Here is a 56,516-nt window from a genome sequence, read left to right as displayed (position 1 = left end):
ACGGTCGATGCCGCGATCGACGCACTGCGCGATCTGTCGCCGCCCACCGCGGGCACTCCGTCGGGCGCCAAACCGGAATCCGGCAAAGCGGAGTGAAGCGAGGCCGCTTCGACGATAAATGAACCGGGAGTGACACGTGCCTGAATCCGCAGACGCGAAGCGCAACGAAGCCGCTTCGCAACATACCGATCCGCAGACGCTGGCGGCGCAACAAGACCCGTCCACGCTGTTTGCCGGGCGCGGCTCGCTGGCGGCGCGTATCGAGCAGGGCAAGGCGGCGCGCAAGGCCATGCCGCGCGCGCAGCTGGCCAAATGCACGATCGACGATCGCGATCCGATCGCGCTGCTCGACGCGTCCAACGTGGGCCGCGTGGCGGAGCTGATCCCCATTCGCTATGGGCGCATGGTCGCGAATCCGTTCGCGTTCTATCGCGGCGCCGCGCCGCTGATGGCGTATGACCTGTCGAAGCTGCCGCATTCCGACGTGACCGTGCAGTTGGGCGGCGATGCGCATCTGGCGAATTTCGGGCTGTTCGCAAGCCCGGAGCGGTGCGTGCTGTTCGGGCCCAACGATTTCGACGAAACGCTGCCGGGCCCGTTCGACTGGGATCTGCGCAGGCTGGCCGCGTCGTTCGTGATTGCGGCGCGCGAACGCGGCTTCGCGACATCCGGCCAGCGCGGTGTGGTGCGCCGGCTGTGCGAGACGTTCCGGCAGCGGATCGCCGATTTCAGCCGCATGGACACGCTCGACATCTGGTACTACCAGTTCAAGTCGGCGAGCATGCTGGCGATTGCCGATTCGCTGACCGAAAGGAAGAAGGAGCAGGCGGTCATCACGAAGGCCATGCAGCAGTCGTCGCGTTCCGTGATGATGCATGCGACCGAGCTCGTCAACGGCAAGATCCGCATCAAGGATGCGCCGCCGCTCGTGTATCACGTGCCGCTGGAGAGCCCGCACGACCAGAAGCAGTATGACGCGCTGGTGCGGCGCTTCTTCGCGGACTATCGTTTGACGCTTCCTGACGACAGGCGCGCGCTGTTCGATCGCTATGAACTGGTGGATGCCGCGATTCGCGTCGTGGGTGTCGGGTCGGTGGGGACGCGCTGCTACGAGGCGTTGTTCATGGCGGACGGGCAGTGTCCGCTGTTCCTGCAGCTCAAGGAAGCGCGTGCTTCCGTGCTGGAAAGCTATCTGCCGCGGAGCCGCTATCCGAATCATGGCCAGCGCGTGGTGAACGGGCAGCGCCTGCTGCAGTCGGCCAGCGACATTTTTCTCGGGTGGTCGAAGATGCGCCACACGGGCAACGACTTTTATGTTAGGCAGTTGCGCGACATGAAGGGCGCATTCGACTTCGCCACCTTCGATGTTGAAGATCTCGGCGAATATGCGGTTTCGTGCGCACATGCGCTGGCTCATTCGATGGCGAAAGCAGGCGATCCCGCGGTGCTCAGCGGATATGTGGGTAAGTCGGACGAATTCGACGACGCGATCGTGCGATTCGCGCTCGCTTACGCGGAACAAAATGAGGCGGACTGGACGGCTTTGAAAGCAGCGCTCAAAGCTGGACGTATCCAGGTCATTCGTGAATGAGACTCGAGCGCCGTTCACCGACTGGCATTAACGCCAGCGAACGAGCGCGCGTCTACCTGCGCATCCAGAGATGTGGGTGGGATCGGCCGTGATCATTCTTCCGCTGTCGGCCATCACCGATCGCGCGTCCGCGCGAATCGACGGACGCTCAAACGACCGTTTCAGGGCGAACGTCGGAGAAGGGCCGGATCCGTCCTCATGCGTCAGTTGCAAGCGGCCGCTCGCTGCCCGGCCGCATCAGGCGTACTGAAATGTTCGTTGGCCGCGTCGCCGCGCGAGTGGCAGCCGTACATCAGGAATACGAAACTTTGGAATTTTCCCACCGCTCCTCTATAAATCACTGGAGGCAAGGATGGTGCGGGAATGTGTGCATGGTGAGTGGCCGGAAATTGTCCTGACGATCGTGAAGGTATCGTGCGCGATTTGTAAGTTTCGTGCGGAGTGTTCAACTCATGAAACAGACATTTACCTCGGAGTCGTTCGAAACGATTGTCTATGAAAGGAAAGACGCGGTCGCGTTCGTCACGCTGAACCGTCCCAAAGTCCTCAACGCCCTGAACCACAAGGCCATCGGCGAGCTGACGGTGGCGTTTGAAAGCGCCCGCGACGACCCCGATGTGCGCGGCGTCATCATCACGGGTTCAGGCGACCGCGCCTTCATTGCGGGCGCGGACATCAGCGAACTGGCTGCCGCGACGCCCGTCGAGGCGGAGCAGCAGGCACGCGCTGGACAGGCCCTGCTCAATCTCGTCGAGAACCTCGGCAAGCCGGTCATCGCAGCGGTGAACGGTCTCGCGCTCGGCGGCGGATGCGAGACCGCGCTGGCCTGCACGATTCGCCTGGCGAGTCCTGCCGCCAGGTTCGGACAACCCGAGATCAAGCTTGGCCTCATTCCCGGCTTCGGTGGCACGCAGCGCCTCGCGCGCCTCGTCGGCAAGGGCGTGGCCCTTCAACTCATCCTCACCGGCGAGATGATCTCGGCCGATGATGCGCTGCGCATCGGCCTCGTCAACGAGATCGTGGAGCCGGCCAACCTCATCGGTCGCGCCGAAGCGATCCTCGCGCAGATCGACGCCAATGCGCCACTCGCGGTGGGCCACGCGATCACGGCGGTGAATCGCGGCCTTGACGGCTCGCTGGCAGAGGGGCTGGCCCTGGAAGCGGCGCTGTTTGGCCTGTGCGCCGCCACCGAAGACAAGGCCGAAGGCACGAAAGCCTTCCTGGAAAAACGACCGCCGAAGTTCAAAGGCCGCTGACGATCGGTCTTGCGATACGCACACCGTCTCTGCCGGCGCACAACCCGCGTTTGAACCGGGAGACCGACGGCGCCAACCTTCAGGAGATCGCGCGATGACAGTTGGCAATCACATTTTTTCCGGTCTGAAGGTGCTCGACCTTGCGAGCTACATTGCCGGCCCCGCCGCGACGACGATCCTCGCCGACTTTGGCGCCGACGTGATCAAGGTCGAACCGCCGGGCACAGGAGACGTCTACCGCTACTTCTCGGCGATGCCGCCGAACCCGACGAGCGACGTCAATTACGCGTGGCAACTGACGAACCGCAACAAGCGCAGCATCGCGCTCGACCTGAAATCCGCGGACGCAAAGGAGGTGCTGCATCGGCTCGTGCGCTGGGCCGACGTGGTCGTCGTCAATTTTCCGCCGCGCGTGAAGGCATCGCTCGGCTGCACCTACGAGGCGCTCTCGCCGCTGAACGAGAGGCTCGTCTATGCCGACATCACCGGATACGGCTCCGAAGGTCCGGAAGCCGACACGCCCGGCTTCGACGTCACGGCCTATTGGGCGCGCTCGGGCCTGATGGAGGTCACGCACGACGCCGGCAGCCCGCCGACGCTGCCGATTCCGGGCATCGGCGATCACGCGACGGCCACGACGCTTTACGCGGCGATCGTGACGGCGCTCTATGTGCGCGCCACGACCGGCAAGGGCAGCCATGTGTCGACGTCGTTGATTGCCAACGGCATTTGGGCAGCGGCAGCGTGGGTCGAAGGCGGTTTGAACGGTGGGCACTTCTTTGCTCAGCACGATCGCAAGTCGCCACCCAACGCGCTGCTCAACCCTTACCAGACCTCCGACAATCGCTGGATTCTGCTCGTCGCCGCGCAGCGCAAGGACTGGCCCGGTTTCTGCAAGGCGATCGGCAAGCCTGAACTGCTCGACGATCCGCGCTTCACCGACGACAAGCGCATCGCCAACGCCGCGCAGCTCGTCGAGATTCTCGACCCGATGTTCGCCAGCCAGCCGCTTGCGTACTGGAAGCAGGTGCTCGATGCCGGCCGCGTGATTTTCGGTGTCGTCCAGGTGGCCAAGGAGATCATCAACGATCCGCAACTGTCGGCCAACGGGATCGTCGTGCCGCTCGAACTGCCGGGCGGGATGGAAACCCGCACCGTCAGCAGCCCCATCCAGGTGCTCGGGGCGCCGAAGGTCAAGCCCACGGCGGCGCCTCAACTCGGCGAACACGGCACGCAGATCCTGAAGGAGTTGGGGTTCGACGATGCCGAGATCGCGCGCCTGAATGAGGGCGGTGCGGTCGCACGTTTCGAGGGGGCATCGTAAGCCGGGCCGTCTCGTTGACTATTGACTGAACCCACCTCCGTGCGGCGTGCGCCACGCCGCACGGCATCCCGGGAGCCTTCCATGACTGAAGACGAAGTGCGTGCATCGGCCTACGCGATGCCGTTGACGAGCCCCGCTTATCCCAAACCGCCGTTCCGTTTCGTCAATCGGGAATTCGTGATCATCACCTATCGCACCGATCCGGAGGCGCTGGCACGGGTTGTGCCGGCACCGCTCAGGCCGACCGAGCCGGTCGTCAAGTACGAATTCATCAACATGCCCGACTCGAGCGGGCTGGGCTCGTATACCGAATCCGGCCAGGTGATTCCCGTGACGTTCAACGGCCTGGCTGGCGGGTTCACGCATGCGATGTACCTCGATAGCGAGGCGGGCATTGCGTCCGGCCGCGAATTGCTGGGCTTCCCCAAGGTGCTGGCGCAACCGAAACTCGAGGTGCGCAATGACGCGTTCGTCGGCACCCTCGACTATAACGGCGTGCGCGTTGCAACCGCGACGATGGCCTACAAGTATGCCGAACTCGATCTTGCCGCGGTCGCAAAATCGCTCGAGGTGCCCGGGTTTTTGCTCAAGATCCTGCCCAATGTCGACGGCACCGCGCGAGTCTGCGAGCTCGTCCAATACCACGTCGAGGATCTGACGGTGAAGGGGGCATGGACAGGGCCCGCTTCCCTCGAACTGCATCCGCACTGCTTCGCGCCCGTCGCAAAGCTTCCCGTGCTCGAGGTGCTGTCAGCGGTCCACATCCTGACAGACCTGTCGCTCGGCAAGGCCGAAGTCGTCTACGACTACCTTGCCAAGACGTCGTCCTAATTGATCTGAGCGAGACATGCCATGTCAGAGACCAAGCCCCCCCACGCGCTGCCCGCGCCCGATAGCGACTTCTACATGATCCATCAGATCTTGAGCGACGACGAACAGGCGCTCCTCAAGAAGGTACGAAGATTCATGGAAGGGACGGTGGCCCCCGTCATCAACCAATACTGGGCCGAGGACCGATTCCCGTTCGAACTGATTCCCGGCATTCGCGATCTGAACATCGTGGGCGTCGGTTTCGACGGCTATGGCTGCCCGGGAGGCAGCACGCTGCTCGACGGCTTCATTGCGATGGAACTCGCGCGCGTCGACGCGTCGATCGCGACGTTCTACGGCGTACACAGCGGCCTCGCGATGGGTTCGATCTACCTGGGCGGCTCGGAAGAGCAGAAGCAGCGGTGGCTGCCACAGATGGCGCGCCTGGAGAAGGTCGGCTGCTTTGGCCTGACCGAGCCGCTCGTCGGCTCCGGCGCCGGCGGCGGGCTCCTGACGACCGCAAAGCGCGAAGGCGATACCTGGGTGCTCAACGGCCAGAAGCGCTGGATCGGCAATTCGCCCTGGTGTGACCTCTCCATCATCTGGGCCCGCGACGTCGACGACAATCAGGTGAAGGGCTTTGTCGTCGAAAACAAGACGACGCCGGGATTTTCGGTCGAGAAGATCGAGCGCAAGGTTGCGCTGCGCGTCGTGCAAAACGGCGTCATCACGCTCGAGAACTGCCGCGTGCCGGAAGAGAACCGCTTGCAGGGCGACCAGAGCTTCCGCGACACGGGCCGCGTGCTGCGCCTGACCCGCCAGTACGTCGCATGGGAATCCGTCGGCTGCAGCATGGGCGCCTACGAGAACGCGCTCAAATATGCGCAGACCCGCGAGCAATTCGGCAAGCCGATCGCGTCGTTCCAGATGGTCCAGGACCTGCTCGCGAAGATGCTCGGCAACATCACCGCGTCGCAATGCATGGTCGTGCGCCTCGCGCAATTGCAGGACCAGGGCAAGCTCAAGGACGAGCACGCTTCGCTCGCGAAGGCGTTCTGCACGATCCGGATGCGCGAGACGGTCGGCTGGGCCCGCGAGGTATTGGGCGGCAATGGCATCGTGCTCGACTACAACGTCGCCCGCTTCATGGCGGACTCGGAAGCGCTCTATTCCTATGAAGGCACGCGCGAGATGAATTCGCTGATTGTCGGCAAGGCGGTCAGCGGTTTCAGCGCGTTCGTTTAGTTTGCCGGAGATCAACTGCCATGACCAAGCCAATCAAGCGCATCACCATCATCGGAACCGGAGTCATCGGCGCGAGCTGGGCTGCGCTGTTTCTTGCCAAGGGTCTGGACGTCGTCGCGACCGACATCGCCCCCGACGCGAAGAAAAAGCTCGATGATTTCATCGCGGCCGCCTGGCCGGCGCTGGAGCAACTGGGTCTCGCGCCGGGCGCATTGCCTTCGAAGCTTCAATTCTCGGACAACCTCGATGCAGCCGTCGCCGGCAGCGATCTGATTCAGGAAAACGGCCCCGAGCGGATCGACTTCAAGAAGGATCTCTATCGTCGTCTCGATGAGGCGCTGGCGCCGGAGGTGATCATCGCATCGAGTTCGTCGGGCCTGACGATGAGCGAGATTCAATCCGCCTGCCCGAACCATCCCGAACGATGCGTGATCGGCCACCCGTTCAACCCGCCGCACCTGATTCCGCTCGTCGAGATTGTAGGCGGCGCTAAAACCTCGGAAGACACCATTCAACGCGTCGGCGCGTTTTATCGCGGCCTCGGAAAGCGGACGATTCGGTTGCACAAGGAGGTTCCGGGCCACGTCGCCAATCGCCTTCAGGCGGCCCTCTTTCGTGAAGTCGTGCATCTCATCGCAGAGGGTGTCGTCAGCGTTGGCGACGCCGATGCCGCCGTCTCGTGGGGCCCTGGCTTGCGTTGGGGAATCATGGGGCCGAGTCTTCTGTATCACCTCGGCGGCGGCCAGGGCGGTATCGAGCATTTCTTCGAACAGTTCACCGGTCCGCTGACGGCGTGGTGGCATGTGCTCGGAACGCCGGAACTCACTCCGGAGGTGCGTGCGACCATCATCAAGGGCGTACATGAGGAGGTGCAATCGCGCTCGCTGCAGGAGCTCGCAACCTATCGCGACGAGGTTCTGATGGGGCTGCTTCGGTTGCGGGACAAGGAGTGATGCCGACGCTTCAGCAACGGAAGGAACAAGGTTCTGCGTAGCGGCATGCTGCACCACGGCGTTAGCCTGATCTCGTTCGACGTCTCGACGGAGTATGGACATGAAATGGCTTCGGAGTCTCGTCGCAAGCGTGCTTGTTTTCGTGCTGGCCGCGTGCGCCAGTCTGCCGCCGCAGACCATCCCGCCGCAGACTTTCTCGCTTCCAGACACTGAATCCACACGTCTCAGCGCGATCTTCGCGCAAGACGAGCAGAGCCATCCGGACAACAGCGCGTTTCACCTGCTGCAGGACCCCGTCGACGCGATCGTGGCGCGCATCGTGCTGGCCGAAACGGCCGACCGCTCGCTCGACCTGCAGTACTACATCTGGCACGACGACCTGACGGGTCGCGAACTGGCGGCAGCGTTGCTCAAAGCCGCAGACCGGGGAGTACGCGTTCGTGTTCTGCTCGACGACCTGGGCACGAACGCAGACGACCAGGTGTTGCTCGCACTCAGCTCGCACCCGAACCTGAAGATACGGCTATTCAACCCGGTCGCGAGCCGCCGCTTCAAGTCACTCGGATCGCTTCTGGAATTCTCGCGGGTCGATCGGCGCATGCACAACAAGGCGATGATTGCGGACAACGAAGCCGCCATTCTTGGCGGGCGCAATATCGGCGACGAATACTTCGGCGCCTCGAGGGAGGTCGCCATGGGGGATCTGGATGTTCTGGTGCACGGTCCGATTGTCCGGAATGTCTCCGGCGCCTTCGACAAGTTCTGGAATTCAGAATCGACCTATTCGATCGAACAGTTGACGGGACATCCGGCGGATCCGTCCGGGTTGTCCGACTACCGCACGAAACTGGACGAATACGTCAAAGCGGAGCATGACTCGCCCTACGTCTTGCAAGCCAGAGAGCGGCTGGACAAGATACTGGAAGCGGGTGACGCCGACTTTTCATGGGGACAGGCCACGCTCCTGTACGACGACCCGTCCAAGGTCACACGCGACCCGAACGACCCGAAGGGTCACCTCATGACGCGGTTCGCGGCCCTGAACCTCAAGCCCACACACGAGATGCTCATTATCTCGCCCTATTTCGTACCGGGGAAAGCGGGTGTTGCCTGGATAAGCGATTTGACTGCTCACGGGGTACGCGTGACGGTGTTGACCAACTCGCTGGCGGCAACCGATGTTGTCGCGGTCAATGCCGGATATCAACACTACCGCGAAGCGCTCCTCAAGGCGGGCGTGCACCTCTATGAGCTGAAGCCGGTTGGCTCGACGCACGTCAAAGCACAACGAAAGATTTTCGGTTCTTCAAAGGCCTCGTTACATGCGAAAACGTATGTGTTCGACCGACAAAGCGTTTTCATTGGCTCGATGAATCTCGACCCTCGCTCACGCAACCTCAACACGGAGATTGGCGTGCTGTGCGACAGTCCGGCGATTGCCGGCCAGGTGATCGATGACGTCAAGCCGCACTTGGACGCGATTGCCTGGCGAGTTGAGCAACGCACGGATGCGAATGGCAAGAGCCGGATCGTCTGGGTCGACACCGCCGAGAACGGAACGGTGACTGAGCTTGACTCGGAGCCACATGTTTCTTTCATGCGGCGTACAAGCATCTGGTTCCTGGGCCTGCTGCCGATCGAATCGCAGCTATGAGCGCGGTCGCGCGCTGATCGCCGCCCAGGAATGAGGGCCTGCGTGATGCCGTCAATGCTCACGTTAGCGGAGAGCTCGTGACCGAATCATGTGACCGCGCGAACGGCCGTCCTTCCTTTGAAAGACGGAAATCCATGAAGAACCTTTTTGTTTTGGGGCGATTCGGTTGTTTCGTATCGGGCGACGCAAACGCGCGCAATTGTTGAACCATGACTTGCGTGTTCTAATTCACGATCCCGCTTTCGTCAGGCCGTCGCCATGCCCCTGTTCGAACCCGTCACGCTGAACACCTCCCGTCTCGTCCTGCGACCGCTTCGCGAAGCCGACACGCAGGCTTTCTTCGAAATCTGGTCGGATGCGCAAGCGATGCGCTATTTCTCGTTTGCGCCGATGACGCACATCGAACAGGCAATGGAGCGGGTCGCGCGCAATCTGAAGACGTCCGCGAGCGGGCAGGATCTGATCTGCGTGCTCGAACTGCGGGAAACCGGCGACGCGCTCGGCGAATGCGCGCTGTTCCATGCGAACGAGCAATGCCGGCGTGCCGAGATCGGCTTCAGCCTGCGGCGCAAGTACTGGGGCGGCGGATACATGCACGAAGCCGCGTCGGCCGTGATCGACCATGCATTCGGCACGCTGCGGCTGAACCGGATCGAGGCCGATATCGATCCGCGCAACGAGGCGTCGGCGCGGCTGCTCGAACGGCTGGGTTTCGCGCGGGAAGGGCTGCTGCGCGAGCGCTGGATCGTCGGCGGCGAAGTGTCGGACAGCGCGCTGTACGGGCTGCTGGCGAGCGATCGTCGCGCGTGACGCAGCGGAGTCGGATTACTTCGCAGCAGGAACGATCGCGAACGCGTCCACTTCAACCAGCACGTCGGGGCGGAACAACGAAGCCACGCCGACGAGCGCGCTTGCGGGCGGGCAGGCGGTATTGACCCATCGGTCTCGCACCTCGCGAATCTGCGGCAACAGGCTCGGATCGAAGTCGCGGACGTAGATCGTCAGTCGCGCGACGGACTCGAAGCCGACACAGGCGGCGCGCAGCGTTTCGGCAATGTTGCGGAACACCTGGTCGAGTTGCGCCGCGTGATCGGCGCCGACCACGGCGCCTTTGGCGTCGAACGGAACATGCCCGGACAAATACAGCGGTTGGCCGCCTTCCACGAGTATTGCCTGCGAAATGCCGGGAATCCCGGCGCCGGGGGGATTGATTGCGCGCAGCATGCGATGCTCCTCTCAGGGTGATGCGGTTGTTCGGGGCGGCCGGGTTCGACCCGCCGCGTTCGATTCAAGGGTTGGCCAGCGATGACGCGATGCACTCACGGTTTCGCGAGCCAGCCCTCGACCTGTTCTTTCCCGCGTAGCGCCGCGACCCACCGGGCGGGCAACGCGTGCTCGCCGTACAGTGCGCCGGCGAGGCTGCCGGCGATTGCCGCCGTCGTATCCGTGTCGTTGCCGAGCGCGATCGCGCGCTTCACGCAGTCTTCGTAGCAGACCGTCGACAGCAGGCAATGGATCGACGACCAGAAGCTGTCGACCACGTAACCGGACCCTTGCGGCGCATCGAAGCGGCCGTCGAGCACGATCTTCAGTTCGATCTCGTCGGCCGTGCCCGCGTAGCGCGCCAGCAGTTCGTCTTCGGCTGCGCGCACCGCGTCGGGCGCCGGCTGGCCTTCGACGATGCCCAATGCCGTCAGTCCATAGAGCGCACAGCACAGCTGCGAGCGCACGTGGCCGTGCGTGACGACGCTCTGCTTGCACGCGAGCCGGATCGCTTCGTCGTGCGATGCGGCGACCATCACCACCGGAAAGCAGCGCATCAACGAACCGTTGCCGTTGTCGCGTTCGCTACCGGGGCCGGCAACGGCTGGCGCCGCGCCGGCTGCCAGCGCGTGGAACGCACGTTGCGTCTGCAGGCCGACGTCGAACACACGGCCGTCCGGTGTGAAGGCGCCGCGATGAAACCAGTCCTGCAGGTTGCGGGCGAACGTGTCGAGATTCAGGTCGCGGTCGTCCGACAGCGCATCGAGCAGCGCGAGCGCCTGCGCGCCGTCGTCGCTCCAGGTGCCCGGCGGCACGCCGTCGTGTGCGCGCGCAAAGCCGGGCGGCGGCGTCATGTCGATCGCGGCGGGCGGCGGGATCGACGCAGCGTCGTGGAATTCGTACGGCACGCCTAGCGCGTCGCCGATCAGCAGGCCCAGCAGGCCGCCGCGCAGGCGGGATCGTCGGTTCGGAATGGCAGTCATCGGACAGGGATCGGGTTGGCGGCTCGCGCCGCAGAATACCGTGCAGACTAGACCAATCGCCTGCGCGTGCCTAGTCGATGCAGTGCCTGCAGTGCCGCCGGTGCGGTCGAATTCGAGTGCCTGCGGCTCGATCTCTGACCGGCCGATCGACCGGCGGGCTTGCCGGATTGCCGGCACAAAACTACCCTTTGTCGAAATCCCGGCCCTGAACAGGATCACGACCATGCAAGCCCACCCTCTGCGTCTATCCCCCGGCGACGATCTGCGCGGCTCCATCGAGCACGCATTGCGTCAGCACGAATCGCACGCGGCCTTCGTGATCCAGGGCATCGGCAGCCTGAGCGTCGCGCAGCTGCGTTTCGCCGGCGCGGACCTGCCGACCGAACTGCGCGGCGACCTCGAGATCCTGACGCTGGCCGGCTCGGTATCGCCGGACGGCGCGCACCTGCATATGTCCGTCTCGGATGCAGACGGCCGCGTGACGGGCGGCCATGTGGCGAGCGGCTGCGTGGTGCGCACGACCGCCGAGATCTTGCTCGCGCTGCTGCCCGCGCATCGCTTCTCGCGCGAGCCCGACGCGGGCACCGGCTTCAACGAGCTGGTGATCCGCCGCGAGCCGGGCGGAGACGCCGCATAAAAAATGGCGCCGCAAGCATTCAGCCTGCGACGCCATTGCGTGGCGCTGCGACGGCAACTACCCGCCGCAGCCCGATCGCGTGCTTACATCTGCACGGTGTCGGCCACTTCCTTGAAGTCTTCGATCTGGTCGAAGTTCATGTACTTGTAGATCTGGTCGCCGTTGGCGTTGAGCACGCCCATGTCGGCCATATACTCGTCCTTGGTCGGGATCTTGCCCAGGCGCGAGCAGATCGCCGCCAGTTCCGCCGAGCCGAGGTACACGTTCGTGTTCTTGCCCAGGCGGTTCGGGAAGTTGCGGGTCGACGTCGACATGACCGTCGCGCCTTCGCGCACCTGCGCCTGGTTGCCCATGCACAGCGAGCAGCCCGGCATTTCGGTACGCGCACCGGCCGTGCCGAACACGCCGTAGTGACCTTCTTCGGTCAGTTGCTTCTGGTCCATCTTGGTCGGCGGCGCGACCCACAGCTTGACCGGGATGTCGCGCTTGCCTTCCAGCAGCTTCGACGCCGCACGGAAGTGGCCGATGTTGGTCATGCACGAGCCGATGAACACTTCGTCGATTTTCGCACCGGCGACGTCGGACAGCGTCTTCACGTCGTCCGGGTCGTTCGGGCACGCGACGATCGGCTCGTGGATGTCGGCGAGGTCGATCTCGATGACGGCCGCGTAGTCGGCGTCGGCATCCGGCGACAGCAGTTGCGGGTCGGCCAGCCACTGCTCCATCGCCGCGATACGGCGCTGCAGGCTGCGCGGATCCTGGTAGCCCTGCGCGATCATCCACTTCAACAGCGTGACGTTGCTGTTCAGGTATTCGATGATCGGTTCCTTGTTCAGGTGCACTGAGCAACCGGCGGCCGAACGCTCGGCGGATGCATCCGACAGCTCGAACGCTTGCTCGACCTTCAGGTCGGGCAGGCCTTCGATTTCGAGAATGCGGCCCGAGAAGATGTTCTTCTTGCCTTGCTTGGCGACCGTCAGCATGCCTTGCTTGATCGCGTACAGCGGAATCGCGTTGACGAGGTCACGCAGCGTGACGCCCGGCTGCATCTTGCCCTTGAAGCGGACCAGCACCGATTCCGGCATGTCCAGCGGCATCGTGCCGGTGGCGGCCGCGAAGGCGACCAGGCCCGAGCCAGCCGGGAAGCTGATGCCGATCGGGAAGCGCGTGTGCGAATCGCCGCCGGTGCCGACGGTGTCGGGCAGCAGCATGCGGTTCAGCCACGAGTGGATCACGCCGTCGCCCGGGCGCAGCGCGATGCCGCCGCGCGTGCTGATGAAGTTCGGCAGCGTCTGGTGCGTCTTCACGTCCACCGGCTTCGGATAAGCGGCGGTGTGGCAGAACGACTGCATCACGAGGTCGGCCGAGAAGCCGAGGCACGCGAGGTCCTTCAGTTCGTCGCGGGTCATCGGGCCCGTGGTGTCCTGCGAGCCGACCGAGGTCATCTTCGGTTCGCAGTACGTGCCCGGGCGGACGCCCTGGCCTTCCGGCAAACCGCATGCGCGGCCGACCATCTTCTGCGCGAGCGAGAAGCCCTTGCCGCTGTCGGCCGGCTGGTGCGGCAGGCGGAACAGCGTCGACGGGGCGAGGCCCAGCGCTTCGCGTGCCTTCGCGGTCAGGCCGCGGCCGATGATCAGCGGAATGCGGCCGCCGGCGCGCACTTCGTCGAACAGCACGTCGGACTTGACCTGGAATTCGGCGATCACTTCGCCGTTCTTCAGTGCCTTGCCGTCATACGGGCGCAGTTCGACCGCGTCGCCCATTTCCATCTGCGACACGTCGAGTTCGATCGGCAGCGCGCCGGCGTCTTCCATCGTGTTGTAGAAGATCGGGGCGATCTTGCCGCCGAGGCACACGCCGCCGAAGCGCTTGTTCGGAACGAACGGGATGTCTTCGCCGGTGAACCACAGCACCGAGTTGGTGGCCGACTTGCGCGAGGAGCCGGTGCCGACCACGTCGCCCACGTATGCGACCAGGTGGCCCTTTTCCTTCAGCGATTCGATGAACTTGACCGGGCCGCGCTTGCCGTCTTCTTCCGGCGTGATGCCCGGGCGCGCGTTCTTCAGCATCGCCAGCGCGTGCAGCGGGATGTCCGGGCGGGTGGTGGCGTCCGGAGCCGGCGACAGGTCGTCGGTGTTGGTTTCGCCCGTCACCTTGAAGACGGTGACGGTCAGGCTTTGCGGCACTTCCGGACGGCTCGTGAACCATTCGGCGTCGGCCCAGCTTTGCAGCACGGCCTTCGCGTGCGCGTTGCCCTTGTCGGCGAGTTCCTTCACGTCATGGAACTGGTCGAACATCAGCAGGGTTTTCTTCAGCGCGTCGGCGGCGACGGCCGCGACTGCGTCGTCGGACAGCAGCTCGATCAGCGGCTGGATGTTGTAGCCGCCCAGCATCGTGCCGAGGAGCTCGGTGGCGCGCTCGCGCGAGATCAGCGCGCAGGCGGTCTCGCCCTTGGCCACGGCGGCCAGGAAGCCGGCCTTCACGCGGGCGGCTTCGTCGACGCCGGCGGGCACGCGATGGGTGATCAGGTCGACCAGCGTCTGCTCTTCGCCGGCAGGCGGGTTCGTCAGCAGTTCCACCAGTTCGGCGGTCTGTTGAGCCGTCAGCGGCAGGGGAGGAATACCGAGCGCGGCGCGGGCGGCCACGTGAGCACGAAAGTTTTCAAGCATGGGGAGACCTGCTGATATTGCGTTTGAGGGGAAGGCCTTGCCGGCACTCCGGGGCTGTTCCAGGCACTGCTTTGAGCGGGATTCTAATCTCAATGCACTGTAACGTCAAATGTCTTATGTCTTATATAAGAGTTGAGATGCAAGACACAGGGGATCGCGGTGGCAATGGGGCGTCGGCCTTGTCGGGCCTGGTGTGGAGGGCGGCTTCCGGGCACCGATTCCGGTTGCCGGCGCTACACATATCTGCACAAGCACGCAAGAAAACGGTACACATGCGGCGCTTCCGCGCGCCTACGCTCCATTTCAGGATGCTTGCAATCAGGTTTCTGGAAGGAGGGGCGAGCCTCGACACGTGCCGGTCGATTCGTCCCGAGCGGCAGCGATGCCTTTGAATCGGTCGGGCAAGAACATGCGATCCAGGGATTCGATTTTTTTGATGATGTCGCTCGTCGCGTCGTCGGTCGTTCAGGCGGCCACGACCGGCGACGAAACGCGTGGCGCGGCCAGCCGGCCCGTCGCGCTGGTCTATCGCGGCCCTGCCGCGTGCGACGGCTGCCCCGAGGCGATTGCCGGGCGCCTGCGGGAATCGGACTACCGGTTCCGGGTGATCTATGTCGGGCCGGCGGAAAAGCTCGGGATCACGCCCGCGGCGCTGGCCGGTGCCGCGTTATATGTGCAGCCCGGCGGCGGGCAGGACATCCCCGGCGCGGCAGCCGGCATCGGGAAGCATTCGATCGAGGCCGTGCGGCAATATGTATCGAACGGCGGGCGATACCTGGGCCTCTGCATGGGCGCGTATCTGGCAGGCGAGCAGGGTTTCGGGCTGGTCGCCGGCGAGATCGACTCCGAGGTCGGGCGGCCGGGCTCGACGATTCACGGTATCGCGGACACGGTGACGCCGGTCGTATGGCGCGGGGAAAAGCGCTGGATCTATTTCCAGGACGGCGCGATGCTCCCGGCCGCTCCGGCCGGCTCCGGCGGTGTCGTGCTGGCGACCTATCCGAACCGCGATATCGCGGCCGCGACGTACCGCTACGGCAAAGGGCGCGTCGGGCTCGCCGGCCCGCATCCCGAGGCCGACGCAAGCTGGTATCGCCAGTACCGCCTCAAGAATCCGGACGGCATCCTGCCGGACATGGCCTACGACCTGATCAACGCGACGATGCAGCCATAGCGGCGCGTGTCCCGCCCGTGCGCTATTTCCGCCGGGCTCGATACGCGTCGAGATTCTTCCGTGCCTGCGCGCGGATCGCGCGTTGCATGAAAGGCGTCCAGCCGAGCAGCGCGCCTTTGAGCCCAAGCGCCTGACGCGCCCAGCGCCACAGGTCGAAACTGTCGCGATGCTCGACGATGAGCCCGTCGCGGAACCGGAATCGCGCGTCGATCCGGTTGACCACCATCCGGCCGGTCGCGGTGAACCGGTAGTGCGCGATCCACTCCGCGCGCCCGGCTTGTTCGTCCGCAGCGACTTCGCCGAACGTCAATGAAAACTCCTGCGCACGCGCTACCAGCATGCGCCACATGTCGCGTGCGAGCTCGCCGCGCAGTTCGCCGAACGCGGGATCGCCGAAGACGACGTCGTCGGCATAGCAGGCGAGCATCGCGTCGATGTCGCGCTGCTGGAAGGCCGTGTAGAAGCGCTGGATCAACTCGGTGTTCGGATGGCTCATCTCTGGATTGGCTGTCGTTGTAGATGAAGCGGAGTCTCGACGCGGAGGCCGGAGGCGCCGGGCAAGCCACTGTAGCGGAAATCCGGTGCTCGACCGCCCGTTTCATGCGGCATTTGAACAGGCGCCGCGCGAAGCGAGCGACAGCGGCGCGCGCGACGCGGGCGCCGACAAGCCGCTGTGCCCGATTCCGCCTTCGGTGCAAGGCGATGCCCGCGACGAGTATTCGAACCATGGCCCGGCCACTGTTCGTGCGAGATCGTGGGCGACATGCCGGCTCATGTCGGCGGCAAAGTGCTGCATAGGCTGCTTGATCGACTGGTTTGGCCGGTGCGGCAAGGATGGCGCAGTTGTCGATGCGGCTGCGGCTTCCCGGCGGCCGCACGGACCACGAGCAGACGTTCGGCGTGACCGGCGTCCGGGTGGTGACATCCGTCGAAACGTCGATCGGGAAAGTGACGGCGAACGGCGCGAATCGACGCCTGCGTTCACGATTTCGAGCGCAGCCGGCTTGCCGCCGGACGCGCGTCAGCGAGCGGCCATCGCGACGTCCTGGTTGCTTCGTCCCGTCACCAGGCAGCCCGACATGAATGCTTCGCCCTGGCTGCTGGCGGCTGCTTCTCCGAAGCCGCGGCCGAGCGCGTCGACCTTCACCTGCGCGGCGCCTTGCTCGCACGCGAGCGGGCTGGTGTCGCGGCCCTGCGCGTGCAGGATTGCGCGATCGCCGATGAGATACGCCAGCAGCGCGAAAACAGCGATATGTACGGCTCGTCTCATGGTTCGTCTCCTCGTTGCTCGAGCGTAACGCGGACACGTTTGACGACGCACTTGGGGGTTCCCCCGGTAAACGTCTGCTGAAATGGTGGCGGGGGCAGGGTGATCCTGTCCCGTTTCTCGTGGTTTACGCGTAAAAGGGCTTTCGGGTCGGCGGCCAGCGGCTTCAATGCGACCGGCGGACGAAGCCGGATGTGCGGCGACGCAATCGTGCGACGGATTTCCGCGCGGCAGGCGTGTGAATTACGCGAGTTTGACGAATGTCAGGGTCCGGGCAGGCGGGGGCGGTCGTGTCGCCGCTCGAGGCGATAGCATGAATCCATGATTTGACGGAACGAGATCGCGGATGAATGCATCGGTTCCGGCAAGCAGGTGCGTGTTGAACATCGCTATCGAAATAGTGAGGAATCCAAATGCTTAACGTCTCTTCCGTCCTGATCAGTCTCGCTCCGATGTGGGCAATTTTGCTCGTTGCGTCTTCGGCAGCCGCTTATTTCGTGTTCTGGCGCAAGGTCATCGAATAAGCGCTGCGCGAAGGCCGGTACGCGTGTGACGCGCGACGCGCGTACGTGCTGCGCTACTCATTCGAACGCCACCGGTGCAAACCCGCGGCCCGTCATGCGACCGGCCGCCGCCGCGCCGCCGGGCGATATCACCGTCATTGCACGGCCGTCACAGGCACATTCGAAATCCGCACGAGCCGGTCCATCACGCTGCGGCGGAACACCGACATCAGCGCATGAAGCGGATCATGCCTCGGCGCGACCACCACGATCTCGTCGCAGCCGGTCTCGGCCGCCACGGCCGCGATCGTATCGGCCACCCGGCCCACCTTCATCACGACGCTGTACTTGACGCCGGCTTCCTGCAGAATCCGCTCCGCCTGGGCCAGATCGTCGGACGCGAACTTCTCCTCGATCGACCGCAGTCGCGACAGCGGATGGTAGGCCTCGAGCCGCGTCGACTCGAGCGGCGCCTGGACATTGATCAGCACGATCTCCGATGCGCATCGTTCGCGATACAGGAATGTCGCGTGGCGAACCGCCTGCAGCGAGCGTGGCGAGTGACCGACCGGAACCAGCAGCTTGAGCATGAACGTTGTCCAGGGAACGAGGTGATTCCAGCGTAGCGCGCCGCCGGGCCGAACCATCTAAAGAGATCGGGCGACCGCGTAAAAATGTCGTTAACGCGTGCCGTCTCGTGTGGCGCCTATTAGAAATATAAGAAATTTAAGTTTATGCGCATAAACGATTTCATTGGCCGGGACGGCGCGGGCGACCCGTTGCCCGTCGCGCCGATTTAGTCGGATCCGCAATGAATCGCGGCGGAAAATATCGGAGGTCGCCGATCCGGCGTCGCGTAGAGTAGTGAATCGGCCGCGGCGCGGCCCCTCCTGCCGGTCCGGGAGCGACCGCCGCCGCCACGCGGCCCGCCATTCCATTCCGATTCCAGGAGACCCGCATGCCGCACGGCGCCCCGCAGCTTCTCGCTCCCGCTTCCATTCCCGTCGATCCGATCGTGCGCCTGTCGGCAGGCGAGCTCGCGGCGGCGATCCGCGGCAAGGCGGTGTCGTGCGTCGAGACGATGCGCGCGTATCTCGATCACATCGAGCGCGTGAACGGCGCGGTCAATGCGATCGTCGCGCTGCGCGACCGCGATGCGTTGCTCGCCGAGGCCGCGGAAAAGGATGCCGCGCTGGCGCGCGGCGAGTACCACGGCTGGATGCACGGGATGCCGCAGGCGCCGAAGGATCTGGCGATGACGACGGGGCTGCGGACGACCTACGGTTCGCCGATCTTCCGCGAGAACGTGCCGCAGGCCGATTCCGTGGGCGTCGCGCGGATGCGCGCGGCCGGCGCGATCTTCATCGGCAAGACCAACACGCCTGAGTTCGGGCTCGGCTCGCACACGTTCAACGAGGTCTACGGCGCGACACGCAATCCGTACGACCTGACGAAGAGCGCCGGCGGCAGCAGCGGCGGCACGGCGGCGGCGCTCGCGTCGCGGATGCTGCCGGTGGCGGACGGCAGCGATTTCGGCGGTTCGCTGCGCAATCCGGCCGCGTTCTGCAACATCTACGGCTTCCGCCCGTCGCAGGGCCGTGTGCCGCGCTGGCCGGGCGTCGACGTGTTCGTGCAGCAGCTCGGCATCGAAGGACCGATGGGCCGCACGGTCGGCGACGTCGCGCAGTTGCTCGCGATCCAGGCCGGCTACGACCGCAACGATCCGCTGTCGCTCGCGGAAGATCCGGCCGTGTTCGCGCAGCCGCTCGACGCTGACCTGCGCGGCAAGCGCGTCGCGTGGGTCGGCGACTGGAACGGCTATCTCGCGACCGAGGCCGGCGTGCTCGCGCAGTGCGAACAGGGGCTGGCGACGCTGCGCGAGATCGGCTGCGACGTCGATGCCGCACTGCCGGCGTTCGCGCCCGACCGGATCTGGCGCCTGTGGCTTGCGCACCGGCATCTGCTGTCCGGCGGCGGGCTGCTCGCGCACTATCGCGACCCGGCGCGGCGCGCGTTGCTGAAGCCCGAGGCGATCTACGAGGTCGAAGGGCTGCTCGCGATGCAGGGCGCGGCCGTGTTCGATGCGAGCGTCGAGCGCACCGCGTGGCATCAGGCCGTGCTGAGCTTCTTCGACCGCTACGACTTCATCGCGGCGCCGACCGCGCAGGTGTTCCCGTTCGACGTCGATCAGCGCTGGCCGAAGGAGATCGCGGGCCGCGCGATGGACACCTATCACCGCTGGATGGAAACGGTCGTGCCGTGGACGCTGGCCGGCTGCCCGGTAATCAACGTGCCGGTCGGCTTCAACGACGCGGGGCTGCCGATGGGGATGCAGCTGATCGGGCGTCCGCGCGCCGATCTCGCCGTGCTGCAGCTCGCGCGCGGCTACGAGCAGGCGGCCGACTGGGTGGCCCGGCGGGTGCCGACCTGGATGGCCGCGTAACGTCGCGGCCGGCGGGAAGCCGGTAGCGGGCGACTGGCGAACGGCGAACGGCGAACGGCAACGAAACGGGCGGCGGCGGGCTGCCCGTTTTGCTGCGATCCGCGGACGTGATGCCTGTCGGCGTGCCTCGCGTCGGCCATGGACGCGTTGCCACGGCGCCGCGCGACGGCGCTGCGTGCGCCGCGACGCTTGCGAAGGCCGGACGCCGCCGTCATTGATGCAGCCGGAGAACGAATCCCGGCACCCGTGCGATATCGCGCGGCAAACGCGGACGAATCCGCGCGACGATGCCGGCCGGTCGCAGAATTGCAAGCGGCCGCGCGGCGTGATTTCGTTTCGATGTGTTTCAGTCGTTGCGGCGGCGCGCGACGCGCTTCGACAATAACGGCCTCAATCATTCGGGCACGAGGGAAACACATGAAGCACATTCGCGCGACGGGCCGGCACCTGGCCTCGGCAGGCATCGCGTTCGGCATGCTGGTGAGCGGTGCCGCGCACGCGCAGCTCGACCTGCAATCGATCGGCGCGTCGCTGCTCGGCGGCGGCCAGCAGCAGGCCGCACCCGCGCAGGGCGGCGTCGCGCAACTGCTGCAGGCCTATGTCGGCGCGAACCGGCAGGCGCTGTCCGGCCAGTCTTCGCTGGCATCGGCGATGGGGCTGACCGGCGCGGCAGGGCAGGCGCAGCAGGCCGCGAGCCAGCTGTCCGGCGGCGATGCGCTGACGCCGGCCGCGCTGTCGCAGATGGGCGGCGCGCAGCAGTCGGTGTCGCAGGCGCTCGGCCAGGCGTTCGCGAGCGGCGGCGCGACGCACGGCCCGATCGACAAGCAGGCGTTCAGCAACGGCCTCGCGTCGCTCGGGCAGGGGCTCACGCAGTATTCGCAACTGCAGTCGGGGCTCGGCAATCTCGGTTCGACGAGCGCGGCGTCGTTGCTGCAGTCGGGCCTGAATCCGCAGAACATGCAGGCCGCGTCGTATATTGCGCAAAGCGCGCCGGGCCAGTTGCAGTCGCTCGCGGCGACGCTCGGCCAGGCCGTGCAGTTCGCGACGAGCCAGGGCATTTCGGTGCCGTCGGTCGCATCGTCCGCGCTGAAGCTGCTGCCGTAACGTTGGCGGGTGCGCGCGCGATGCGGTGCCGGCATCGCGCGCGCCGACGGGCAATTGCCCCGCACAACATGGGGGTGTCGCGCGATGCTATCGTGGCGTGTCCCTTTTATCGGTGCCGGTTCATGACTGACTCGTTCGACCTCTCGCGCTATTTCTCCCGCATCGGCTACGATGGCCCGGCCGAGCCGACGCTCGACGTGCTGCGCCGGCTGCATCTGCTGCATCCGCAGGCGATCCCGTTCGAGAACCTCAATCCGCTGACCGGCGCGCGCGTCGCGCTCGACCTGCCCGCGCTCGTCGACAAGGTGATCGAACGCCGCCGCGGCGGCTACTGCTTCGAACTGAACAAGGTGTTCTACACCGCGCTTACGACGATCGGCTTTCGCGTGACGCCGCTGATCGGGCGCGTGCGCTGGATGCGGCCGCCCGAGATCGTCACCGCGCAGACGCACATGCTGCTGCGCATCGATCTCGACGGCGCGGTGTGGCTCGCGGACATCGGCTTCGGCAGCGCGACGCTGACCACGCCGCTGCGCTTCGTGCCGGGCGAGCGGCAACTGACGCCGCACGGCGCGTTTCGTGTAATCGACGCGCCGGTCGACGGCGAATTCGACATGCAGTTCGAGATCCCGGACGGCTGGCAGACGACCTACCGCTTTTCGCTGAAACCGGCCGAATGGATCGATTACGACGCCGCGAACTGGTTCACGTCGACGTATCCCGAATCGATCTTCGTGAACGACCTGATCGCGTGCCGCGTGCTGCCGGACGGCCGCGCGGCGCTGTTCAATACCGTGCTGACGCTGCGCGATGCCGCGGGGGCCGGGCGCACGGTCACGTTCGACAATGCAGCCGAATGGGCCGTGTGCCTGCGCGACACGATCGGCATCGATACGGCGGGATTCGATCTCGACGCGCTGTTCGCGCGGCTGGCGGCGCGCGCCGCGAACTAGCGCGAACGCACGATATGTCGATGGCGGCCCGGACGCGGGCCGCGCCCCGATCAAATGATTCATCCCGGCCGCGCGTGCGGTTGACTTTTGCTAGATTGCTAGCATACTAGCCTCCATGACCGACGAAGAAGTGAAGCAATTCAACGTGTACCTGCCGCTCGGCCTGATCCGGCAGGTCAAGCATCGCGCCATCGAAACGGAGCAATCGCTGTCCGCACTGGTGGCCGAGGCTTTGCGTGCGTATCTCGCCGCGCCGCCGCCGGGCGCGGGGCCGTCCACCAAGGAGGAGTGATATGTCATCCGAGCGAATCGAAGCCGTGTACCTGACCACGCACAACTGGGGCAAGTCGGCGAAGTTCTTCCAGGCGCTGGGTTTCACGCTGGAATTCGAAACCGATCACAACTCGGGCCAGTTGCGCAGCGGCGACGGACCGTTCCTGTTCATCGCCGAAGTGCCGCCGGGCGAAAAGCCCGACATGCAGGTCGTGATCAAGGTGGCCGACGAGCAGGCGGTGCAGCCGCAGCCGATCGTCGATGTCGTCACGCCGTTCGAGGACACGCACTGGGGCACACGCGACATGACCGTGCGCGATCCGGACGGCCGCGTGTGGCGCCTGCAGGCGCCGGGCAAGCAGGGCGCCTGAGGCCGCCATGACCGATACCGATACCCGCGAAGACGCCCCCGACAGCACGGCCGCACGCGTCGCGCTGTGGCGCGCGCTGCACGTCGAACTCGACGCGCCGCCGCATGTGCTTGCCGACGAAGTCGGCCTCCGGTTGCTCGCGCCGGAGCCGGGCTGGCAGCAACGCGGCGACATGGATCCGCAGTTCACGCGGCCGTTTCGCGCATCGATCGTCGCGCGGGCGCGCTTCATCGAGGAACTCGTGGCCGAGCAGGCCGCGCTCGGCGTGAGCCAGTACGTGATCCTCGGCGCGGGCCTCGACAGCTTCGTGCAGCGCAGGCCCGACATGGCGTCGCGCGTGACCGTCTTCGAAGTCGACCCGCCGGCGCCGCAGGCCTGGAAGCAGCGCCGCCTGGCCGAGCTCGGCTTCGGCGTGCCCGACTGGCTGCGTTTCGTGCCGTTCGATTTCGAGGCGAGGCAGTCGTGGCGCGACGCGCTCGTCGGCGCCGGCTTCGATGCCGGCAAGCCGGCGGTCGTGGTGTCCACCGGCGTCAGCATGTACCTGACGCGCGAGGCGAACGCGGCCGCGTTGCGCGAAGTCGCGTCGCTCGCACCGGGCTCGACGCTTGCGATGACGTTCCTGCTGCCGCTGGAGAACGCGGATCCGGACGTGCGCCCGGGCCTGGAAATGGCTGCGAAGGGCGCGCGCGCGAGCGGCACGCCGTTCATCAGCTTCTTCATGCCGGCGCAGATCCGGGTGCTCGCGCTGGAGGCCGGCTTCTCGAACGCCGCGCACGTATCGGCCGCCGAGCTGACGCGCCGCTATTTCGCCGATCGCACGGACGGCCTGCGGCCGCCGAACAACGCGGAGGAACTGCTGGTCGCGACGGTCTGAGCCGTCCCGCGCATCACGCGCATCACGCGCGTTCGAGCACGGCCATTTCCCGCACGATCACGAGCAGCACCGCGAGGCTCGCGCCGCCCGACGCGCGCAGGTCCGTCAGCAGGTGGTCGTAGCGGGCCAGCGCGGTTTCGCGGCGCTCGCGCCATGCGCCGACGATCGTTTCCGGCGTGGTCGAATCCGGCGATTCCGCGAGCGCGCTCGTCGCGAGCGTGCGCTTCAGCCGCGCGACTTCCGCGAGCGCCGCTGCGCGCGCCAGCATGTCCCAGTGCGTCGGCGTCGGCAGCGTCGCCGCGCGTTCGCCGATCCACCCGTAATTGAGCAGCGTGCCGAGCGAGAAATAGACGCCCGCGACGAGTTCGAGGCTGCGGTCGCAGGTCGCGGCCACTTCGGCGATGTCGAGCAGCGCGGCCGAGATGTCGCCGCTCGCGACACGCACCGCGAGCGCGCTGTCGACACCGGCTTCGACCAGCACGCGCTGCCGTTCGGACAGCGCCTCGAGATCGTCGGCCGGCAGCAGCGACGGCAGTTGCGGCGCGAGCCGCTGCGCCGCGTCGCGGCAGCGCGCGATCAGCTCGGCGACGCCGCCGTCGGCCACCGCGCCCGATTGCAGGTGCCGCAGGAACCACAGCGCCGCGCGCTCCAGCAGCCGTGCGACGTCGACGAACATGCGCGCCTGCACGTCGTCGGCGACGCGGTTGTCGAGCGCGTCGATGTCGCGCCATACCGCATCGAGGTCGAACACGTCGCGCGCCATGATGCACGCGCGCACGATGTCGCCCGGCTTCGCGTCGGTTTCTTCCATCAACCGGTGCACGAACGCGCTGCCGACGCGGTTCACGAGCGCGTTGGTCAGGTGCGTCGCGAGAATCTCGCGGCGCAGCGGATGGCGGCGCATCGGTTCGCTGAAGCGCTGCTGCAGCGGTTTCGGGAAGTAGTCGACGAGCATCGCGGCAACCAGCGGATCCTCGGGCACGTCGGATTCGAGCAGCGCGTCGTAGAGCCACATCTTGCTGTACGCGAGCAGCACCGCGCGCTCCGGCGACGTGAGGCCGAGCTTCGCGGCCTGCCGCTCGGCGACTTCGTCGTCGGTCGGCAGGAATTCGATCACGCGGTTCAGGCGGCCCGCGCGTTCGAGCCAGCGCATCAGGCGCGCCTCGGCGTCGAGCAGCTCGACCGCATAGCGACCGGCGATCGACAGCGCCTGCGTCTGGTAGTAGTTGTCACGCAGCACGAGCAGCCCGACTTCGTCGGTCATCTCCGCGAGCAACGCGTTGCGCTGCTTCTCGGTCATCTCGCCGTCGGACACGACGAGCCCGAGCAGGATCTTGATGTTGACTTCGTGATCCGAACAATCGACGCCGGCCGAGTTGTCGATCGCATCGGTGTTCATGCGGCCGCCGCGCTGCGCGAACTCGATCCGGCCGAACTGCGTGCAGCCGAGGTTGCCGCCTTCGCCGACCACCTTGCAGCGCAGGTCCGCGCCGTTCACGCGCACCGCGTCGTTCGCGCGGTCGCCGACCTGCAGGTGGGTTTCGCGCGCGGCCTTCACGTAGGTGCCGATGCCGCCGTTGTACAGCAGGTCGACCGGCGCCTGCAGGATCGCGCGGATCAGCTCGGTCGGCGGCAGCGCTTGCGCGTCGATGCCGAGCGCGGCCTGCACGGCCGGCGACAGCGGGATCGTCTTCGCGGTGCGCGGGTAGACGCCGCCGCCCGCCGAGATCGCGGCCGGATCGTAGTCGGCCCAGCTCGAGCGTTCGAGCGCGAACATGCGCTCGCGCTCCGCGAAGCTCGTCGCGGGATCGGGGTTCGGGTCGAGGAACACGTGCCGGTGATCGAACGCGGCGACGAGCCGGATATGCGGCGACAGCAGCATCCCGTTGCCGAACACGTCGCCCGACATGTCGCCGACGCCGACCACCGTGAAGTCGGTCGTCTGCGTATCGACGCCCATCTCGCGGAAGTGCCGCTTCACCGATTCCCACGCGCCGCGCGCGGTGATCGCCATTTTCTTGTGGTCGTAGCCGACCGAGCCTCCGGACGCGAACGCGTCGTCGAGCCAGAAGCCGTATTCGCGCGAGATCGCGTTCGCGTAGTCGGAGAAGGTGGCCGTGCCCTTGTCGGCGGCGACGACCAGATACGGATCGTCGGGGTCGTGGCGCACCACGTCGGGCGGCGGCACGATCGCGTCGCCGGCCAGGTTGTCGGTCAGGTCGAGCAGGCCGCGCAGGAACGTCTGGTAGCACGCGATGCCTTCGCGCATCCACGCTTCGCGATCGCTCGGCGGCGGCGGGTTCTTCACGACGAAGCCGCCTTTCGAGCCGACCGGCACGATCACGACGTTCTTTACCATCTGCGCCTTCATCAGCCCGAGCACCTCGGTGCGGAAATCCTCGCGGCGATCCGACCAGCGCAGGCCGCCGCGCGCGACCCGCCCGCCGCGCAGGTGCACGCCCTCGACGCGCGGCGAATACACCCAGATCTCGAACATCGGCTTCGGTTCGGGCAGGCCCGGTACCTTCGCCGGATTGAACTTGAACGACAGGTACGGCTTCGATTCGCCGTTCGCGTCGGCGAGGAAGTAGTTCGTGCGCTCGGTCGCGTTGATCACGCCGAGGAACTGGCGCAGGATACGGTCCTCGTCGAGGTTCGGCACCTGGTCGAGCGCGGCCTCGATCGCCTTCAGCAGCCGTTCGGCCTGCACGTCGCGCGTCTCGCCGGTGCGCGGGTCGAAGCGCAGCAGGAACAGCTCGACGAGCTGCCGCGCGATCGCCGGATTGCCGGTCAGCGCGCGTTCGATGTACGCATCGCTGAACGTTGAGCCGACCTGTCGCAGGTATTTCGCGTACGCGCGCAGGATCGTGACTTCGTGTGCGCTCAGCTGTGCGCGCAGCACGAGGCGGTTGAAGTCGTCGTTCTCGATCCGGCCGCTCCAGATCCGGTCGAATGCATCCTCGAACAGGCCTTTCACGCGCTCGATGTCGAACTCGGCATCGTCGGCGAGTTCCAGGCCGAAGTCGTGCACCCATGCGTGCGCGGCGTCCTGCGTCTGGATCCGGTACGGCCGCTCCTCATCGACGCGCACGCCGAGGTGCTCGAGCATCGGCAGGCTGCGCGACAGCGCGATCGGGTCGCCCGCGCGATAGACCTTGAAGCGGAACGCACGCGCTTCGGCCTCGATCGGCCGGTACAGGTTCATCGCGAGCTGGCCCGAATCCTTCACGCGCTCGATCAGCTCGATGTCGCGCACGGCCGTGCGCGCCGGATAGTCGTCGCGATAGCCGGCCGGGAACGAGTCCGCATAGCGCTGCAGCAGGCGGTTGCCTTGCTCTTCGCCGAATGCGTCGAGCAGCGCGTCGGCGAGATCGTCCTGCCAGCGGCGCGCGACTTGCACGAGCCGCGTTTCGAGCTCGCGCGTGTCGACGTCGGGCATCGTGCCCGGTTCCGCGTGCACGACGAAATGAATGCGCGCGATCGCCGATTCCGACAGCAGCGGCGTGAATTCGACGTTCACGCCGTTGTACGCGTCGACGAGCAGCTTCGCGATGCGCCGGCGCAGGTCGGTGTTGTACTTGTCGCGCGGCACGAACGCGAGGCACGACACGAAGCGGTCGAACCGGTCGCGGCGCACGAACAGGCGCGTGCGCTGGTGTTCCTGCAGCCGCAGGATGCCGAGCGCGATGTCGTAGAGCTGGTCTTCGTCGGCCTGGAACAGCTCGTCGCGCGGATAGGTTTCGAGCACCGTCACGAGCGACTTGCCGAGATGCCCCTTCGGCAGGAAGCCCGCGCGCTGCACGATGTTCGCGCACTTGCGGCGCACGATCGGGATCTCGGCGCTCGACACCCTGTATGCGGTCGACGTGTAGAGCCCGATGAAGCGGCGCTCGCCGGTGATCGTGCCGTCGGCGCCGACGAGTTTCACGCCGACATAGTCGAGATAGCCGGGCCGGTGCACGGTCGCGCGCGAATTCGCCTTGGTCAGGAAGATCGGCCAGGAGCCGGTGATGATGTCGGCCGCGGCCTGCGGCAACGGCGTCACGTCGGGCGAGCCCGACGTGCGCAGCGATTCGCGCAGGATGCCGAGGCCCGAACCCTCGATGCCGCGCAGGCCGAAGCCCGCGCCGTCCGACACGAGCGCGTAGTCGCGCTGGCCGAGGAACGTGAAGTGATCGGCGGCCATCCATTCGAGGAACGCGCGCGCCTCGATGTCTTCCGCGGTCGATTCGCGCGCCTTCATTTCCTTGATCGTCGCGCGGGCGATGTCGACGATCTTCGGCCAGTCCTCGACCGATGCGCGTACGTCGCCGAGCACGTGCGCGATGTCTTCGCGCAGCGTGTCGAGCAGCGCGGCGTCGCCGCAGCGGTCGACTTCGAAATGGATGAACGACGCGAGTTGCGACTGGCCGTCGCCGGGCGTCGCGCCACCCGCGTCGACGCGCTCGATGCCGCCGTTGCCGCCGCGCCAGAGGCGGAACACGGGGTGCAGCGCCGAATGCAGCGCCAGCCCGAGGCGGTTGACGGCCATTGTCACGGAGTCGACGAGGAACGGCATGTCGTCGTTGACGATCTCGATGACCGTGTGGTCGGAGTGCCAGCCGTGCTGTTCGAGGATCGGGTTGTACACGCGCAGCCGCTCGCTGCCGGGGACGAATTTCTGCGCGGTCTGCCAGTGCGCCATCGCGGCGCCGTAGAGATCGGCGATGCCGCGGTTTTGGAGGTCGTCGGCGTCGACGAAATCGTAGTAATGATGCAGGAACGGTTCGACGATCCGGAACGTGGCTTCGGGCAGGCGCCCGCGCGCGAATTCGACGACATCGGAGAGCAGGTGTGCGACGACTTCCTCGTTCTTCGCTTCCATGGCGGTCTCCTCGTCGGGGCCATTGGCTGCTGCGGGTGTGTTCGGCATTATGCGCCGAATGCGTGACGGCGCGATGTGCGGGCGCACAACGGGAGCAGCGGAGGAGGCCGCATGCAACGCCGGTGCCTGGCGTTGCATGCGCGGGTCAAGCCAGGTCCGACGGCTTCAGGTCGGGATGCCGTGCGTAGAGCGGGTTCATGAAGTCGACCAGCATCGTGGTCAGCAACTGCGACACGAATTCGCGATAGGCGACGAATTCATCCGGAGGGCAAGTCTCCTTGACCTGCCGAAGCGACTCATCCAGGTGCGCGCCCATCGACAGGATCATGGTGTTCAGCGTCGTGGCGATACGTTGGTCTTCGATCATGCGGTCTCCTGCGCGCAGCGCGTTCGTTCGGGTGTCACCGAGGTTCGAACGGGGGTTGCCCGGGGAGTTCCGCCGATGCCGAATTGCCCGGTATCAGCGCGGCTCGCTCCACAGCTTCCCGGCCGTCGCCCAGTTCTCCTTCTTCACGTCGGTGATGATGATGTCGACCGAGCCCGGCTCGCAGCCAAGCGTCTCGCACGTGACGCGCGTGATTGCTTCGACGAATTCGCGCTTCTGGTCGACGGTGCGGCCTTCGAACAGCTGGATATTGAAAGTCGGCATGACTGAATGCTCCGATGGTTGGGGTGAACGATTCGCCTGGGGGCCGGCGGCGGCGTCAATCGCGATACGACGGATCGATCCGGTCGAGGCGGCGCAGCAGCGCCGGCCATTCCAGTTCGCCCTCGATCGCGCCGCCGTCGCGCAGTTGTTCGGCCGTGCGGTCGGCGACGGCCGGATCGGGCAGCACGAGCGGCCCGCCGCCAGCCTGCGCGCGCACCTGGATGTCGCACGCCTTGATCAGCGTATCCATCAGCACATAGGCTTCGGCGACGGTGCGGCCAACCGTCAGCGTGCCGTGATTGCGCAGCAGCATCGCGGGTTTCGCGCCGAGGTTCGCGGTCAGCCGTGCGCCTTCGGCCGGCGAGAACGCGAGCGCCTCGTAGTCGTGGTACGCGAGGTCGCCATGAAAGCGCAACGCATGCTGCGACGCGGGCAGCAGCCCGTCGCGCTGGATCGACACGGCGATGCCGGCCGTATTGTGCAGGTGCATCACGCAGACGGCGTCGGCGCGCGCGGCGTGCACGGCCGCATGCAGCGCGAAGCCCGTCACGTTGACCGCGTGCTCGCCGTCGCCGATCCGGTTGCCGGCCAGGTCGATCTTCACGAGGTTCGACGCGCGAACCTCGTCGAACGTGAGGCCGAACGGATTGATCAGGAAGTGGCCGGGTTCGCCGGGCACGGTCGCGGACAGGTGCGTGTAGATCAGGTCGTCCCAGCCGTTCAGCGCGACGAGCCGGTACGCGGCGGCGAGGTCGACGCGCAATTGGCGTTCGGCATCCGAGGTCGGGCCGCCGGGCTTCACGGCATCAGGACGGTGTGCGAATGACGACATCGGGTTCTCCGAGGGTGAAGCGGCGCGCGATGGCCACCGTGACCCACGACGCGAGCGCGAACGGGGCCGTGAACGCGGGGAGGTCCGCGCACGTCGCGAGCCACTGGATCAGCGCGGCGAGTGCGGCGGCCGCAAGCGCCGCGCGCGGGCCGCGCGGCATCAACGCGAGCGCGGCGAGCGCGCCGTTGAAGCCGAGCAGGCCGTCGGCGAACGACGGACCGCTCGCGCCGAGCGCAACCAGCAGCACGGTCGACACGATCGCGCCGCCGAGCGCGAACGCGGCCGCCCGGCGCGACGCGACGGCGATGCCGGCGACGATCAGCGCGCCGGCCCACGCGCCGTGAGCGAAGGTGGTCTGGGCGACGCCCGACAGCAACGCGTCGGCTGCGGAAGCGAGTGTCGGCACCGGGCCGGCCGTCGTGCCACCCACATGTTGCGGTGCGACAAACGGCAACCACAGCGCGGTGACGGCGAGGCACGGGCTTGAATACGGGCACTGGCGCCAGCGGGCGAGCGGCACCCGCATCGCGCGCTGCACGAGCGCCGCGCCGATTGCGGCCAGCGGCACCAGTGCGAGCGCGGCGCTTGGATGGGGCGCGAACAGCACGGCGAGCAATGCGGCGAGCGCGCCGTTGAAGCCGTGCAGCCCCTGTTCGACGTCGCGGCGCTCGGCGCCCGTCAGCACGGCGGCCATGCTGGCGGCGGCCGAGCCGACCAGCGCGGCGCACGCGAGCCGCAGGTCGGTCAGCGCCAGCGCGGCGAGCAGCAGCGCGCCGGTGAGCGCATTCGCCTGCAGCACGACCTGCCCGATGCCGCGCAGCAAAATGCGCAGGTCGATCGACGGCGAGACGGGGCGGACGGTAGGCATGATGGCGGCGGAACAGGATGAGCCGCGAGCATAGGACACAAAACCATGCACCGGAATAGGGAAGTCTGGATAGTCAGGATTTGTGGGTGATGCCCTGAATCGGGCAATGCGGATGTCGATCCGTGCGTGACCGCCGCGCCGTTGGCGTTTTCGGCGACGTTGCTTTTTGGTAGTGAACCTGGGCGGCAGTTGGCGCTTTCGTTGAGCGATTTGTGCGACGATGCCCGGCATCGGGCAAACCGGGAGGCGGAAGGATGCGCGAAGTGCGTTGGGCGTCGCTCGAAGGCGACGGGGTCGAACATCTGACGTTCGACCGGAACGGCGGCGGCATCGTCGTCGAAAGCGCCGTGGTCGGCCAGCGGTACGGCCGCGCGTACGGGCTTGCATACCGGGTCGTGTGCGATCCGCAGTGGCGGGTCAGGTACGCGGTGCTCAAGGTGATGGGCGGCGGCACGCTCGAACTGTGCGGCGCCGGCGCCGGCGCCGGCCACTGGCGCGACGGCGCGGGCCGCGCGCTGCCGGCGCTCGACGGCTGCGTCGACATCGACATCGCGGCGACGCCGTTCACGAATTCGCTGCCGATCGGCCGCCTCGGGCTCGTGCGCGGCGAGCGGCGGCCGATCGATGTCGCGTACATCGCGACGCCGGACCTGACGGTCACGCCGGTCAAGCAGGCCTACGCGTGCATCGAGCCGGGCCGGCGCTACCGCTACGAAGGAATCTTCCGGGATTTCACGGCCGAGATGGACATCGACGACGACGGGCTCGTCGTCGACTACGAGACGCTGTTCAGACGCCTGCCGGCGCCGACGGGGCGCTGAACCGCGGCGGTCGTGATCGCCGGCCGCTCGTGTGCGGACGCGAAGCGGTCGATCCGCGACGCGATCAGGTCCGGGTGGCGCAGCACGATCCAGTGCGTGCCGTCGATCTCCTCGCGTACGTGCTCGCCGAGCCAGCGGTCGAGATCGACCGACATCTCCGGCGTCACGTAGCGATCGCGCACCGGCACCAGGATCTGCACGGGCGCCTGCGCGTACCGTTCGCGCGGCTTGCGCGCCCGTGCGAGAAAGTTCGCGCGGTACAACTGCAGGCCGTTCAGCGCGTTCTTCAGTTGCACGGGATCGCGCTCGGCGCGCACGCGTTCGGTGAACTGCAGCCAGCGCGGCCACAGCGCCGCGCCGCCCAGCCGCCATACCAGCGACGGCACGAGCGGCAGGTGGAAGAACGCGATGTACCACGACTTCAGGCTTTGCTTGAGCCGCATCTTCGCGCGGAACACGTGGTCGAGGCACGGGCCCGAGATCGACGTGTACGACGCGATCCGGCCGCGGAACGCGGGGTCGGTCACGGCCTCCCAGCACTGGATCGAGCCCCAGTCGTGGCCGACGAGATGGAACGGCCGGCCGCCGCAGGTCGCGTCGGCCACCGCCTTCAGGTCGCCGGCGAGCCGCTCGAGCGTGTAGTCGGCGCGGCGGCGCGGCGCATCGGACGCGCCGGCGCCGCGCACGTCGTACGCGATCACGCGGTAGCGCTTCGCGAGCCGCGCGCGGATCGGCGCCCACACGGCCGCCGAATCGGGATAGCCGTGCACGAGGATCAGCGGCGGCGCGCGACGCGACCCGCTTACGTAGACGGCGAGTTTCACGTCGCCGGACTGGACGGTCAGCATCGCGTGGGCGCGCGCCATGGCGTCATGCCTGCGCAACCGGGTGCAGCGGCACGCGGCGCGGGGCGGCCTGCGTCGCATAGCGCGCGTTGGTCGCGTCGATGTTCTCGAGCAGCGTGTCGAGCCCCTGCAGGTACTGGTGGTTGTCGTGGTCCCACGGGTGGAAGCCCGGGCGGAAGTAGTCGAGCCATTCGCGCGCGATGCTCGGGAACACGCCGTGCTTCGGGCCGTACAGATACTTCACGAGGCGCCACATGCCGCCGAACTTGCCGTGTTCGCGACGGTGCGCGCGCATCAGGCGCACGTGGAAGTCGAACACGATGGTCCAGAAGAACACGGTCGTCGTCAGCATCGTGCCCGTGCGCAGCAGGTAGCTGCCGAGGCCCGGCTTCATCACGGTGCGCCATACGTCGTACGACACCGCCTTGTGCTCGGTTTCCTCCATCGCGTGCCACATCCACATCTGCTGGTAGCCTTCGACCGAGCCGTCGATCCGGTGTTCGTGGCCCGACAGCAGCTGGTTCGCGAGGATCGCCGTGTAGTGCTCGAGCGCGATCGTGATCGCGAGCTGCATCGAATGCGGCAGCGCCTTCCTGAACCAGCCGAGGATCGTCCACAGGCGCTTGTCGAGCTTGTGCGCGGGCAGGCCCGACGACTGCAGCAGGTCGTTGTATTCGATGTGCTCGCGCGTGTGCATCGCTTCCTGGCCGATGAAGCCGAGCACCTGCTTCTTCAGCTCGGGATCCTCGATCCGGTCGCGGTAGTTGCGCACCGAATCCATGAAGAAGCGTTCGCCGGCCGGGAACAGCAGCGACAGCGCGTTCATGAAGTGCGTGACCGGCACGCCCTGCACGTGCCAGTCCTTCGCGCGTTCGGGCGGCAGCGCGAACCGGATGTCGCGCCGCACGGGCATCATGTTCGGGGTTGTCATGATTGTTCTCCTCCCTGATTGCCTGCGTTGTTGTAGGTGGCGTGAAGCGGGGCGGCCGCCGGTGCGCCGCGTGCGGCATGGCGGCGGGCCTTCGCGGCCTCGCGGCGCGTCGCGAGCACGACGAGCGCCTGGTACGCGGCCGGCAGGATGCGCGCCATCCAGTCCGCGCCCTTCGCGTCGCGGCCGATCAGCACGCGGCGCTGGTTCTTGCGCACGCCGGCGAGGATCGTGCGCGCGGCGTCGTCGGCGGTCGTGATGAAGAACTTCTCGAAGCTGTCCTTGCCTTGCTGTTCGCTCTCGACGATGAAGCCGACCATGTTCTTCGCGACGCGGCTCGACTGCGCGATGTTGGTGCGGATGCCGCCCGGATGCACGCAGGTCGCCGACACGCCGCACTTCATCATGTCGAGCTCCTGGCGCAGCGATTCGGTGAAGCCGCGCACCGCGAACTTGGTCGCGTTGTAGCCGCTCATGCCCGGCTGCGCGAAGATCCCGAAGATGCTCGACGTGTTGATCACGTGGCCGTCGCCCGATGCCTTCAGGTGCGGCAGGAACGCCTTCGTGCCGTGCACGACGCCCCAGAAGTTGATGTTCACGATCCACTCGAGATCGCTGTATTCCATTCCTTCGATCGTGCTCGACAGCGCGACGCCCGCGTTGTTGAAGATCAGGTTGACCTTGCCGTGTTCCTTCGCGGTGTCGTCGGCCCACGCGAACATCGCGTCGCGGTCGCCGACGTCGAGCATGCGCGTCGACACGCGCACGTTCGGCGCGATCGCGCGGACGATCCGTTCGGTTTCGGCGAGGCCGACGCCGTTCTTGTCGGCGAGCGATACCTGGCAGCCGGCCTGCGCGAGCTGGATCGCGAGCGCGCGGCCCATGCCCGAGCCGGCACCCGTGATCGCGGCGACCTTGTTGGTGAAATCTCTCATGTCGGTGGCTCCTGGTCTGGCTCAGGCCGCTTCGGCGGAAGTGGAAGCGGAAGCGGCGGACGCGGTGACGGGCCGCGCGGCCGTGTCGTGCCGCGGCGCGCGATACGCGTGGTAATCGGCGATCGAGAAGCGCGCGGTCGCCTGGCGGAAGCGCCACGTGAAGCCCGGCCACAGCGTCGTGTTCTTGCCCGTGCGCGGATCGAGGTACCAGCTCTTGCAGCCGCCGGTCGACCAGATTGCCTTCTTGAGCTTGCCCTGCAGGTCGCTGTTGAACTGCGCCTCGACGAGCGGGCGCACCTCGATCGCATCCGCGCGCTCGCGGTGCATCGCCTGCAGCGCGCCGAGGATGTATTCGATCTGCGACTCGATCATGAACACCATCGAGTTGTGGCCGAGGCCCGTGTTCGGGCCGACGATCATGAAGAAGTTCGGGTAGCCGGGCAGCGTCGAGCCGAGATACGCGTGCGCGCCGTCGCGCCACGCGTCGACGATGTCGAGGCCGCCGCGGCCGACGATTGCGCCGCGCGGATACGGATCGGCAACCTGGAAGCCGGTGCCGTAGATCAGGCAGTCGACTTCATGACGCTTGCCGTCGGTCGTCACGACCGCGTCGGCTTCGATATGGTCGATGCCGGTCGTGACCACGTCGACGTTCTTGCGCGACAGCGCCGGGTAGTAGTCGTTCGAGATCAGCACGCGCTTGCAGCCGAGCGTGTAGTTCGGCGTGACGACCTTGCGCAGCTCCGGATCGGGAACCTGCTTGCGGATGTGGCGCAGCGCGAGCTTCTGCACGTTCTTCATCAGCGACGGATGGATCGCGAAGCCGATCACGCGCGATTCGAGCATCCAGTAGATGCCGCTGCGCACGGCCTTCTGCGTGACCGGCAGCGTGCGGAACAGCCACTTCTCGAGCCCGGTCAGGTTGCGGTCGGGCTTCGGCATGATCCACGGCGGCGTGCGCTGGAACAGCGCGAGCGCCTTCACGCGCGGCGCGATCTGCGGCACGAACTGGATCGCGCTCGCGCCGGTGCCGATCACCGCGACGCGCTTGCCTTCGAGCGCATAGTCGTGATCCCACTGCTGCGAATGGAACGCGCGGCCCTTGAAATTCTCGACGCCGGGAATCGCCGGCAGCGCGGCGCGCGACAGGCCGCCCATTCCCGACACCAGCACGCGCGCGGACAGCCGCTTGCCGTTCGCGAACGTGAGGCGCCAGCGCTGCGCGGTTTCGTCGTACTCGGCGCGCTGCAGTTCATGGTTCAGGCGCAGGTGCGGGCCGATGCCGAAGCGCTGCACGCAGTCTTCCAGGTACGCGCGGATTTCCGGCTGCGGCGCGAACATGCGCGTCCAGCGCGGGTTCGGCGCGAACGAGAACGAATAGACGTGCGATTGCACGTCGCATGCACACCCGGGGTAATGATTGTCGCGCCACGTGCCGCCGACCGACGCGGCCTTCTCGAGGACGACGAAGTCGGTCACGCCTGTTTGCCGCAGGCGGATCGCCATCCCGAGACCGGCGAAGCCGGTGCCGATGATGGCGATGTCGATGGTTTCGTCCAGGCCGTCGTGGCCGGGTGGACCGAAAGGCAACGTGCGAGCATTCATCCGGGTGTCTCCGATTTGGCTCATTTTTGAATGTTACATTGGTTGATGTAACGATAGTGGGTGCACCCGGAAACCGCAAGAGGCTAGAAGCGGCGCTCTAAGGTCGGGAAGCCAGACGGGAAAAGGCTGAGCGGGGTTTGGAACGGGCCGCTTTCCGCATTGCGGGAGACGCGGAAAGGGCCGTCGACAGGGCGTGAGAGGCGGTAGACGAGACTGCCGGCGCGTGGCGGTCTGTTTGAAACGGTATCAGGGACGGATCGATCGGGCGGCCGTCTCATGGAAAACCCCGGCCACGATCGTGACCTGCGCGAGCGCGTAGAGGCCCCAGATCAGGTAGTCGATGCCGGGAAAACCGCCGAGGAACCGGCCGACGCCGATCAGCGTATCGGAGCCGACGAAGATCAGGCTGCCGACGGCGACCAGCGGGCCGTGCGTGCGGGCGGCGAGCGCGAAGCTCGCCATCACGCACAGCACGAGCATGTAGACGGCGACCGGCGCCAGCAGCTCGCCGAGGTGCGGGAGGAAGGCCAGGTAGAACGCCGGTGCCGCGATCCATAGCCCGACGAGCGCGACGATGCGCCAGCCATGCGGCCGCGCACGCCAGCGCACGAAGATCGCGCAGTAGCACAGGTGCGTGAGCAGGAACGCGCCGAGGCCGAAGACGAACGACAGCGGCCAGTCGGGCAGCGCGAGCAGCACGTCGCCGAGCACGGCGGTCGCGAGCGCCGCGCACAGCCACGCGCGTTCGCGCGGCGCGCCGCAGGTGCTGCCCGCCGCGAGCAGCAGGATGCCCATCGCGGTTTTCGCGGCGGCCTGGCCGGGATAGGGCGCGGCGGCGAGCGACAGCCCGTACAGCAGCGCGGCGGTGACGGCGAGCGGCCAGAGCCGGCGATAGGTGGCGGGAAGCGTGGCGATCAACGCGGGTGTCTCCGGTTTGTTGTTGTCTGCGGTGGATGGCGCGCCGTCGAGGGCGCGGCTGCCGGCCATTATCCGGAAGAAAGGGCGCGCGAAAACCGGCGAATCCTTCTAGGAAACGGGACAAGGCGGCTGCCGGATTTCTTTGGCGCGTTGCCCCGGCTGCACCGGGGCAACGACATCGATTCGGCTTGCTATGATCGCCGCGGTATTGCCGTTGTCGATGTCGTTGTCCCGCCCGGCCGTGCGACAGGATGCACAAGCCGGTGCGTGCCCGATGAATCCATGCCGTGTCCGGCCCGCGCGCCAATGCGAAGCGGGGCGGGCCGGCCTCCACGAAAACAGATCCGACCATGACCGAACTTCTCCACGGCGACGGCGCGATCCGTCGCACGACGCCGTACGGCTCCTCGATCGAAAACACCTATGCGGGCGTGTTGTCGTTCATGCGCCGCAACTATTCGCGCGCGCTCGACGGCGTCGATGTCGCGATTTCAGGCGTGCCGCTCGACCTCGCGACGACTTACCGCTCCGGCGCGCGGCTCGGGCCCGCCTCGATCCGCGCGGCGAGCGTGCAGCTCGCGGAGCTCAATCCGTATCCGTGGGGCTTTGATCCGTTCGACGATCTCGCGGCCGTCGACTACGGCGACTGCTGGTTCGACGCGCACAACCCGCTGTCGATCAAGTCCGCGATCGTCGAGCATGCGCGCACGATCCTGCGTTCGGGCGCGAAGATGCTGACGCTCGGCGGCGACCACTACATCACGTATCCGCTGCTGGTCGCGCACGCGGAGCGCTACGGCAAGCCGTTGTCGCTGATCCATTTCGACGCGCACTGCGATACGTGGGCCGACGACGATCCGGACAGCCTCAATCACGGCACGATGTTCTACAAGGCGGTGAAGGAAGGGCTGATCGATCCTGCGACGTCGGTGCAGGTCGGCATCCGCACGTGGAACGACGACTTTCTCGGGATCGAGCGGCTCGATGCCGCGTGGGTGCACGACCACGGCCCGCGCGCGGCGGTCGAGCGAATCGTCGACATCGTCGGCGCGCGGCCCGCGTACCTGACGTTCGACATCGATTGCCTCGATCCGGCGTTTGCGCCCGGCACGGGCACGCCGGTCGCGGGCGGGCTGTCGTCCGCGCAGGCGCTGGCGATCGTGCGTGGGCTCGGTGCGGTGAACCTGGTTGGCGCGGATGTTGTCGAGGTTGCGCCGGCATACGATCACGCGGATATCACCGCGATCGCGGCGGCGCATGTCGCGTGCGATCTGCTGTGCCTGTGGCGGCAGAAGAAGGTGGCGGGTGCGTTGAAGTAAGGCGGCGGGCGCATGCCGCCGGCGCGTTGCGCGCGGCGGCGGATCGATGGCCGGGCGTTGTGTTTAACCGCGGTTTAACCGCGCGTGTCGACCCAGTTGCGTGCCCAGCGGGTCGAGTGCTGCAGCGCCTGCTCTTCACTCGTGAAGTAATCGAGCGAATAGAACTGGTAGCGGCCTTCGGCGCGTTCGAGCAGCAGGTTGGATGAAAAGCTACCGTCGGGCAAACGATGTGCCGAGGGTTGAACGGCATAGCCGTTGTATTGTTGAATTCGTTGGTTGTGCATTTTAATTTTAATGATGTTCGAGTGCGCGCGTGCCGTGCGAAATGTGCACGGGTGCGCCGATTCAAAGCCATTGCGAGCTGAATCTGAAGCAGTCGGAAAGCGGAAAAGGGGCCTTGCAGCCAGAGGGGAGAATGAAGTGCAACGAGGCGTGTGGCGCTCGGCAAGCTGCTGAATCAACAGATGCAGCTAAGAGCAATCGCGCCAACTTTGGGAGACAAAGCGCTCCGCGAGGATGTCGCTGCAACCCGGCGTCCGTTTGACGGGAGGCCGGGTCCTTCAAACTTTACAGCGGCGTGATGTTGGCCGCTTGCAGACCCTTCGGGCCTTGCTTCGTTTCGAAGCTCACCTTCTGATTTTCAGCCAGCGTCTTGAAGCCGTCGGCTCGAACTTCGGAGAAGTGAGCGAACAGGTCGTCGCCGCCGTTGTCCGGGGTGATGAAGCCAAAACCTTTGCTGTCGTTGAACCACTTGACGATACCGGTATCCATGAAGAATCCTTGAAGAAAAAAATAAGAAAATCTGCTCTGCAAAAGAGAGCGCTTGAAGCGTCAAGGAGGGAGAGGACAACGAATACCGCTGGGAAGCGAGCAATTGATGAACAGCAATCGAACTTCTTGAACTTCTGGCGACACACTACCCGCCGGTAGTGCCAGCGTCAATCGTTATGTTGTAACTGTTTCACTGGGCGGTCCGTTTTGCGGATGAAACGATGCGGCCCAGCCCGGCTGCGCGCCCAGTCCGGCATGACGCGCAGCTCGGACAGGGCCGATGCGGTCGGCGGCGCTGCACGACCCGCATCGGCCCTCGGATTGGACGCGAGCGCGACGGTAGCTTTTGGCCGGCAGCGCGTTCCGCGTCAAGCCATCCCTTCGAGGATGACGAAGGTTCCCGTTGCTGCCCCGGCGCGGAGCGCCCTGGCGGTCTGGTACTCCGGGCTGTCATAGAAGCGCTTGGCCTCGGCGAACGAATCGAACTCGAGAACCACGTGCCGCTCGTGAGCCTCGCCTTCGAGGTTTTCATACTGTCCCCACGCTGCAACGACCTTCGGCCCGAACGTTTTTATTGCGTTGCCCGCGGCTTCTGCATAGGCGGCGTAGGCGGTTGCGTCCGAGACGCTGACATGTGCGATCAGATAACCTTTTGGCATGTGGATCCCTCTTGAGTAGTGAGCACCCGTAATTCGACACGGGGCGCGTTTGCAATCGTCCCGTCAAAGGGATCGATGTGCAGCCGCCGGCCTATTTCGACGCGACGCGCGCGAAAGGTTGGGGGAGCCGGCCAGCCTCCTGACGATCGATCATCCAGCCGGGATAGCACGGAGGCAAAGCACTCACTGCGTCGAGGCGCGCAAGCTCGTTCCCGGTAAGGACGACATCGGCCGCGCCGAGATTGTCTTCGAGCTGTTCGATCCGTTTGGCGCCGATGATGACGCTCGTGACATGCGGCTTGGCGAGTAACCAGGCGAGCGCGATCCGGGCGACCGACACATCGTGCGCGTCGGCGATGGCGCGCATCTCCGCAACGCACGGCCACGCACGATCGAGATCGACCGGCGGAAAATCGAAATGGCTGCGCCGCGAACCTTCTTCGGTTGGCGCACCGGGACCAAACTTGCCCGACAGCAGTCCGCCGGCGAGGGGCGACCAGACGAGGAGCCCCATCTGCTCGTCGACAGCGAGCGGCACCAGTTCGCGCTCTGCGTCGCGTCCGGCGATCGAATAGTAGGCCTGGAGCGTCTCGAAGCGCGTGGCGTGAAGCGCCGCGCTCAGCCCGAGCGCTTTGCCGATCTTGCCTGCGCGCCAGTTCGAGACGCCGACGTAACGGACGAGGCCCTGTCGCGTGAGATCGTCGAGGGCGCGCAGTGTCTCTTCGATCGGCGTGACAGGATCGCTGGCGTGAATCTGGTACAGGTCGATATGGTCGACCTGGAGCCGTTCCAGGCTTCTCTGCACGGAATCCATGATGTGACCGCGCGACGCCCCCTGGCCGTTGGGTTTGGGGCTCATCACGCCGGCCGTCTTGGTCGCCAGCACGATCTCGTTGCGCGGCACGCCGATGTCTCTCAGCGCTTGTCCGACGACGCGTTCGGAGTGGCCAAAGGAATAAATGTCGGCGGTGTCGATGAAGTTGATTCCCTCGGCAAGCGCGCGGGCAATCAACCGGTTCGCGTCGTCCTGACCGACTGCGCCGATCGCCTTCCACATACCGGCATCGGCGTTGCCGCCCATCGTCATCGTGCCGAGGCACAGCTCGGAGACATGCAGGCCGGTGCGGCCAAGTTGCTTATATTTCATGGCAGTTTCCTTCAGGATTGACCGGACGAAATGCGGCCGCGCCCGGTCGGTGGCGTCCCGCACGTCGGCATTTCAGTTGCGTTGGGATCTTCCGGACCGAAATTGCGCGGCGATCATCGCCACGCGTGCACCGTAGCGGCGGGCCGTCTCGAGATCCCCTGGCGACATCTCGTCAGGCGACGCATCGGCAGGTGTCTGCGCCATCGGCGCGATGTAGGAGCCCATGCGGTTCAGGTCGTCACGCATCGAGGCTTTCAGGTTGGCCGGCTTGATGTCCATGCTGACCCAGATGCCGCCGTGCTGCCCGGCCAGCAGGAAGAAGTACTCGAGCGTATTGAGCTTGTCGCCGTTGATACTTGCGCTATTGGTAAAGCCGCCGAATACCTTGTTCTGCCAGCCACCTTCGAACCAGATCTTCGAGGATGCGTCTGCGAACTTCTTGAACTGCCAGCTGGGGCCGCCCATGTAGGTCGGCGAGCCGAACAGGATCGCGTCCGCGCCGGCAAGCGTGTCCCAGGCATCCTCGGCAAGGTTTCCGTCGGTATCGATTGCGACGAGTACGGCGCCGGCGCCTTCGGCGATGGCTGTTGCCATACGCCGGGTATGACCGTAGCCGGAGTGGTAGACGACGACCGTTCCAGCCGGCGAGTTGCGTTGATTCATGGTGGTTCCCTTTCGTTCAGGTTGTGCCGCGGACGACATGGGAAGCCACTCTACTGAGTCGCCACTGGGTTATAAACAACGGTAAATTGAACGTTCTGTTACTTGCCGGGTAAACAATGCAAAACCTCGACGCGCTCTTGATTTTTGCCCGTGTCGCCGAAATGACGAGCTTCACGCGTGCGGCCGAAAGCCTGGGTATTCAGAAGGGACGTGTGTCCATCGTCGTCCGCGGGCTTGAGCGAGACATGGGTGTCGCGCTCCTGCATCGGACCACGAGGAGCGTGCAGCTCACTGAAGATGGGCGCGCCTTTTATTCCCGCGCACGGGATCTGCTGGCCGAAGTGCAGGAATTGCAATCGATGTTCTCGGGGAATGGCACACGACTGCGCGGCAGGTTGCGCGTCGACATGCCCACCGAATTGGCGCGAAGCGTCGTGGTTCCGGCACTGCCGCAACTGATGGCGGCGCATCCGGACCTGGAGCTTGAACTTTCCAGCACCGATCGGCGTGTCGATCTCGTCCAGGAAGGGTTCGATTGCGTGATCCGGCTGGGCCCGATCGTCGACGACACGCTGATTGCCCGACCGCTGGGCAAACTGCGCATGACGAATGCGGCGAGCCCGGGCTATCTGGCACGGTACGGCGTGCCGCATACGCTCGACGATCTGCGCAGCCAAGGACACAAAATGGTCCACTACACGCTGACGCTCGGCGCCAGGCATGCCGGATGGGAATACCCGGACGGCGACGGCTATGCGTGGCTCCCGTTGCCAAGCGCGATGCAGGTCAACAGTGTCCAGACCTATCATGCAGCCGGGCTTGCGGGCATCGGGTTGATCCAGGCGGGCTATTCAGCGCTCGCGCATCACCTTGAAAGCGGTGCGCTGGTAGAGGTTCTGCCCGACTTGCGTCCGGAGCCTCTCGCCGCGTCGCTCGTCGTGGCCCATCGGCGCAATCTGTCGCCGCGCGTGCGGGCCTTCATGGACTGGATCGAGGGAGTATTGGCGCCCTATTTTGACTAGCCCCGAACACTCGGGAAGAAAAAAAGCCGACGGGCAGGGTGCCCGTCGGCCTCTTTCGAGTGGGTTCGCGCTGCGTTCGCGTTATTTCGCCGCCAGCGCGCTCTTCACGCTTTGATCGATCCACGCATTCTCCGCGACGCTCAGCTTCTGCGGAATCAGCTTCGCCGCATGGAACGCATCGGCAACCCCCTGCTGCGCCGCGACGATCCGGTCATCGAGCGGCACCGCGCCGAACGGCACGCGCTTGAACCACGTTTCAACGAGCGGTTGCGGCAGCCCGACCTTCGGCGCGACCAGCGCGGCGGTCTCGGCCGGATGGCCGTTGACCCACTGGCCCGTGTCGCGCGCCTGCTTCAGGATCGCGCCAACCACGTCCGGATGCTGCTGCGCGAAGTCCCGCGTCGCTTCATAGAAGTTGTTGGTGGCCGCGAGCCCCGTGTAGTCGGACAGCGTGCGCACCTTCAGCGCGTTCTGTGCGGCCGCGTAATACGGATCCCATACGACCCACGCGTCGACGTTGCCGCTCTCGAACGCGGCGCGCGCGTCGGCCGGCGCGAGATACACGGGGCGGATTTCGTCGTAGCGCACGCCGGCCTTCTTCAGCGCTTCGAGCAGCAGGTAGTTCGCGCTCGAGCCTTTCTGCAGCGCGACCTTCTTGCCGCGCAGGCCGGCCACCGAGCGGATCGGCGAATCGGCCTTCACGAATACGGCTTCGTTGTGCGGCGCCGGCGGTTCCGCGCCGACATAGACGAACTGCACGCCGGCGGCCTGCGCGAACACGGGCGGCGGCGCGCCCGTATAGCCGAAGTCGATGCTGTTCGCGTTCAGCGCTTCGAGCAGTTGCGGGCCGGCCGGAAATTCGAACCACTGGACGCCATAACCGAGCGGCTTGAGCCGCGCTTCGAGCGAGCCTTGCGCCTTGATGACCGACAGCAGGCCGGCCTTCTGGTAGCCGATGCGCACGACCTTGTCGGCGCCGCCCTGCGCAAAGGCCGACGCGGCGGCGAGCGCGACGAGCGTGACGGCGGCGGTGCGGGTGATCCAGCGGGTGAAACGAATCATCGAACGAACTCCATGCGAAACATCTTCGGGCGAGCGGCCGGTGCCGCTCGGTTGGAAGAATCGTCGCATGGGCGATTACGCCCGCAAACGAAGCATTGCCGATATCAATATGACGGCGGCGGCCCTATGCTTTGTCGCCGTTGCCTTGTGAATCGGGCGTGCCGGACTGCCGCGCGGCCTCGTCGCTGAGCTTCTTGTCGAGGATCGTCGCGACGCGGCCGCCGAGATAGGCGCTCGCCGCGGTTTCGAGCGCGCGGTTCGTCTCGCCTTCGACGAACACGGCCGCGAGCGGGCGCAGGCGCCAGATTGCGTCGACGAGTTCGGGCACGTCGGTGGCGGGCGGCAGCGTGCCGGCGTCGTAGCGGTCGAGCCGCTTCACGACGAGATCGACGAGCAGCCGCGCGATCGCGTCGAAGTGCGGCCGCGCGAGGCTGATCACGTCGAGCAGCTCGCGCGGCGGGATGCCTTCCTTCGTCATCGCCGCCGCCGCCTCGAGCAGCGCGGGGCTCTTCGCGACGAACGACAGGCCGCGCCGTTCGAGCAGGCCGAGCTCGGTCACGCGTGACAACTGCGTGGTCGCCTGCGGGCCGAACATCTGCGCGAGCGCGGCGAGAGAATAGGTTTTCGGCAGTTCGTGCGACCAGCGGCCGCCGATCGCGTTTTCGAGGCCGAGGATCGAGCGCAGGTCGTGGCCTTCGTCGATCGCCTTGATCAGGTCCTGGATGTTCGACAGCGTATAGCCGCGCGCGAGCAGGTGGTTGATCAGCTTCAGGCGCGCGACGTGCGTGTCGTCGTAGATGCCGACGCGCCCGCGTTTCTCCGGCGGCGCGAGCAGCCCGCGATCCTGGTACGCGCGGACGTTGCGCACGGTGGTGTCGGACACGCGCGCGAGTTCGTCGACCGTGTACTCGTTGCGGGAGTCCGGCGCCGCCTCGTCGGGTGTGGAATGAGTCTGTTTTGACATGCGGCCATTCTAGCGCGACGTGGCAGGCTCGGGCGACGCGGGGAGCGTGTGCGCGCCTTGCCCGAGCGGGCGCTGCAGCAGCGCGGTGTCGATCCAGCGGCCGTGCTTGAAGCCGGTTGCTTTCAGCATGCCGGCCGGCTCGAAGCCGAACGCGCGATGCAGCGACGTCGAGCCGCCGGTGCCGCCGTCGGCGATCACCGCGATCATCTGCCGCCACGGGCCGGCCTCGCAGCGTTCGATCAGCGTCGCGAGCAGTGCGCGGCCGATCCCGCGCCCGCGTTGCGCATCGTCGATGTAGATCGAATCCTCGATCGTGAAGCGGTACGCGCTGCGCGTGCGGTACGGCGTCGCGTACGCGTAGCCGGTCACGCGGCCGTCGCATTCGGCGACGAGATAGGGCAGCCCGTGGCGCAGCACCGCGTCGCGGCGCACGCGCAGCTCGGCGACGTCGGGCGGCGTTTCCTCGAACGACGCGACGCTGTGGTGCACGTGGTGCGCATAGATCGCGTGGATCGCATCGAGGTCGGCGTCGGTCGCATCGCGAACGATGCAGGCGGGGGCGGTGGGCATGGCGGCGGGTCCGGTGAAATCAAAGCGCTACTATGCCGGCCGCCGGGCCGCGTGGCAAAGCCGTGTGCGGCGCTGGCCGCCTACAGCCGGCCGTCCGCCGCATGAACCGCATCGGCGATCGCGTCGGCGACGCGCTGCACGCGCGGCGACCGGCGCACGTCCGGGTGGACGACGAGCCAGATCTCGCGCTCGATGTCGCAACGCGGCGCGGCCGTCAGCTCGACGAGCGGCGCACCGGCATGCGCGGCCGGATCGTCGACGAGAAACCTCGGCAGCAGCGCGACGCCGGCCCCGGCCGCGCACGCGCGATGCTGCGCGGCCAGGTCGTTGGTGACGAACGCGAAGCGGCGCCCGGCCGCGAAGCGTTCGAGCCACTGCTGCTGCGGCGTTTGCGCGAGCGCGTCGTCGTAGCCGACGAACGGCCAGGTGTCGGGCGGCGCGTCCGCCCATTCCGGCGACGCGCACAGCGCGAAACGCATCGTACCGAGCCGGCGCGCGGCGAGCCCCGGCTCGCTCGGCCGCGACAGCCGCACCGCGAGATCGGCTTCGCGCGCGTACAGGTTCGCCGCGTGCATCTCGCCCAGCAGGTCGATCCGCAGCGCCGGCCACGCGCGCTGCGCGCGGGCGAGCCGCGGCGCGAGGAAATGGCTGGCGAACACCGGCGACGCCGACACGCGCACCACGCCGTCGAGCGCCGCCGCGCCCTGGGCGGCGCGCGCGAACGCATGCGCGTCGGTCTCGAGGCGCGCGGCGTGCTCGGCGAGGTGCAGCCCTTCGTCGGTCGGCGGCCAGCCGCGCGGCAGCCGGTCGAACAGCCGGATCCCGAGCGCGGACTCCAGCGCGTCGATGCGCCGCGCGACCGTCGAATGCTGAACCTGCAGCGCGCGGGCGGCGGCCGACAGGCTGCCGCCGCGCATCACCGCGAGGAAATAGCGGATGTCGTCCCAGCTCATCGGCACCACGGACGCGGGAACGGGATCTTGATCGGTCGAATTTTGCACAGTAGATGGGCGATTAACGTGAATTCCGTTCGATTATGCACGATGGGATGATCGTGTCACTTCATTCGATTACGAGGAACGTCATGACCCAGACTGCCACCGCCATCCGGATCGGGATCGACCGCTATGGCGACGCCGGCGTGCTGCGCCGCGTCGATGCGCCCGTCGCGCCGCCCGGTGCCGGCGAAGTGCGGATTCGCCAGACCGCCATCGGCGTGAATTTCGTCGACATCTATTTCAGGACGGGGGCGCATGCATTGCCCGCGCTGCCGGACGCGCTCGGCGTCGAGGCGGCCGGCGTGGTCGACGCGGTCGGGCCCGGCGTGACGGATCTCGTGCCCGGCCAGCGCGTCGCGTATGCGGGCATGCCGACCGGCAGCTATGCGAACCTGCGCACGATGCCGGCCGAACGCGTGCTGCCGATCCCCGACGGCCTGAGCGACGACGCCGCCGCGGCCGGGCTGCTGAAGGGGATCACCGCCTACATGCTGCTGCATCGTGTCCGTCGGGTCGGCCCCGGCAACACGGTGCTCGTGCATGCGGCGGCCGGCGGCGTCGGGCTGCTTGCGACGCAGTGGGCGCGTGCCCTCGGCGCGCGGGTGATCGGGACGGTCGGATCGGCCGCGAAAGCCGCGCTCGTGCGCACGCACGGCGCCGAAGCGGTCGTCGATTATCGCGAGGAGGATTTCGTCGCGGCCGCGCGGGCATTCGGCGGCGGCGCGGGCGTCGATTACGCGATCGACGGGATCGGCGGCGACGTGCTGACGCGCACGCTCGGCGCGATCCGTCCGTTCGGGATGGTCGCGAGCATCGGGCAGGTTGCCGCGATCGGCGCGCGGCAGACGTTCGATCTCGACGAACTCGGGCCGGCCCGGTCGATCGCGCTGGCGCGGCCGAGCGTGCTCGGCTTCATCGCACGCGACGTGGCGGGGTATCGGGACGCCGCGCGCGCGACGCTCGAACGGCTGGCCGGCGGGATGCATGTGGAGATCGGCGCGCGATTGCCGCTCGAACAGGCGGCCGATGCGCACCGGTTGCTGGAGTCGCGCGCGACGACGGGGGGCGTTGTGCTGCTGCCGTAACGGCGGAGGGTTGCGGATTGCGATGCGGCTTGACGGCCTCATCGCGGCTCGCCGGCCGGTCAGTTGTGCTTGCGCAGCGGCGCATCCTCGACGAACCATGCGAGCACGAACGCGATCGCGATCACCGTCGCCGCCGCGAGATACACGACGTGCAGCGAGCCGGCGAACGCATGCAGATACGCGTCGCGCACGGCATCCGGCAACTGGTGCACGGCGGCCGGGCCGAGCGCGGGCGGCAGCTCCGTGCCGGCCGGCAGCGCGTCTGCGATCCGCGACTGCAGCCCGTGCGAGAACAGCGCGCCGAACGCGGCGACGCCGAGCGAGCCGCCGATCGAGCGGAACAGCGTCGCACCCGACGTCGCGACGCCCATGTGCCGGAATTCGACCGTGTTCTGCACCGCGAGCGTGAGCACGGGCATCACCATGCCGAGCCCGATCCCGAGCAGTGCCATGTACGCGTACATTGTGTGCAGCGGCGTGTCGAGCGTCAGTGTCGACAGCAGCGCCATCGCGACGCCGCCGATCAGCGTCCCCCCGATCGGGAACATCCGGTACGAACCGAGCCGCGAGATCAGCCGGCCGCTGACGACCGACGTCACGAGCATCCCGCCCATCATCGGCAGCAACTGCATCCCGGCCTGAGACGGCGTCGAGCCCTTCACGACCTGCAGGTAGAGCGGGATGAACGTGACCGAGCCGAACAGCGCGATGCCGACGACGAAGCCGATCAGGCCGACCAGCACGAAGGTGCGATGGCGGAACAGCTCGAGCGGCATGATCGGCTCGGCCGCGAGCCGTTCTTCATAAATGAAGCCGCCGATCGCGACGAGGCCGAGCACGAGCGTCATCCACAGTTGCGGCGACGTCCACGGCAGCAGCGAGCCGCCTTCGCTCGTGAACAGGATCACGCAGGTGAGGGCGGTGGCGAGGAACGCGGCACCCATGTAGTCGATCCGGTGCTTCACGTGCGCGGTGTGCGGACGGAACGCGATGCCGATCACCGCGAGCGCGAGAAAACCGAGCGGCAGGTTGATCGTGAAGATCCAGCGCCACGACAGGTGCTCGACCAGGAAGCCGCCGAGCAGCGGGCCGATGATCGTCGCGAGACCGTAGACGCCGCCGAACATGCCCTGATAACGCGCGCGGCGATCGGGCGGGACCAGATCGCCGATCGCGGCCATCGTGACGACCATCAGGCCGCCGCCGCCGAGCCCCTGCAGCGCGCGCAGCACGATCAGCTGCGTCATGTCCTGCGCGATGCCGCACAGCGCGGAGCCGGCGAGGAACAGCACGATCGCGACCTGCAGCACGATCTTGCGGCCGTACAGGTCGCCGAGCTTGCCGTACAGCGGCAGCACGACGGTGGACGACAGCAGGTAGGCGGTGACGACCCACGACAGTTGGTCGAGCCCGCCGAGCTCGCCGACGATCGTCGGCAGCGCGGTCGACACGATCGTCTGGTCGAGCGCGGACAGCAGCATGACGAGCAGCAGCGCGGCGACGATCAGGCCGGTCGGCGCGTCGCGGCGGGCCGTTTCGGCGGCCGGTGGAGCGAGGAGGGTGTCGGTTGTCATCGATATATCTGCCATGGCAGGGAATTGAGTCGAAATATAGCCATAGATGATTGACCAGTCAATTTCTGCCCAGCCTTGATATGTTGCAACCGTAACAGGAGATTGCCGGCATGAAAAATTGACCGGGATCAGACAGAAAGCAGGGCCGGATTCAAGTTTTCTGCAGGCAAACCGTAATCCAGAGTGCTGCGGACCGATTGCCGCGGCATTTTTCATTGCTCACGTGCCGCCATGAACCTGAACGCCCTGTTTTCCCGTTTCTCGATCCGCACGCGGATCTTCTCCACGCTCGGTCTCGTCGCCGTGCTGCTCGTCGTGTCGGGGCTGATCGGCCTCGCCGGCATGCAGAGCTCGAACCGCGCGCTCGACGAGGCCTATACGCAGCAACTGGCTGCGAAGACCGCGCTGTCCGCGGCGAGCCTGAACCTGACGATCGTGCGCACGACGCTCGACCGCGCGCTGCTGCATCCGGAAGCGCCGGAAGTGCCCGATCTCGTCAAGAAGGCCGAGAACTATCTCGCGAAGGCCGACGCGGCCTGGCGCAACTACGCGGCGATGCCGCACGACGGCGACGAAGGCCCGCTCGCGAGCCGTCTCGACGCCGCGCGCCAGGCGCTGATCGGGCAGGCGCTGAAGCCGCTGACCGACGCGATCCGCGACGGCCGGCGCGACGAGGCCGACCGGCTGCTGATGACGGTCGCGCCGCCGCTGTCGGTCGCGCTCACGCAGGCGACCGATGCGCTCGATGCGTACCAGGCGGCGCGCGGCAAGGACGTCTACGACACCGCGCAGGCTTATTACGGCTGGATGCGCGCGGGCGCGATCGCGGGCATCGCGTTCGGCCTGGCCGCGTGCCTCGGCTGCGCGATCGGCCTGCATTTCGCGATCACGCAGCCCGTGAACCGGCTGCTGTCGCATTTCCGCCGCCTGTCGGACGGCGACCTGACGTCGGAAGTGCGCTGGTCGTCGCGCGACGAGATGGCCGAGCTGGTCAAGGGCGTGACGGGCATGCAGCGCAGCCTCGCGGACACGGTGCGCCAGGTCAGCCAGGGTTCCGAAGCGATCTCGACGGCGACGCACCAGATCGCCGCCGGCAACACCGACCTGTCGCAGCGCACCGAGGAGCAGGCGTCCGCGCTGCAGGAGACGGCCGCGAGCATGGAGCAGCTGACGGCGACCGTGAAGCAGAACGCCGACCATGCGCTCGAGGCGCAGGCCTGCGCGGACAGCGCGAGCGAGATCGCGACTCGTGGCGCGACGGTGGTCGGCGAGGTGATCGGCACGATGAACGAGATCGACCAGAGCTCGCAGAAGGTTGCCGACATCATCGGCACGATCGAGGGCATCGCGTTCCAGACCAACATCCTCGCGCTGAATGCGGCGGTCGAGGCCGCGCGCGCGGGCGAACAGGGCCGCGGCTTCGCGGTGGTCGCGGGCGAGGTGCGTACGCTCGCGCAACGCTCGGCATCCGCTGCCAAGGAAATCCGCACGCTGATCGGCGAATCGGTCGAGCGCGTCGCGACCGGCTCGCGGCTCGTCGGCGTGGCCGGCGCGACGATGCAGGACATCCAGCAGGCGATCGGGCGCGTGACGGGCATCATGACGGAGATCGCGGCCGCATCGAGCGAGCAGCGCGACGGGATCGAGCAGGTGAACCGCGCGGTGTCGCAGATGGATCAGGTGTCGCAGCAGAACGCGGCGCTCGTCGAGCAGGCCGCGGCGGCGGCGGCGTCGCTCGAAGAGCAGGCCGGCGGGCTGCGTCGGGCGGTGGGGGCGTTCCGGGTAGCTTGATCGGCGGCGGGCGGTGACGGGGCGGACGCACGCCCCGGGCACTCGCCCGCCCGCCGCGTTACACGGCCGCGAGCCGCGCGGCCGCGCGTGACGACGCGACGATCAGCAGCTTCATCGTCGCGCGCGTCGCGCCGACGAACAGCTTGCGCGCGGCGCGCGCATCGAGCGTGTCGAAGTCGACCTCGGTCAGGATCACGCACGGCGCCGACTGGCCCTTGAAGCGGTAGATCGAATCGAGCAGCACGTCGCCTTCGCGATATTCGGGGTTGCCGAACAGGTCGTACTTGCCGGTGAAGCTCTTGATCCGGTGCGGGCCGAGCTGGTCGAGCGGCGCGAGCACCGAGCCTTCGCGGCCGCGGTACGACAGCACAGCGATGTCCTGCTTGCGGAAGCCGAGCGACAGCGCGTGCGTGATCGCGCGCTTGGTCGCATCGATGCACGCGTCGGCCAATGCGTCGCCCGACGCGCCTTCCTCGCCGTAGGCCGACACCGACGGATCCGATCCGTCGAACGGGCTGCCCGAGCGCAGTTCGGCCGCGAGCGGCTCGACGCGGCCGACGACGTCGCGCACGAATTCGAGCAGGTCGCGCGGGCTGCGGTAGTTCGTGAGCGCCTTCAGCGTGACCCAGCCGGGCAGTGCGACGGGCTCGCGCATGTACAGGTTCTGCAGCGGATCTTCCAGCCACCACCATGCGCCGTCCGGCGCCAGCAAACGCTCGAGCGCGGCCGCCCACGGCGCATGGAAATCCTGCCCTTCGTCGACGACCAGCACGTCGAAGCGCCAGCGCTCGGGGATCGGCGCTTGCGCGAAGCGCGCCTCGAGCCGCTCGAATTCGCCGGGCACCTGGAAGTCGGGCGTATAGCCGCCGTCGCGCGCGATCCAGTCGCACAGCTGGTGGTAATTCGCGATCTTCGCGCCGGGCGGCGCGATGCGCGCGATGTAGTCGGCGAGCGGCCGGTTGAAGCACACGTAAAGCACGCGCTTGCCGGCCGCGACGGCATCGCGCATCGCCTGCACCGCAAGCTGCGTCTTGCCCGAGCCGGCCGTGCCGGTGACGCGCAGCCGGAACGGCGCGAATTCGAGCTGGCGTGCCCATGCGGCGAGCCCGCCCGACAGCCGCGTGACGAGCGTGCCGGCCTGCCCGACGAGCGCGCTGGTGTCGGGCGTGAGCGCGAGCTCGTCCGCGAGGAAATGATGGAGCTTCGGTGCGTTCGGAAAGGGTTCGTCGTCCTCGGGCAGGATCTGCAGGATGACCTGCGCGAGCTGCGCCTTGCGCGATGCATCGACGATGCGGTCGGCCGCGACGCCGGCGATCGACGCGTCGCGGATCGAGTAATCGGGGCAATACAGCAGCGCCTCGACGCCGTAGACGCCCGCGCCGAGCGCGGCCGTCAGGCGCCGGTGCAGCGTTTCCTGCGTGCGCGCGAGCTGGATCGGGACATTGCGCTCCTTCTGCAGGTAGACCTTCACGAGCCCTTTCGGCGTTTCGCGCAGGAAGCCGGCCTTCTGCTCGATCAGCAGCACGCGGCCGGCCGGGCTCACGACGACGAACGCGGCCTCGCCGAACACCGAGAAGGCTTGCTCGGCGCGCGTCCAGTGCACGCCGTGATACACGGTGTAGCTGTCGGGCAGCGCGTGTTCGAGCGCGGCGAGCGTTTCGCGCTCGCGTTCGGCCGCGCCGGTCGCGGCGAGGCTTTTCCAGTCGTCGGGGATAAGGCGGGCCATGGAGTCGGGCGAGGGCGTGAACAGGTGCGGCTATTGTACTGAGGAACCTGTTCACGGCAGCGCCGCCGCGCGGACGTCGATCGTCCGGTCGAGGGACGGGCGGAAATTACCCGCGCGCGAGCCGCTTCGCGAGATCGGCGCTGAGGATCGCCATGCGCGCGGGCTTTTCGTAGCAGACGACGTCGAACGCGCGGATCACTTCGCTGATGTCGGCCTCGCTCGCGCGGCCGGTGAGCAGGTCGCCCGTCAGCACGAAGATCGGCGCGCCCGGGTTGTCGGACGTGCGCACGGCCTTGATCGCGGTGGCGGCCGTGCTGTCGTCGAACAGCCATTCGGTCAGGACTGCGTCGAAGGCCTGACCCTGCAGCGCGTCGATGAACGGCGCGAGGCCGTCGAACGCGGCCGTCGCGAAACCCTGCCGTTCGAGATAGCGGCACAGCTCGGTCGCGCTGACGCGATCGGGGTCGATCACCGCGACGACGAGCTTGTCGCTCTCCGCGCGGCGCGGGTAGATCTCGATCTTGTGCACGTCGTACGCGTTCTGGTACAGCACGCCGGTATGGCGCAGCACGCGCCAGCGGCCGTTCTGTTCGTACGCGACGAATTCGGGGCGCGCGCCGGCTTCGAGCGGCGCGCCGATCCATGCGGTGCACGGAATCTCGGCAACGCCCGCGTACAGGACGGCCTCCTGCGAATACGCGCCGACCATGCCGGGGTCGAGCGTTTGCGCGCCGAACAGCTGGGCGGCGGGCTCGCCGTAGGCTTCGGCGACTTTCTTGATCTGCGCGAGCGTCCAGGGGCTGCTGCCGCGCAGTTTGCGATGGCCTTGCGAGAAACTCAGGTCGAGGATGCGGCACAGCTCGGTGGTCTGCTGGCGCTTGCCGATGCCGTTGCGGGTCATCAGCTCGCGCACGCGCTCGGCAACCGCGAGGGAATCCGTGGTGATTGCTTCTATGGTCATGCTACGGGAACGGATCGTGACGTTCAGAACGACGCCTTGCGGCAGTCTCGACGGACAGTCTTCATGACGTCCAATGGCGAGCCGACCGGCCACGCGCGGAAAAGATAACTTTACCGCAAAATGGTCGTCATTCCGTGTCGCGAACGGTGCGTTTGTGTGAAAGGTGTGTCACGACGTTACCGACGCGGCCCGTATCCGGATGTATTAGCGCCTGAAAGGAAGCAATGACGACAACCTATCCGCTGCACGATGGATTGACCCGCGCCGAAACGGCGTTCCCCGCAGAAGCCGATGTCGTGATCGCCGGCGCCGGCATCATGGGCTGCGCAGCCGCGTATTACCTGGGCCTGCGCGGGCTGAAGGCCGTCGTGCTCGACAAGTCGCGCATCGCCGGACAGCAGTCGACGCGCGCCTGGGGCTTCGTGCGGCAGCAGGGCCGCGAAGCCGCCGAGGTGCCGCTGATGATGGCCGGCATGCGGATCTGGGAGGGATTAGAGGAAACCCTCGGTTTCGATCTCGAATGGCGGCAGGGCGGCTGTCTTTATATTGCGGACAACGAAACGGACTGGGCGTCGTTCAACGCGTGGCTCGCGGTCGCGCGCGAGCACGGGCTCGACACGCGCACGCTGACGCGCGCGCAGATCGACGAGCGCGTCAGCGGCCTTGCGCCGCAGGCGCGCACGCTCGGCGGGCTGTACACCGCGACCGACGGGCAGGCCGAGCCGCGCCGCGTGGCCGCGGCGTTCGCCGCGCGCGCAACCGAGGCCGGCGCGCGCTTTTTCGAAGGGTGCGGCGTGACGGCGATCGAGACGGCCGGCGGTACCGTGGTCGGCGTCGCGACCGAGCGCGGCACGATCCGCACGCGGCGCGTGATCTGCGCGGCTGGCGCGACCAGTTTCCGGCTGCTCGACGGCGTCGGCATCCGCTTGCCGCAGCAGGCCGTGCGCGGCACCTGCATGCGCACCAATGTGGTGCCGCCGGTGTCGGCGTCGACGGTATGGGGGCACGGCCTCGGCATCCGGCAGCGCAAGAACGGCGCGATCAATCTCGCCAACGACATGCAGGTCGACGTCGACCTGACGCTCGGCCACCTGCGCGGGTTGAGTCTCTTCTGGCCGGAATTCTGGTCGCAGCGCGACAAATTCCGACTGCACCTGAATTCGGCCGCATGGCGCGATGTGCTGGCACGCATCAACGGCGCGGCCGGGCCGATCGAGCCGCGCGACCCGCAGCCGCAGCCGAATCGCGCGCATGCGCCGCGCGCGCTCGCGAAGCTCAAGGCGATCTTTCCCGCGCTGAAGGATGCGCAGATCGTCGAGGCGTGGGCCGGCCTGATCGACGTGCTGCCCGACGGCATTCCGGTGATCGATGCGCCGGGCACGCCGGCGGGGCTCGCGATCGCGACGGGGTTCTGCGGTCACGGTTTCGCGATGGGGCCGATCGTCGGCCGGTTGCTCGCCGAATGGATCGACACGGGCGCGCCGTCGCTCGACCTGTCGGCGTTTCGCGCGCGGCGTTTCGTCGACGGGACGATGGTGCGGCCGCGCAGCATGCTGTGACGGCCGGGCGCGGGCGTTCCCATCGTAGAATCGAGCCCGCATCCTTCAGGAGATTCCCCGTTGGCTTCGCCCTCTGCCCAGCGCCGCTCGTTGCGCTCACGCCTGCGTCGCGCCCGCAACCCGTGGCAGGCGCCGCGTACGCGCACGCTGTTCACGCGCCCCGCGACATCGCCGCGGCGCACGCTGCTGTTCCGTATCGGCGCGGTCGTGCTGCTGTGCATGCTCGCGTTCCTCGTGCTGTATCTCGATCGCGACGGGTTGCGCGATTCGACCAAGAGCACGCCGATGACCGTCGCCGATCTCGTGTACTTCACGATGGTCACGGTCGCGACGGTCGGCTATGGCGACATCGTGCCCGTCACCGCGCGGGCACGCCTGCTCGATGCGTTCTTCATCGTGCCGATCCGCATCGTCATATGGTTCATTTTCCTGGGCACGGCGTATCAGTTCGTGATCCAGCGCGTCATCGAGGAATTCCGCATGAAACGCCTGCAAAAGCAATTGTCCGATCATATCGTCGTGTGCGGTTATGGCCTGTCGGGGTCGATCGCCGTGCGCGAACTGCTCGAGAGCGGCGTCGATCCCGAGACGATCATCGTGATCGATTCGCAGCAGCAGGCGCTCGAGGCCGCGACGTCGCTCGGCGTGACGGGGCTGCTCGGCGATCCCGCTCACGAGGACCTGCTGCAGCAGGTGCAAGTGCGCGCGGCGAAGGCCGTGATCATTTCGGTGACCGACGATCCGACCGCGATCCTGCTGACGCTGTCGGTGCGCAGCATCGCGCCCGATACGAAGATCGTCGTGCGGATCCAGGAGAACCTGTACCAGCGGCAACTGCGGCAGGCCGGCGCGGACGTGATCGTGTCGTCGACGAAGATCGGCGCGCTGCTGCTCGCGGATGCCGTGCATAGCCGCTACATCGTGCCGTTCGTGAACGACATGCTGTCGACGCGCGGGCGCGCGACGCTGCTGGAGCGCGAGGCATTGCCGCACGAGATCGGCTGCATGACGAACGTCGTGCCGGGCGCGATCATCGTCGGGCTCGATCGTTGCGGGAAGATTCAGTCGTTTTACGAGGACCCGCCGTGCAGGATCGAGGCGGGGGACACGCTGGTCGTGATTCAGTCGGCGCGGATTCCGGATCCGGATGTTTGATGGCTTGGTGTTTTTTATTATCTATAATTTTCAACAGTTTAGTGGCGAGAAGCTTCGTGATTGCTTGTTTATTTTTTGTTGTGTAGGCACGGTATAGGTAATCTGCGTCAACGTGAATCCACGCCGATCGATATCAAGTGCGCCATCGAGTGTCATCGCTATCTCTTCAACGACGCCAGGAGGAGGGCGACGCTTGCTGCAATGACGAATGTCATCGAATCGATCATCTCGCAAAGCCGCTTTCGCGACGAGAAACCGTACGCAGCACGCCAACGTCCTAGGTCGAGTGCTGTATCTGGGACTGGACGCACGCGAGTCCACGATACTCTCCGGCGCTGTTGCCTCAGGTTCTTCTGAGCCAGTGGCCTTGGGCGGAAATCCCCGGGCCGCTTCAATTTCCAGTGCTTCCGAGTGTAGCAGCGTGTTCCATTGGAAACAACGACGGTTCTCGTGATCAACCGTTGTCGTTGATGAACAGCAAGTGCCTAGACCGCAGCGTCTAGCAAGGGATTCATGACGTGAATGCCATGTGATTCAAAAGAAAAAGTTCAAGGAGACCTGATCACTCGATATGCTCGGAAAATCTCTTCCGTTTCGTAGCGGGGCGACTTGTCCACTAACGGGGGCTCCGTTGCAAGTGGTCACTGGGTGTACTGCGCATATGGCTGCGACTACATCAATGCGTACAACTCCGCAGGAGTAAACTTTGAACGAAATGCCCTGGATCAAATCGTATCCCCCCGGCGTGCGGTGGGACACCGACATTGAGCCAATGACGGTCCACCAAATGCTTGATGATGCGGCCGCGAAATGGGGTGATCGACCCGCGCTACAGTTTATGGACAAGCGCCTTACCTACTCGGAGCTACAGTCGCATG

Annotated in this window: 52 protein-coding genes (1 of these 52 running past the window's edge); 24 read left to right on the top strand and 28 right to left on the bottom strand. The window is 66.6% G+C overall.

What is annotated here, in order from left to right:
• The 9 genes from BFF94_RS30520 to BFF94_RS30480 form a co-directional block, all read left to right on the top strand.
• On the top strand, window positions 1-96 hold the 3' portion of the coding sequence (locus BFF94_RS30520) for a SulP family inorganic anion transporter (protein ID WP_246637459.1). It extends 1,632 nt beyond the left edge of the window; only the last 96 of its 1,728 coding nucleotides appear in the window; its start codon lies off the left edge, out of view; its stop codon occupies window positions 94-96.
• Window positions 97-136: 40 nt separating this feature from the next.
• Window positions 137-1,591: a DUF2252 domain-containing protein gene (locus tag BFF94_RS30515; RefSeq protein WP_128844898.1), complete on the top strand. Its 1,455-nt coding sequence runs from the start codon at window positions 137-139 to the stop codon at window positions 1,589-1,591.
• A 452-nt stretch (window positions 1,592-2,043) separates the two neighbouring features.
• Window positions 2,044-2,847, top strand: coding sequence for an enoyl-CoA hydratase-related protein (locus BFF94_RS30510; RefSeq protein WP_128844900.1), 804 nt, complete (start codon window positions 2,044-2,046; stop codon window positions 2,845-2,847).
• Window positions 2,848-2,941: 94 nt separating this feature from the next.
• A complete protein-coding gene (locus BFF94_RS30505; protein ID WP_128844902.1) occupies window positions 2,942-4,171 on the top strand; it encodes a CaiB/BaiF CoA transferase family protein in 1,230 nt (409 codons plus the stop codon).
• A gap of 81 nt (window positions 4,172-4,252) precedes the next feature.
• Window positions 4,253-5,002: an acetoacetate decarboxylase gene (locus BFF94_RS30500; protein WP_128844934.1), complete on the top strand. Its 750-nt coding sequence runs from the start codon at window positions 4,253-4,255 to the stop codon at window positions 5,000-5,002.
• Between the two features lie 21 nt (window positions 5,003-5,023).
• On the top strand, window positions 5,024-6,226 hold the full coding sequence (locus BFF94_RS30495; protein ID WP_128844904.1) for an acyl-CoA dehydrogenase family protein: 1,203 nt from the start codon (window positions 5,024-5,026) through the stop codon (window positions 6,224-6,226).
• Window positions 6,227-6,246: 20 nt separating this feature from the next.
• On the top strand, window positions 6,247-7,179 hold the full coding sequence (locus tag BFF94_RS30490; protein ID WP_128844906.1) for a 3-hydroxyacyl-CoA dehydrogenase NAD-binding domain-containing protein: 933 nt from the start codon (window positions 6,247-6,249) through the stop codon (window positions 7,177-7,179).
• A gap of 100 nt (window positions 7,180-7,279) precedes the next feature.
• On the top strand, window positions 7,280-8,833 hold the full coding sequence (locus BFF94_RS30485) for a phospholipase D family protein (RefSeq protein ID WP_128844908.1): 1,554 nt from the start codon (window positions 7,280-7,282) through the stop codon (window positions 8,831-8,833).
• A gap of 258 nt (window positions 8,834-9,091) precedes the next feature.
• Window positions 9,092-9,643, top strand: a complete 552-nt coding sequence (locus BFF94_RS30480; protein ID WP_128844910.1) for a GNAT family N-acetyltransferase — start codon at window positions 9,092-9,094, stop codon at window positions 9,641-9,643.
• 15 nt (window positions 9,644-9,658) lie between these two features.
• Here BFF94_RS30480 and BFF94_RS30475 read toward each other — a convergent pair whose 3' ends face one another.
• Both BFF94_RS30475 and BFF94_RS30470 read right to left on the bottom strand, forming a co-directional pair.
• The gene (locus tag BFF94_RS30475; RefSeq protein ID WP_128844912.1) at window positions 9,659-10,057 is read right to left on the bottom strand and encodes a RidA family protein; all 399 of its coding nucleotides are present in this window, start codon (window positions 10,055-10,057) and stop codon (window positions 9,659-9,661) included.
• A gap of 95 nt (window positions 10,058-10,152) precedes the next feature.
• The gene (locus tag BFF94_RS30470) at window positions 10,153-11,079 is read right to left on the bottom strand and encodes an ADP-ribosylglycohydrolase family protein (protein ID WP_128844936.1); all 927 of its coding nucleotides are present in this window, start codon (window positions 11,077-11,079) and stop codon (window positions 10,153-10,155) included.
• Window positions 11,080-11,302: 223 nt separating this feature from the next.
• Here BFF94_RS30470 and BFF94_RS30465 point away from each other — a divergent pair, with 223 nt between their 5' ends.
• Window positions 11,303-11,716: a PPC domain-containing DNA-binding protein gene (locus BFF94_RS30465; RefSeq protein WP_128844914.1), complete on the top strand. Its 414-nt coding sequence runs from the start codon at window positions 11,303-11,305 to the stop codon at window positions 11,714-11,716.
• Between the two features lie 83 nt (window positions 11,717-11,799).
• Here BFF94_RS30465 and acnB read toward each other — a convergent pair whose 3' ends face one another.
• Window positions 11,800-14,385, bottom strand: a complete 2,586-nt coding sequence (gene acnB, locus BFF94_RS30460; protein WP_128844917.1) for a bifunctional aconitate hydratase 2/2-methylisocitrate dehydratase — start codon at window positions 14,383-14,385, stop codon at window positions 11,800-11,802.
• 436 nt (window positions 14,386-14,821) lie between these two features.
• Between acnB and BFF94_RS30455 the strand changes: the two genes are divergently transcribed.
• Entirely contained in the window at window positions 14,822-15,559 is a 738-nt protein-coding gene (locus BFF94_RS30455) for a BPL-N domain-containing protein (protein ID WP_246637458.1), read from the top strand.
• A 22-nt stretch (window positions 15,560-15,581) separates the two neighbouring features.
• Here the strand turns inward: BFF94_RS30455 and BFF94_RS30450 are convergent, their stop codons facing one another.
• The 3 genes from BFF94_RS30450 to BFF94_RS30440 form a co-directional block, all read right to left on the bottom strand.
• Window positions 15,582-16,055 (bottom strand): nuclear transport factor 2 family protein, encoded by a 474-nt coding sequence (locus BFF94_RS30450; RefSeq protein WP_128844918.1) that lies wholly within the window; start codon window positions 16,053-16,055, stop codon window positions 15,582-15,584.
• A gap of 525 nt (window positions 16,056-16,580) precedes the next feature.
• Window positions 16,581-16,829: an adhesin gene (locus BFF94_RS30445; protein ID WP_128844920.1), complete on the bottom strand. Its 249-nt coding sequence runs from the start codon at window positions 16,827-16,829 to the stop codon at window positions 16,581-16,583.
• A 655-nt stretch (window positions 16,830-17,484) separates the two neighbouring features.
• Window positions 17,485-17,919, bottom strand: a complete 435-nt coding sequence (locus BFF94_RS30440) for a universal stress protein (RefSeq protein ID WP_128844922.1) — start codon at window positions 17,917-17,919, stop codon at window positions 17,485-17,487.
• Window positions 17,920-18,287: 368 nt separating this feature from the next.
• On the opposite strand from BFF94_RS30440, the gene BFF94_RS30435 reads away from it, so the two are divergent.
• From BFF94_RS30435 to BFF94_RS30410, 6 genes are all read left to right on the top strand, one after another.
• Window positions 18,288-19,772, top strand: a complete 1,485-nt coding sequence (locus BFF94_RS30435) for an amidase (RefSeq protein WP_128844924.1) — start codon at window positions 18,288-18,290, stop codon at window positions 19,770-19,772.
• A 417-nt stretch (window positions 19,773-20,189) separates the two neighbouring features.
• Window positions 20,190-20,876 (top strand): hypothetical protein, encoded by a 687-nt coding sequence (locus BFF94_RS30430; RefSeq protein WP_219140174.1) that lies wholly within the window; start codon window positions 20,190-20,192, stop codon window positions 20,874-20,876.
• A gap of 122 nt (window positions 20,877-20,998) precedes the next feature.
• Window positions 20,999-21,829: an arylamine N-acetyltransferase family protein gene (locus tag BFF94_RS30425; RefSeq protein ID WP_128844926.1), complete on the top strand. Its 831-nt coding sequence runs from the start codon at window positions 20,999-21,001 to the stop codon at window positions 21,827-21,829.
• Between the two features lie 115 nt (window positions 21,830-21,944).
• Complete coding sequence (locus tag BFF94_RS30420; protein ID WP_128844928.1) at window positions 21,945-22,121, top strand: ribbon-helix-helix domain-containing protein; 177 nt, start codon at window positions 21,945-21,947, stop codon at window positions 22,119-22,121.
• A 1-nt stretch (window position 22,122) separates the two neighbouring features.
• Window positions 22,123-22,473, top strand: a complete 351-nt coding sequence (locus tag BFF94_RS30415) for a VOC family protein (protein ID WP_128844930.1) — start codon at window positions 22,123-22,125, stop codon at window positions 22,471-22,473.
• A 7-nt stretch (window positions 22,474-22,480) separates the two neighbouring features.
• Window positions 22,481-23,347 (top strand): class I SAM-dependent methyltransferase, encoded by an 867-nt coding sequence (locus tag BFF94_RS30410; RefSeq protein ID WP_128844932.1) that lies wholly within the window; start codon window positions 22,481-22,483, stop codon window positions 23,345-23,347.
• A 22-nt stretch (window positions 23,348-23,369) separates the two neighbouring features.
• Here the strand turns inward: BFF94_RS30410 and BFF94_RS30405 are convergent, their stop codons facing one another.
• From BFF94_RS30405 to BFF94_RS30385, 5 genes are all read right to left on the bottom strand, one after another.
• A complete protein-coding gene (locus BFF94_RS30405; protein ID WP_219140173.1) occupies window positions 23,370-28,211 on the bottom strand; it encodes an NAD-glutamate dehydrogenase in 4,842 nt (1,613 codons plus the stop codon).
• 145 nt (window positions 28,212-28,356) lie between these two features.
• Window positions 28,357-28,578 carry a hypothetical protein gene (locus tag BFF94_RS30400; RefSeq protein ID WP_128846281.1) on the bottom strand — a complete coding sequence of 74 codons (222 nt, stop codon included), beginning with the start codon at window positions 28,576-28,578 and terminating at the stop codon, window positions 28,357-28,359.
• Between the two features lie 93 nt (window positions 28,579-28,671).
• A complete protein-coding gene (locus tag BFF94_RS30395) occupies window positions 28,672-28,860 on the bottom strand; it encodes a 4-oxalocrotonate tautomerase (protein ID WP_128846283.1) in 189 nt (62 codons plus the stop codon).
• A gap of 55 nt (window positions 28,861-28,915) precedes the next feature.
• Window positions 28,916-29,692 (bottom strand): class II aldolase/adducin family protein, encoded by a 777-nt coding sequence (locus tag BFF94_RS30390; RefSeq protein WP_128846286.1) that lies wholly within the window; start codon window positions 29,690-29,692, stop codon window positions 28,916-28,918.
• Window positions 29,667-30,560, bottom strand: a complete 894-nt coding sequence (locus BFF94_RS30385; protein ID WP_219140172.1) for an urea transporter — start codon at window positions 30,558-30,560, stop codon at window positions 29,667-29,669. Before BFF94_RS30385 ends, BFF94_RS30390 begins: the two co-directional genes overlap by 26 nt.
• A gap of 254 nt (window positions 30,561-30,814) precedes the next feature.
• Here BFF94_RS30385 and BFF94_RS30380 point away from each other — a divergent pair, with 254 nt between their 5' ends.
• Window positions 30,815-31,381 (top strand): putative glycolipid-binding domain-containing protein, encoded by a 567-nt coding sequence (locus BFF94_RS30380; protein WP_128845411.1) that lies wholly within the window; start codon window positions 30,815-30,817, stop codon window positions 31,379-31,381.
• Here the strand turns inward: BFF94_RS30380 and BFF94_RS30375 are convergent.
• The 5 genes from BFF94_RS30375 to BFF94_RS30355 all read right to left on the bottom strand — a co-directional run bounded on the left by BFF94_RS30375 (window position 31,336) and on the right by BFF94_RS30355 (window position 36,612).
• Window positions 31,336-32,247, bottom strand: a complete 912-nt coding sequence (locus BFF94_RS30375; RefSeq protein ID WP_219140171.1) for an alpha/beta fold hydrolase — start codon at window positions 32,245-32,247, stop codon at window positions 31,336-31,338. The two genes, BFF94_RS30380 and BFF94_RS30375, sit on opposite strands and share 46 nt — an antisense overlap.
• A gap of 4 nt (window positions 32,248-32,251) precedes the next feature.
• Window positions 32,252-33,157: a metal-dependent hydrolase gene (locus BFF94_RS30370; protein WP_128845409.1), complete on the bottom strand. Its 906-nt coding sequence runs from the start codon at window positions 33,155-33,157 to the stop codon at window positions 32,252-32,254.
• On the bottom strand, window positions 33,154-34,089 hold the full coding sequence (locus tag BFF94_RS30365; protein WP_219140170.1) for an SDR family NAD(P)-dependent oxidoreductase: 936 nt from the start codon (window positions 34,087-34,089) through the stop codon (window positions 33,154-33,156). The genes BFF94_RS30370 and BFF94_RS30365 overlap by 4 nt, the downstream gene beginning before the upstream one ends.
• A 21-nt stretch (window positions 34,090-34,110) precedes the next feature.
• Window positions 34,111-35,694 (bottom strand): flavin-containing monooxygenase, encoded by a 1,584-nt coding sequence (locus tag BFF94_RS30360; protein WP_128845404.1) that lies wholly within the window; start codon window positions 35,692-35,694, stop codon window positions 34,111-34,113.
• Between the two features lie 246 nt (window positions 35,695-35,940).
• A complete protein-coding gene (locus BFF94_RS30355; protein WP_219140169.1) occupies window positions 35,941-36,612 on the bottom strand; it encodes a lysoplasmalogenase in 672 nt (223 codons plus the stop codon).
• Between the two features lie 350 nt (window positions 36,613-36,962).
• On the opposite strand from BFF94_RS30355, the gene speB reads away from it, so the two are divergent.
• Window positions 36,963-37,931: an agmatinase gene (speB, locus tag BFF94_RS30350; protein WP_128843837.1), complete on the top strand. Its 969-nt coding sequence runs from the start codon at window positions 36,963-36,965 to the stop codon at window positions 37,929-37,931.
• Window positions 37,932-38,005: 74 nt separating this feature from the next.
• Here speB and BFF94_RS30345 read toward each other — a convergent pair whose 3' ends face one another.
• From BFF94_RS30345 to BFF94_RS30325, 5 genes are all read right to left on the bottom strand, one after another.
• Window positions 38,006-38,215, bottom strand: a complete 210-nt coding sequence (locus BFF94_RS30345) for a hypothetical protein (RefSeq protein ID WP_128843838.1) — start codon at window positions 38,213-38,215, stop codon at window positions 38,006-38,008.
• Window positions 38,216-38,498: 283 nt separating this feature from the next.
• Complete coding sequence (locus BFF94_RS30340) at window positions 38,499-38,702, bottom strand: cold-shock protein (protein ID WP_128843839.1); 204 nt, start codon at window positions 38,700-38,702, stop codon at window positions 38,499-38,501.
• 368 nt (window positions 38,703-39,070) lie between these two features.
• Window positions 39,071-39,361 carry a DUF1330 domain-containing protein gene (locus BFF94_RS30335; RefSeq protein ID WP_128843840.1) on the bottom strand — a complete coding sequence of 97 codons (291 nt, stop codon included), beginning with the start codon at window positions 39,359-39,361 and terminating at the stop codon, window positions 39,071-39,073.
• Window positions 39,362-39,452: 91 nt separating this feature from the next.
• Window positions 39,453-40,508, bottom strand: a complete 1,056-nt coding sequence (locus BFF94_RS30330) for an aldo/keto reductase (protein WP_128843841.1) — start codon at window positions 40,506-40,508, stop codon at window positions 39,453-39,455.
• Between the two features lie 72 nt (window positions 40,509-40,580).
• A complete protein-coding gene (locus BFF94_RS30325; RefSeq protein ID WP_128843842.1) occupies window positions 40,581-41,171 on the bottom strand; it encodes a flavodoxin family protein in 591 nt (196 codons plus the stop codon).
• A gap of 116 nt (window positions 41,172-41,287) precedes the next feature.
• Here BFF94_RS30325 and BFF94_RS30320 point away from each other — a divergent pair, with 116 nt between their 5' ends.
• The gene (locus BFF94_RS30320) at window positions 41,288-42,193 is read left to right on the top strand and encodes a LysR family transcriptional regulator (protein ID WP_128843843.1); all 906 of its coding nucleotides are present in this window, start codon (window positions 41,288-41,290) and stop codon (window positions 42,191-42,193) included.
• Between the two features lie 81 nt (window positions 42,194-42,274).
• On the opposite strand, the gene BFF94_RS30315 is transcribed toward BFF94_RS30320, so the two are convergent.
• From BFF94_RS30315 to BFF94_RS30300, 4 genes are all read right to left on the bottom strand, one after another.
• On the bottom strand, window positions 42,275-43,255 hold the full coding sequence (locus tag BFF94_RS30315; RefSeq protein WP_128843844.1) for a sulfonate ABC transporter substrate-binding protein: 981 nt from the start codon (window positions 43,253-43,255) through the stop codon (window positions 42,275-42,277).
• A gap of 124 nt (window positions 43,256-43,379) precedes the next feature.
• Entirely contained in the window at window positions 43,380-44,219 is an 840-nt protein-coding gene (locus tag BFF94_RS30310) for a MerR family transcriptional regulator (RefSeq protein WP_128843845.1), read from the bottom strand.
• Window positions 44,220-44,228: 9 nt separating this feature from the next.
• Window positions 44,229-44,789: a GNAT family N-acetyltransferase gene (locus BFF94_RS30305; RefSeq protein WP_128843846.1), complete on the bottom strand. Its 561-nt coding sequence runs from the start codon at window positions 44,787-44,789 to the stop codon at window positions 44,229-44,231.
• Window positions 44,790-44,869: 80 nt separating this feature from the next.
• Entirely contained in the window at window positions 44,870-45,742 is an 873-nt protein-coding gene (locus BFF94_RS30300) for a LysR family transcriptional regulator (protein ID WP_219140168.1), read from the bottom strand.
• 131 nt (window positions 45,743-45,873) lie between these two features.
• Here BFF94_RS30300 and BFF94_RS30295 point away from each other — a divergent pair, with 131 nt between their 5' ends.
• A complete protein-coding gene (locus BFF94_RS30295; protein ID WP_128846948.1) occupies window positions 45,874-46,872 on the top strand; it encodes a quinone oxidoreductase family protein in 999 nt (332 codons plus the stop codon).
• A 59-nt stretch (window positions 46,873-46,931) separates the two neighbouring features.
• On the opposite strand, the gene BFF94_RS30290 is transcribed toward BFF94_RS30295, so the two are convergent.
• Window positions 46,932-48,446, bottom strand: coding sequence for an MDR family MFS transporter (locus tag BFF94_RS30290; RefSeq protein ID WP_128846945.1), 1,515 nt, complete (start codon window positions 48,444-48,446; stop codon window positions 46,932-46,934).
• A 231-nt stretch (window positions 48,447-48,677) separates the two neighbouring features.
• Here BFF94_RS30290 and BFF94_RS30285 point away from each other — a divergent pair, with 231 nt between their 5' ends.
• Complete coding sequence (locus tag BFF94_RS30285; RefSeq protein ID WP_219140167.1) at window positions 48,678-50,237, top strand: methyl-accepting chemotaxis protein; 1,560 nt, start codon at window positions 48,678-48,680, stop codon at window positions 50,235-50,237.
• Between the two features lie 58 nt (window positions 50,238-50,295).
• On the opposite strand, the gene BFF94_RS30280 is transcribed toward BFF94_RS30285, so the two are convergent.
• Entirely contained in the window at window positions 50,296-51,963 is a 1,668-nt protein-coding gene (locus BFF94_RS30280; RefSeq protein ID WP_219140166.1) for an ATP-binding domain-containing protein, read from the bottom strand.
• A gap of 106 nt (window positions 51,964-52,069) precedes the next feature.
• A complete protein-coding gene (locus tag BFF94_RS30275; RefSeq protein WP_128847914.1) occupies window positions 52,070-52,924 on the bottom strand; it encodes a helix-turn-helix domain-containing protein in 855 nt (284 codons plus the stop codon).
• A 224-nt stretch (window positions 52,925-53,148) separates the two neighbouring features.
• Between BFF94_RS30275 and BFF94_RS30270 the strand changes: the two genes are divergently transcribed.
• Together BFF94_RS30270 and BFF94_RS30265 are read left to right on the top strand one after the other, a co-directional pair.
• A complete protein-coding gene (locus tag BFF94_RS30270; protein WP_219140165.1) occupies window positions 53,149-54,483 on the top strand; it encodes an NAD(P)/FAD-dependent oxidoreductase in 1,335 nt (444 codons plus the stop codon).
• 60 nt (window positions 54,484-54,543) lie between these two features.
• Window positions 54,544-55,638 (top strand): potassium channel family protein, encoded by a 1,095-nt coding sequence (locus tag BFF94_RS30265; RefSeq protein WP_128848521.1) that lies wholly within the window; start codon window positions 54,544-54,546, stop codon window positions 55,636-55,638.
• Window positions 55,639-56,516: the final 878 nt, after the last annotated feature.

Origin of the sequence: Burkholderia catarinensis (assembly GCF_001883705.2) — a bacterium.
Taxonomy (GTDB): domain Bacteria; phylum Pseudomonadota; class Gammaproteobacteria; order Burkholderiales; family Burkholderiaceae; genus Burkholderia; species Burkholderia catarinensis.
This window is presented reverse-complemented; position numbering and strand designations above follow the sequence as displayed.

Excerpts from the sequence above, each read along its gene's own strand:
- BFF94_RS30385 (WP_219140172.1), bottom strand. The coding sequence starts at position 30,560 with ATGCCTACCGTCCGCCCCGTCTCGCCGTCGATCGACCTGCGCATTTTG.
- BFF94_RS30345 (WP_128843838.1), bottom strand. The coding sequence starts at position 38,215 with ATGCACAACCAACGAATTCAACAATACAACGGCTATGCCGTTCAACCC.
- BFF94_RS30455 (WP_246637458.1), top strand. The coding sequence starts at position 14,822 with ATGATGTCGCTCGTCGCGTCGTCGGTCGTTCAGGCGGCCACGACCGGC.
- BFF94_RS30440 (WP_128844922.1), bottom strand. The coding sequence starts at position 17,919 with ATGCTCAAGCTGCTGGTTCCGGTCGGTCACTCGCCACGCTCGCTGCAG.
- BFF94_RS30490 (WP_128844906.1), top strand. The coding sequence starts at position 6,247 with ATGACCAAGCCAATCAAGCGCATCACCATCATCGGAACCGGAGTCATC.
- BFF94_RS30480 (WP_128844910.1), top strand. The coding sequence starts at position 9,092 with ATGCCCCTGTTCGAACCCGTCACGCTGAACACCTCCCGTCTCGTCCTG.
- BFF94_RS30275 (WP_128847914.1), bottom strand. The coding sequence starts at position 52,924 with ATGACCATAGAAGCAATCACCACGGATTCCCTCGCGGTTGCCGAGCGC.
- BFF94_RS30475 (WP_128844912.1), bottom strand. The coding sequence starts at position 10,057 with ATGCTGCGCGCAATCAATCCCCCCGGCGCCGGGATTCCCGGCATTTCG.
- BFF94_RS30470 (WP_128844936.1), bottom strand. The coding sequence starts at position 11,079 with ATGACTGCCATTCCGAACCGACGATCCCGCCTGCGCGGCGGCCTGCTG.
- BFF94_RS30340 (WP_128843839.1), bottom strand. The coding sequence starts at position 38,702 with ATGGATACCGGTATCGTCAAGTGGTTCAACGACAGCAAAGGTTTTGGC.
- BFF94_RS30405 (WP_219140173.1), bottom strand. The coding sequence starts at position 28,211 with ATGGAAGCGAAGAACGAGGAAGTCGTCGCACACCTGCTCTCCGATGTC.
- BFF94_RS30435 (WP_128844924.1), top strand. The coding sequence starts at position 18,288 with ATGCCGCACGGCGCCCCGCAGCTTCTCGCTCCCGCTTCCATTCCCGTC.
- BFF94_RS30360 (WP_128845404.1), bottom strand. The coding sequence starts at position 35,694 with ATGAATGCTCGCACGTTGCCTTTCGGTCCACCCGGCCACGACGGCCTG.
- BFF94_RS30495 (WP_128844904.1), top strand. The coding sequence starts at position 5,024 with ATGTCAGAGACCAAGCCCCCCCACGCGCTGCCCGCGCCCGATAGCGAC.
- BFF94_RS30325 (WP_128843842.1), bottom strand. The coding sequence starts at position 41,171 with ATGAATCAACGCAACTCGCCGGCTGGAACGGTCGTCGTCTACCACTCC.
- BFF94_RS30420 (WP_128844928.1), top strand. The coding sequence starts at position 21,945 with ATGACCGACGAAGAAGTGAAGCAATTCAACGTGTACCTGCCGCTCGGC.
- BFF94_RS30500 (WP_128844934.1), top strand. The coding sequence starts at position 4,253 with ATGACTGAAGACGAAGTGCGTGCATCGGCCTACGCGATGCCGTTGACG.
- BFF94_RS30295 (WP_128846948.1), top strand. The coding sequence starts at position 45,874 with ATGACCCAGACTGCCACCGCCATCCGGATCGGGATCGACCGCTATGGC.
- BFF94_RS30290 (WP_128846945.1), bottom strand. The coding sequence starts at position 48,446 with ATGACAACCGACACCCTCCTCGCTCCACCGGCCGCCGAAACGGCCCGC.
- BFF94_RS30315 (WP_128843844.1), bottom strand. The coding sequence starts at position 43,255 with ATGATTCGTTTCACCCGCTGGATCACCCGCACCGCCGCCGTCACGCTC.
- BFF94_RS30445 (WP_128844920.1), bottom strand. The coding sequence starts at position 16,829 with ATGAGACGAGCCGTACATATCGCTGTTTTCGCGCTGCTGGCGTATCTC.
- BFF94_RS30335 (WP_128843840.1), bottom strand. The coding sequence starts at position 39,361 with ATGCCAAAAGGTTATCTGATCGCACATGTCAGCGTCTCGGACGCAACC.
- BFF94_RS30425 (WP_128844926.1), top strand. The coding sequence starts at position 20,999 with ATGACTGACTCGTTCGACCTCTCGCGCTATTTCTCCCGCATCGGCTAC.
- BFF94_RS30380 (WP_128845411.1), top strand. The coding sequence starts at position 30,815 with ATGCGCGAAGTGCGTTGGGCGTCGCTCGAAGGCGACGGGGTCGAACAT.
- BFF94_RS30485 (WP_128844908.1), top strand. The coding sequence starts at position 7,280 with ATGAAATGGCTTCGGAGTCTCGTCGCAAGCGTGCTTGTTTTCGTGCTG.
- BFF94_RS30450 (WP_128844918.1), bottom strand. The coding sequence starts at position 16,055 with ATGAGCCATCCGAACACCGAGTTGATCCAGCGCTTCTACACGGCCTTC.
- BFF94_RS30305 (WP_128843846.1), bottom strand. The coding sequence starts at position 44,789 with ATGCCCACCGCCCCCGCCTGCATCGTTCGCGATGCGACCGACGCCGAC.
- BFF94_RS30300 (WP_219140168.1), bottom strand. The coding sequence starts at position 45,742 with ATGAGCTGGGACGACATCCGCTATTTCCTCGCGGTGATGCGCGGCGGC.
- BFF94_RS30400 (WP_128846281.1), bottom strand. The coding sequence starts at position 28,578 with ATGATCGAAGACCAACGTATCGCCACGACGCTGAACACCATGATCCTG.
- BFF94_RS30395 (WP_128846283.1), bottom strand. The coding sequence starts at position 28,860 with ATGCCGACTTTCAATATCCAGCTGTTCGAAGGCCGCACCGTCGACCAG.
- BFF94_RS30270 (WP_219140165.1), top strand. The coding sequence starts at position 53,149 with ATGACGACAACCTATCCGCTGCACGATGGATTGACCCGCGCCGAAACG.
- BFF94_RS30330 (WP_128843841.1), bottom strand. The coding sequence starts at position 40,508 with ATGAAATATAAGCAACTTGGCCGCACCGGCCTGCATGTCTCCGAGCTG.
- BFF94_RS30370 (WP_128845409.1), bottom strand. The coding sequence starts at position 33,157 with ATGACAACCCCGAACATGATGCCCGTGCGGCGCGACATCCGGTTCGCG.
- speB (WP_128843837.1), top strand. The coding sequence starts at position 36,963 with ATGACCGAACTTCTCCACGGCGACGGCGCGATCCGTCGCACGACGCCG.
- BFF94_RS30285 (WP_219140167.1), top strand. The coding sequence starts at position 48,678 with ATGAACCTGAACGCCCTGTTTTCCCGTTTCTCGATCCGCACGCGGATC.
- BFF94_RS30410 (WP_128844932.1), top strand. The coding sequence starts at position 22,481 with ATGACCGATACCGATACCCGCGAAGACGCCCCCGACAGCACGGCCGCA.
- BFF94_RS30320 (WP_128843843.1), top strand. The coding sequence starts at position 41,288 with ATGCAAAACCTCGACGCGCTCTTGATTTTTGCCCGTGTCGCCGAAATG.
- BFF94_RS30430 (WP_219140174.1), top strand. The coding sequence starts at position 20,190 with ATGAAGCACATTCGCGCGACGGGCCGGCACCTGGCCTCGGCAGGCATC.
- BFF94_RS30465 (WP_128844914.1), top strand. The coding sequence starts at position 11,303 with ATGCAAGCCCACCCTCTGCGTCTATCCCCCGGCGACGATCTGCGCGGC.
- BFF94_RS30510 (WP_128844900.1), top strand. The coding sequence starts at position 2,044 with ATGAAACAGACATTTACCTCGGAGTCGTTCGAAACGATTGTCTATGAA.
- acnB (WP_128844917.1), bottom strand. The coding sequence starts at position 14,385 with ATGCTTGAAAACTTTCGTGCTCACGTGGCCGCCCGCGCCGCGCTCGGT.
- BFF94_RS30505 (WP_128844902.1), top strand. The coding sequence starts at position 2,942 with ATGACAGTTGGCAATCACATTTTTTCCGGTCTGAAGGTGCTCGACCTT.
- BFF94_RS30365 (WP_219140170.1), bottom strand. The coding sequence starts at position 34,089 with ATGAGAGATTTCACCAACAAGGTCGCCGCGATCACGGGTGCCGGCTCG.
- BFF94_RS30415 (WP_128844930.1), top strand. The coding sequence starts at position 22,123 with ATGTCATCCGAGCGAATCGAAGCCGTGTACCTGACCACGCACAACTGG.
- BFF94_RS30375 (WP_219140171.1), bottom strand. The coding sequence starts at position 32,247 with ATGGCGCGCGCCCACGCGATGCTGACCGTCCAGTCCGGCGACGTGAAA.
- BFF94_RS30310 (WP_128843845.1), bottom strand. The coding sequence starts at position 44,219 with ATGTCAAAACAGACTCATTCCACACCCGACGAGGCGGCGCCGGACTCC.
- BFF94_RS30390 (WP_128846286.1), bottom strand. The coding sequence starts at position 29,692 with ATGTCGTCATTCGCACACCGTCCTGATGCCGTGAAGCCCGGCGGCCCG.
- BFF94_RS30280 (WP_219140166.1), bottom strand. The coding sequence starts at position 51,963 with ATGGCCCGCCTTATCCCCGACGACTGGAAAAGCCTCGCCGCGACCGGC.